Genomic DNA, 55,882 nt, shown 5'->3' on the forward strand with positions numbered 1-55,882 from the left:
CCGGATAGTCGCGCAGATAGCCATAGCCGCCGAAGGTCTGGATCGCGGCTGAGCACACTTCCTCGGCCATTTCGGTGGCAAAGAGTTTCGCCATCGAGGCTTCGCGCAGGGCGGGCAGGCCCGCATCGCGGCGGGCTGCAGCCAGATGCACCAATTGGCGTGCCGCTTCGACCTTGGTGGCCATGTCAGCCAACCGGAACCCAACGGCCTGATGCTGGGCGATCTCCTTGCCGAACGCCTTGCGTTCCTGCGCATATTCCAGCGCGCATTCCAGCGCTTTGCGGGCCATGCCCACCGCCTGTGAGGCGATGCCGATGCGTCCGCCTTCCAGATTGGCCAGGGCGATCTTGTAGCCTTCGCCTTCCTGACCCAGCAGGTTTTCGGCCGGCACCCGCATGTTTTCAAATGACAGTTGGCAGGTGTCCGAGGAATGCAGCCCCAGCTTTTCCTCGACCCGGACGACCTCATACCCCGGCATGTCGGTTTCCACGATAAAGGCGCTGATGCCTTTCGATCCGGCGTCTTTGTCGGTCACGGCGAAGACGATGATCACCTTGCCGTTCTTGCCTGAGGTGATGAATTGCTTGGCGCCGTTCAGCACGTAATGATCCCCGTCCCGCACCGCCGTGGTGCGCAGTTTCGAGGCGTCCGAGCCTGCCTGCGGTTCGGTCAGGGCAAAGCCGCCGATCCATTCGCCCGAGGCCAGCTTCGGCAGGTATTTCTGTTTCTGGGCCTCGGTGCCGTATTTCACGATCGGGCCGCAGCCGACCGAGCTGTGCACCGACAGGATGGTCGAACAGGCGCCGTCACCTGCGGCCACTTCCTCGACCACGCTGGCATAGGTCACCGCGTCCAGTTCAATCCCGCCATATTCTTCCGGCACCAGCATCCCGAGAAAGCCCAGCTCACCCATTTCGTCCAGTTCCGTGCGGGGAAAGGCCTTGGTGCGGTCGCGTTCCTCGGCGCCGGGCCACAGGCGTTCGCGGGCGAATTGCGCGGCCATGTCGCGGATGGCGGATTGGGTTTCGTCAAGCATGTTTGTCTCTCCTGATCTGTCCGGCCTGATCTTTCCGGGGCGTGTTGCGGTGCCGGTCAAAGTGATTCCCTGATCCTAAAGTTGAAATCACTCGCACGCGATGCCACAATGTTTCAGAAATTTGACATGAAATGCCATACGATTTGTGATGCCCACCCCCATGCAGTCACCACCGCCCGCGCAGATGTCCAGCGCCCCGATCCCTGCAGCATTTGCAGCGGAAGCAATTGAATGTGGCCGTCTGGCGGGGGTGGATATGGGGGCGCTGATCCAGGATTTGGGTATCCCCGAACAGGACCTGCAGCATCTGACCCCGGACCAGTTCGGTCAGATCTGGCTGGAGCTGTCCTTTCGCATGCGCGATGAGTTCTTTGGCCTTGCTGCCCGTCCGATGCGGCCGGGCAGTTTTACCCTGCTTGGCCACGCAACCCGCCACGCGCCGACCCTTGAGGTGGCGGTGGCCCGGGCGTTGCGCTTTCTGACAGTGGTGCTGGAGGACCCGGCCGGGACGCTTTCTGTTGAGGGGCGACATGCCGAGGTGACGCTGCGCGAAGAAGGCGCGCCGAAATCGGCCTTTGCCTACCGGCTTTATTTTACCATCCTGCATGCGCTGAACTGCTGGCTGATCGGAGAGCGGATCCCGATCCAACGCATCCAGTTCCCCTGTGCAGCCCCGGAAGGCACCAATGATTACGGGGATTTCTTTGGCGTGCCGGTGGTGTTTTCCGCCCCTGTGGCCCGCCTGGAATTTGAGCGCAAATATCTGCGCAAACCGATCAACCGCTCGGACCGGGCGCTGAAGGTGTTTCTGAAATCCGCCCCCACCGCGTTCCTGTCCGGCTATCGCCACGGGGACGGGATCAAGGCGCGGGTGGTGGCAGAGCTGTCGCTGGGAGAGGTCGGGGGCTGGCCCGGTGTGGATGAGATTGCTCAGCGACTGGGCCTGTCGACCTCGACCCTGCATCGGCGCCTGAAAGAGGCGGGGCAGAGTTTTGGTGAAATCAAGGAAGAGCGTCGCCGCAATCTGGCGCTGTCGCTGTTGAAGAAGACCGATCTGCCGGTGGCGGAGATTGCCGGGCGGGTGGGCTATGCGGAACCCAGCGCGTTTTTCCGCGCCTTTCAGCGTTGGTTCGGCACCACGCCGGGGGCGATCCGAAATCGGGGCTAAAGCCGAAACGTTTTAGTCAGGATGTCGGGAAAAAACAAAAGGCCCCGAAGCGGGGCCTTTGCTGAATTGGTCGGGCTGAGAGGATTCGAACCTCCGACCCCCTGCTCCCGAAGCAGGTGCGCTACCAGGCTGCGCTACAGCCCGACCGTGGCGTGCGAAATAGCCTCAATACGCGGGCGCTGCAAGCCCCAAAATGCATGGGAGCCGTGGGAAGGGTCAGAAACCCCCTGTCCCGGTCGCAAAATGAAAACGGCCCGCCGGAAGGCGGGCCGTTTCATCACTTTTCAGGACCAAAGCGAAACGCTTCAGATCAGAGGCTGGCGTTCAGGGCTGCGATTACCGCGTCGCCCATTTCGCTGGTCGAAACCGGCTTCACGCCCTCTTCGTTCAGAAGGTCCCCGGTGCGCACCCCATCGGCGAGCACTTTCTCGACCGCGGCTTCCAGACGATCCGCCTCTTCGCCCATGTCAAAGCTGTAGCGCAGCGCCATCGCAAAGCTGAGGATACAGGCACAGGGGTTGGCCTTGCCTTCACCGGCAATGTCAGGGGCCGAGCCGTGCACGGGCTCATAAAGGGCTTTCGGGCGGCCATTGGCCATCGGTGCCCCCAGCGAGGCGGACGGCAACATGCCCAGCGAACCGGTCAGCATGGCGGCACAATCCGAGAGGATGTCGCCAAACAGGTTGTCGGTATAGATCACGTCAAACTGCTTTGGCGCGCGCACCAGCTGCATCGCACCATTGTCGGCATACATGTGGCTCAGTTCGACTTCCGGATAGTCTTTGCTGACGCGGGTCACAACTTCACGCCACAGGATGCCCGATTCCATCACATTGGCTTTTTCCATCGAGCACAGGCGCTTGTCGCGTTTCATCGCCAGTTCAAACGCCGAACGGGCGCCGCGTTCGATCTCGGCTTCGGTGTAACGCTGGGTGTTGATGCCCACACGCTCGCCGTTTTCTTCGAAAATGCCGCGCGGTTCACCGAAATACACGCCCGAGGTCAGTTCGCGCACGATCATGATGTCGAGGCCGGACACGATGTCTTTTTTCAGCGAAGAGAAATCGGCCAGAGCGTCAAAGCACTGCGCCGGGCGCAGGTTGGAATAGAGGTCCATTTCCTTGCGCAGACGCAGGAGGCCGCGTTCCGGTTTGACCGAGAAATCCAGATCGTCATATTTCGGGCCACCCACGGCGCCCAGCAGAACCGCGTCCACCTCTTGCGCTTTTGCCATGGTTTCGTCGGCCAGCGGCACGCCGTATTTGTCATAGGCCGCGCCCCCGACCAGATCCTCGGACACGTCGAAGCTCACGCCGCGCTTGTCACCGATCCAGTTGATGACCTTGCGCACTTCGGCCATGACTTCCTGGCCGATGCCATCGCCGGGGAGGATGAGGAGAGAGGGGTTCGACATGTCGGGTATCCTTGAGAGACTTGCAGAAATTCTGTTCCCGAACGGCCTAGCGAGTTGGGGCGGATGCGTCAAGAAATGCAGGGGGATTTGCGCGGAAATAGCCGTTAAAAGTTGAGGTCGACCCAGATCAGATGGTGGCGTGATGCGGTGGTAGCGGTCACGGCCATCCCATCGTCTGGTTCGGGCCAGAATACGCCTGTGTCCAGAACCTGCGCGTCTGCCCAGGGCAGAATATAGCTTGCACGGAGCTTCCCGACGCCGATGCCGCTCCAATCTGCGGTATCCGTGCCCTCTGCCCCGGTGGGGGCGGGGTCGGTCAGGCGGGGGTGTCCGATCAGGGCGCGTATGGCGTCATGGTCACCGTCGCCATCCTCGGGGTCGATATTGGCCTGGCCGATCACCACGAAAGGCGTCGTGGGGGCGGGAAAGGGCAGGGCGCCCTCAAGGAGCCGGATCCAGAACCGGGTTTCGTCACCGCCGCGTTTTCCGTTCTGATCTTCGGGCCCGTCAAAGGCCGGGGTGGAGCCGTGCCAGGTCAGCAGGTCAAGCGTTTGACCGTCTGGCAGGATCACCGGCACCTGCCAATGGGCCACGCTGGACAGGCGCTGAATGGCTTGCGCTTCGGCGGAGGGAAAAGGGCTGCCATCCGGGTGGGTGGGCAGGTTGGCCCCAGGCAGATCACGCCAGAGAAACTGCGAAAAATCGCGGGCCGGGCCAAGCGGCAGGCGTGACAGCACGGCCATTCCCCCCGCTCCGGTAAAAGCGCCATAGCCCTGGCTGTCGCGGGCGGTGCCCCGCTGGCCGTCCCCATCCAGATCCAGCCCTGTGGGCAGGCCCGCATTGGGTCGGATGGCGAATGCATGGGGCATGGGATGGCCGGCCTGCGCGAGGGCGGTCTGGAAGGCGGCAAGGGCGTGGCCCTGCAGGTCGTGGTCGAAATCCTGCAACACCAGCACATCGGGCGCGGTTTGGCGGATCACGTCGATCACGGCCTTGATCTGCTTGTCTTTCCCACGGGAGATGTCGCGCAGCAGCAGCCCCGGCCCATCCCGACCCAGCTCGGTGTTGTAACTGGCAAGGCGCAGGCGTTCTGCCATGGCTGAGGAGGCAAGGGCGCTGATTACAAGCGCCAGAACGGGGATCAGGCGGGTTGCCACGCCTCCTCCTGTTCGGCTTTGGCGTTTTTCTTGCGCTCATCGCTGATCATCAGGGCCACACGCCCCATGGCGATGCCACGCATGAACAGCGAGGCGGGCAGGAAGGCCCAGGCGGTGAGGGTCCAGATCAGGGTCTGGTCATTGGCCACCGAGACAGATCCGAACAGCGCAGATGCGGCCTGAATGACGGCGGGCGTCACAAAAGGCAGCAGGAAACCCAGCGCGATATTGAAGCGGGCGTCGCGTTCCAGCCGTTTCACCACATCCCCGCCTGCAGTGGGGTCGAATGTGGGCAAATTGACCCAGACATTGAAACACCCATTGGCGGGCCAGCGGCTTGAACGCAGGGCAATGACGAAAACACCCAAAGACAGAAGGGAAATCAGGTAGGTCATGCCGGCAGCCGTGCGCATGGCCGAGATGTCGGCGGCGCTGGATCCCTCGGGCAGCATCAGCACCACAAGGCGCACCGGGGAATAGGGGAAGTCAATTGCCCGCCCGATCAGCGTGCCGATCTGGGTGACAAACTCGGTCATGATGGTCGGATCCGTTTTTCCGCGCACCACAATGGACAGGGTGAATACCATCGCGAACAGGCTGAAAAAGCGAATTCTGTTGAAGGGGGGGGCGTCACGAAACTCGACCAGGCCGGGATAGGTGGCGGCATATTCAAACAGGGTCAACGCCCCGGCGCACAGGGCAACAAGTGCCACGATCTGCGCCGTGTCGGTATTGGTGCCGGGCACCATGATCGATGGGAGTGCGATCACCACCACGATAAGTATTGCGCGTAGCAATGCGCCAGCCAGTTTTGAAACCACAGCCTCTACCCTCAACTTTGGACGGGAGCGATACGATGCCGCATCCCTTGTTCCGATGTTGATCCCCGCCTTATTGGCGGATGCCTCTTTAGGGCACGATGCCCCGATAGGCGGGAATCTGCAAGTTATGGGTTAATATAGCTTTACCATTTTGCCGTTTTTGTGGCGGAACTGGTGCGGCAATGCATCATTGCTGAGAAAAGAAAAGGGCGACCCGTAGTTGGCCGCCCTTCAATTCTTAACGAATTTGCCGGTATTTCCGAGGGGTTACACCCAGGGACGGGCCGCGGCAGCCTGTGCTTCAAAAGCGTCGATCGAGGCTTTCTTCTCCATCGTCAGGCCGATGTCATCGAGACCTTCCAGCAGGCAGTGTTTTTTGAACGCATCCACTTCAAACGCGATGGTTTCGCCGTCCGAGGTGGTGATTTCCTGCGCTTCCAGATCCACGGTCATGCGCGCGTTTGCGCCCTTCTCGGCATCTGCCATCAGGATGTCGACCTGCTCTTGCGGCAGGACAATCGGCAGGATGCCGTTCTTGAAGCAGTTGTTGAAGAAGATGTCAGCGAACGAGGTCGACACGACGCATTTGATGCCGAAATCGGCAATCGCCCACGGGGCGTGCTCGCGCGAGGAACCACAGCCGAAATTGTCGCCTGCGATCAGGATCTCGGCGTCACGGTATTGCGGTTTGTTCAGCACGAAATCTTCGATCTCGGTGCCGTCGCGGTTATAGCGCATCTCGTCAAACAGGTTCTTGCCAAAGCCCGTGCGTTGGATCGACTTCAGGAACACCTTTGGGATGATCATATCCGTGTCGATATTCACCAGCGGCATGGGGGCCGCGATACCTTGGAGTTTTTCAAACTTTTCCATTTTGCGGTCCTCTTAGATCAAGTCACGAACATCGGTCAGCTTGCCGGTCAGCGCGGCAGCGGCGGCCATGGCAGGCGACACCAGATGGGTGCGGCCTTTATAGCCCTGACGCCCTTCGAAGTTGCGGTTCGAGGTTGAGGCGCAGCGCTCGTTCTCGGACAGCTGGTCGGGGTTCATCGCCAGACACATCGAGCAGCCTGCCAGACGCCATTCGAAACCGGCCGCTTCAAAGATTTCGGCCAGCCCTTCTTCTTCGGCTTGCGCGCGAACCAGACCCGAACCGGGAACGATCATGGCGCGCAGGCCGTCCTTGATCTTCTTGCCTTTCACGACCTCGGCCACGGCACGCATGTCTTCGATGCGGCCATTGGTGCAGGACCCGATGAACACGGTGTCGATCTCGATTTCGGTGAGTTTCTGACCGGGGGTCAGGCCCATATATTCGATCGAGCGGCGGGCAGCTTCGACCTTGCCGCCTTCGAAATCGGACGGGTTCGGCACAACGCCGGAAATCGGCAGCACATCCTCGGGCGAGGTGCCCCAGGTCACAACCGGCTCAATCTCTTCGCCTTTCAGCGTGACAACCTTGTCGAAATGCGCGCCTTCGTCGGTGAAGAGGGTTTTCCAATACTCGACTGCGGCTTCCCACTGCGCACCTTTCGGGGCGTGCGGGCGGCCTTTGCAGTATTCAAAAGTGGTCTCGTCCGGGGCGATCAGGCCCGCGCGTGCGCCGCCTTCGATGGCCATGTTGCAGACGGTCATGCGGCCTTCCATCGACAGATCGCGGATTGCTTCGCCGCAATATTCGATGACATAGCCGGTGCCGCCGCCGGTGCCGGTTTCGCCGATCACGGCCAGCGTGATGTCCTTGGCGGTCACGCCCGGCTTCAGCTTGCCGGTGATTTCCACCTTCATGTTCTTGGATTTCTTCTGGATCAGCGTTTGCGTGGCCAGAACATGTTCCACTTCCGAGGTGCCGATGCCGTGGGCCAGCGCGCCAAACGCGCCATGGGTCGCGGTGTGGCTGTCGCCGCAGACCACGGTCATGCCGGGCAGGGTCCAGCCCTGTTCCGGGCCAACGATGTGCACGATGCCCTGGCGCACGTCGGTCACCGGGTAGTAATGCACGCCAAATTCCTTGGCGTTGGTGTCAAGGGCGGCCACCTGAATGCGGCTTTCCTCGGTCATCTGCGCCGGGTCTTCGCGGCCTGCGGTGGTGGGCACGTTGTGGTCCGGCACGGCGATGGTTTTGTCGGGCGCGTGCACCTTGCGGCCCGTCATGCGCAGGCCTTCGAACGCCTGCGGGCTGGTCACTTCGTGCACCAGATGGCGGTCGATATAGAGAAGGCAGGTGCCGTCATCAGCTTCGTGGGCTACGTGGGCATCCCAGATTTTATCATAGAGTGTCTTCGGGGCGGTCATGTTCGCTCTCCGTGGATGGTCAAAATGTGATGTGTGACAGGGATCATCGGCCCGAATACCGAGCGATGAGAGCCACCTTTCGCAGGCGGCGGACGCTTATAGTCGGGCGAGCACGGCCTTCATGGCGCCGTGAAAGCGCCACGGCAAAAAGGCGTGGTCATCCATGTCAAAAATCCGAGTCATGCCGCCCAGATACTCTTTTGCGGCGTTCAGAGCAAGCCTGTGCGCATGCGAAACCGGTGCGCGCCGGGCTTTTATTGCGTGAACACGCGGTCTGGACGCAAGAAAACTCCCGTGACACAGTGGGGTTATGGAGCAGGACGAAGTCAAACCCCCTCAAAGAACACATCCCAACGAGGCGGCCGCAGAACCGCCTGCCGAGCCCCCCGTGGAGGCACCGGCAGGTGGGCCAGCGGACGGGCCGGCAAACGGGCCGGCAGACGGATCAGCCACGCCACAGCAACCTGACCTGACGGACAGTGAAACCGTGGCAAGCCTGCGTGATCAGGTGGTTGACCTTGCACGGGACGGCGGGGATTTCCTGTTCAGCCTCACCCAGACATGGCGGCTGTATCAGGTTGCGATCATCGTGGCCCTTGCGGCGCTGTCCTGGGGGCTGGGGCGTTTCCTTGACCCCAAGCTGGAAAACTGGCTGCGAGAGCGCGAAGGCTGGTCCAAGCGGCGCCTGCGCTTTGCCCTGCAACTGCGCAGACGGGCGCGGATGATCATATTTGTGCTGCTCTCATGGGTGACCGTGGTGGTGATGCGAGAGGTGACCTGGCCGTCGCGATCCTATCTGATCGGGCTGGTCTGCACCATTGCACTGGCCTGGGTCGCGGTGGGGATTGCCTCTTTCGTGGTGGAAAACCGCGCGCTACGCCGGGTGATCAAATGGGGGCTGTGGATCTATGTCACGCTGTTTTATGTCGGCGCAATTGACGAAGTGTCCGCGGTTCTGAACAATCTTGCGCTGTCGGTGGGCGACATGCGCCTTTCCCTTCTGGATGTGATCCGGGCGGTGGTGATCACCGGGGCATTGTTTGCCGTGGCCCGCATGTTCAGCCGCACCTCGTCTGAGCAAATCCAGAAGAACGAGGATATTTCACCCTCAATGCAGGTGCTGATGGTGAAGTTCCTGCAGATGGTGCTTTATGGCGCGGCTTTCTTCATCGGGTTGAAGGCGGTGGGGGTGGACCTGACCGGCCTTGCGGTCCTGTCCGGTGCCATCGGTGTCGGGCTTGGCTTTGGCCTGCAGAAAGTGGTGTCGAACCTTGTTTCCGGGGTGATCATCCTGTTGGACAAGTCGATCAAACCGGGGGACGTGATTTCGCTGGGTGAGACCTTTGGCTGGATCCAGCAATTGGGCGCGCGCTATGTCTCTGTGGTGACCCGCGATGGGCGCGAATACCTCATTCCTAACGAAGACCTGATCACCGGGCAGGTGGTGAACTGGTCGCATACCAACGCCTTTGTGCGGCTCGATATCTTTTTTGGCACCGCCTATGCCAATGACCCGCACAAGGTGCGCAAGATCGCGATTGCGGCGGCCAGTGGTGTCGACCGGGTGCTGAGCTTCCGCCCCCCTGTCTGCCATATCGTCGGCTTCGGTGACAGTTCGGTGGATTACATCCTGCGCTTCTGGATTGATGACCCGACCGGCGGGCTGACCAATATTCGCGGCAATGTCTATCTGGCGCTCTGGGATGCGTTTCAGGAAAACGACATCGACATCCCCTTCCCGCAACGTGAGGTGCGCCTGCTTGATGAGGCGCCCGGTGGCGCGGTTACGGACGCAGCCGACGGGGTGGGCGACGGGGCTCAGAAGGGGTGATGGGATCCATGACGCGCGCGCGGCGCCGGCGTGGCGGCTCCAGCGGCGGCAACAGGTCTGCGGCCCGACCCGGCCCGGCATCTGCCACGGCTTCCAGTCGCGCAAACGGGTCTTCGCGCATCTTTTCCGGCGGGGTCTGTTCGGGGTTCAGGTCGGGCAGGTAAAGCCCCTGCGTCCACCGTTCCGGCAGGCGGTCTATCGCTTTGTTCAGCAGGTCAATCCCCCGCACGGCGCGTGAATAAAGCTGCTCGGCCTTTGCCGGGTCGCGCGCCTTCAGGCGCTGAAACCGCCGGATGATGAAGGCGTCCACCGCCTCTGGCCCGACCGAGAAATAGGTGATGGCCGCAACCAGGCCCGCCACCAGCAGCAGGGCCAGGATGAACAGGGGGTGGGCCACTGTCACCGCGGCGATCAGCGCGATGGCCAGAACCCGCGGCGTGCGTGGGTGGCGCAGCACCTGCCAGAGGAACCGCGCCAGCAGCCCCACTGTTTTACGGCATTCTGCAAAGATCCTGCGCCCGATGCCCGGCCCTTGGCGTTTTGTCCTGGGGGCCTTTTTGCGGGCAGGGTTGGCAGGCGGATCGGCAGGGGATGGGGCCGGCTCTGCAAACTGCGCGCGGTCGGTGTCGGCCTCGGCGGTTGCGATCATGGTTTTGATGGAGGTGTTGAGACTGTCCTCCCGGCGGTTGGCCATGGGCGCGGCGGGGGAAGGGGAAAGAGCTGGGGAGGGGGCAGGAGCAGACGGGGCTGTGGCAGGCCGAGCCCTGTCCTTTAGCCCCGGTGCCGCAATTTCCCCATCGGCAGAGGCCTCGCGCATCATGGCGCGGATTGCGGCCAGATCCGGGTCGAGATCTGATCCGGGGCTGTGCGGTTTTTCACCTGTCTGAAGTCCGGTGTCTGGGGGGGATGTTTCAACCGGGGCGGTCTCAGTGGGGGAGGGTGCGCTACGCGTGACGGTCTCCGGCGTGCCAGTTGCATCCTGCCCGGCACCCTTGCTGTCCGCCTTCATAGTGCCAGCACCCGTGTTGCTGCCCACTGTGTTGTCCGCTGATTGCGACATCGCTGTCCGTCGCTCCATGCAGTCCTCCCCGTATCGCGATGGTATCGCGCATGCCCACGTGCCGGTCCCATAGGATAGGGGCAAATCTGGGCAGGAATGTGGCAAAGGCATACGTGACCCTTTTGCATCCATCCGTTTTGATGTATCACCGCCCGTCATTGAGATCGTTCCCATCTGGTGTTACGATTCGTTTATGCCCAGCGCCGGGGCGGATCGGCGTGCTTTGATCGGAGGACTATGTCCTGTCTCTTGAAAATCAGGTCGCAGCAGTTTCGACCGCAGGAGGACCGCAAATGACGGTTCAGGTCCTGAAATCCGCCAAGGACGGTGCCCTGTTGGCGCACATCCTCAAATCCCTAGAAGAAGACAAAGCCGAAGATGTGGTGGTGATCGATTTGCAGGGCAAATCGGAAATGGCCGATCACATGGTCGTCTGCTCTGGCCGCTCGTCGCGTCAGGTTGCAGCAATCTCTGAGAAGCTGACCGACAAGATCAAGTCGGAATTTGGCATCTATTCCAAGGTTGAAGGCAAGGCGCAGGGGGATTGGGTTCTGATCGACGCGGGGGACGTGATCGTTCACGTGTTCCGTCCCGAGGTGCGGGAATTCTATCAGGTCGAGAAGATGTGGATGGAACCGGGTGTTGCCCCCACCCCTCCCGGTCCGGTGGATGTCACCAACCAAGAGGGCTGAGCCCGGACGAGGCCCAGATGCGTGTGCAAATCTGTGCTGTGGGGCGGCTGCGTGGCGGCCCCGAGCGCGATCTGATCGACGACTACCTCACACGGTTTGACCGCACCGGGCGGCCCCTTGGGCTTGGCCCGGCCAAAATCGTTGAGGTTGAGGACAAGAAAGGCGGCGGCATGAAGCCCGAAGCCGCTCTTTTGGATAGATCCATCCCCAAAGGGGCGCTGATCTGCACCCTGGATGAGCGCGGCAAGCTGATGTCCTCTCCGGATTTCGCCAAGATGATCGCGCGCTGGCGGGATGACGGGCGGCAGGACGTGGCGTTTGTGATTGGCGGGGCCGACGGGATCGACCCGTCCTTGCGGGCGCAGGCCGATGCCTCGCTGTCCTTTGGCAAAATGGTCTGGCCCCATATGCTTGCCCGCGTCATGCTCACCGAGCAACTTTACCGCGCGGCTTCCATTCTGGCAGGCAGCCCGTATCATCGGGTGTAATAGGGAGTGCAGGTAAGGGGGCGTGTGTGGTGTTTGCAGGTCTGGATGATGTTCCATGGGAAACTTTTGAACATGCCTATGGATCAGCGGAGGATGTGCCGGGTCTGATCCGGGATCTGGTCTCGGGTGACGCGGATCGCGCAAATGCAGCCCTGGATGCGCTGTTTGGAAATATCTGGCATCAGGGAACGGTCTATCCTGCCAGCGCCCCAGCCGTGCCCTATTTGATCGAGGCGCTCGATCATGTTTCCCCCGAGATCCAGGCTGCCCTGCTCACTTTGCTTGGCGACATGTCAGAGGGGCACGGGTATTACGACGTGCACCGCCATTACAAATGGGCGGATGAGGCGATGAGAGCGTCCTTTGTCGAGGATCCGGACCACCAGCTTCGAGAGGAAAAGGCCGTCGTCCGCCGGACAACTCTTGCGGTCTTTGAGGTGGCGGACAAGGCCTATCACCTGCTGACCTGCTCCAATCCTGCGGTCCAGATGGCGGCGGCCGAGGTGCTGACCCGCCTTGCCCGCTGTGATCAACGCGACAAAGCGCCGGATGACCGGCCTGAAGCCTATCTTGGCATCCGCCCCGAGGGCACAGAGCAGGGGGCCTTTGCGGATCGGTGGATTGGCTGGGTCGTGGATGCGTTGGATCAGGGCAGATCGGAAATTGCGCCTGCGGTCCTGTTGCAGATCCTCGCCCGTCTCAACTGCAGATCCCACCCTGCCCTCCAACTTGACCGGGCTGCCGATGCGGCACCGCTTGAGCGTTACGTGATCGTCGTGTTTCAGGCGGAGCAGGTGCTTGCCAAACAGCCCAGACTTCCACTGGAATTTGCTGCGCTCATCAAGCAGATGATGGCCGAGCGTGACACGCTTCAGGCTGACATGAAGGCGGTCGACTGGCCCTGGCCCCTTGGTGCGACGGCAACCCTGATGTCGCTGGTGCTGCACCTGCCTGATGACTGCATTGATGACATGGCCCCGCTTTGCATCCCTCTGTTAACGGATCCGACCCTGATGTTTCAGTATGACCTGATCCTGTCGCTGATCCTTGGGGACAGGCGGCCCAACATCCCAACGGACCCCTGCACGCTCGGGTCCGGGCGTCGTCAGCTTGCATTGGCTTTTGTGGAAAAACCCCGCAACCCCGGAAATTTCTGGTTTTGGGCGAGGACCAACGGGAATGCCGCCGCCGCGTGCAAGAGGTTTGGGGTTCCCCATGATCGGGCGAAGTGGAGGCAATGGCTGGGCGAGCGCGGGATCCTTGTTCGCCTGTTCAGGCGCGATGTTTGAACTTGTCTGCGTTGCCTTATGCCAGAATGCGGCCTAGAACATCCCCGAGCAGTCAATCCCTAAGCAAGGAACATCCCGATGAGCGCCCCGAAACCCGTAGTCCTGTGTATTCTCGACGGATGGGGGCTGCGTGAAGACACTGCCCATAATGCGCCCGCGCTGGCAACCACGCCAAACTTCGACCGGCTGATGGCCACCTGCCCGCATAACACCCTGATCACCCATGGTCCCGATGTGGGCCTGCCCACTGGACAGATGGGCAATTCCGAAGTGGGGCACACCAATATTGGCGCAGGCCGCGTGGTGGCGATGGATCTGGGGCAGATCGATCTTGCCATCGAGGATGGCAGCTTTTTCGCGAATGAAGCTCTGGCCGAGTTTGCCGCCAAGGTCAAAGCCACTGGGGGCACGGCCCATATCGCCGGGCTGACCAGCCCCGGGGGGGTGCATGCGCACCAAGACCACCTTGTTGCCGCCGCAAAGGCGCTGACCGATCAGGGGTTGCAGGTGGCAATCCACGCGATCACCGATGGGCGCGACGTGGCGCCCCAAAGCGCGCGTGCGCAGATTGCCGCGTTCCAGGCAGCCCTGCCCGAGGGCGCACAGATCGTCACCCTGTCCGGGCGTTACTTTGCCATGGATCGCGACAATCGCTGGGAACGGGTCTCGCTGGCCTATAAAGCCATGGTGCTGGGGCAGGGCACACGGTTCAGCAGCGCCGATGGCGCCATTGGCTCGGCCTATAACAATGAGACCACGGATGAGTTCATTCGTCCGGTTGTGTTGGAGGATTTCGATGGGATGAAGGATGGCGATGGCCTCTTCTTCATCAACTTCCGCGCCGACCGCGCCCGTGAAATCCTGCGCGCCATTGGCGAACCGGGCTTTGCCGAATTTGACCCCGGCCCGCGCCCGAAGCTTTCCGCGCTGCTTGGTATGGTGGAATATTCCGACGCCCATAACGCCTATATGACCACCTGCTTCCCGAAACGGGACATTGTGAACACGCTGGCCGAATGGGTCGCCAAACAGGGCAAGACCCAGTTCCACACGGCTGAGACCGAAAAATACCCCCATGTCACCTTCTTCCTGAATGGCGGCAAAGAGGATCCGGTTGAGGGCGAGGTCCGCTATATGGCCGCCAGCCCCAAAGTGGCCACCTATGATCTGCAACCGGAAATGTCCGCACCCGACGTGACCGAACATTTCGTGGAGGCGATCGAAGCGGGCTATGACCTGATCGTCACCAACTACGCCAACCCCGACATGGTTGGCCATACCGGGGATCTGAACGCCGCCATCGCCGCCTGTGAGGCCGTGGATGACGGGCTTGGCCGGGTCATGGCGGCGCTGGAAAAAACGGGGGGCGCGATGATTGTCACTGCCGATCATGGCAATTGCGAAACCATGTGGGATGAGGACACGGGTGGGCCGCATACCGCACATACCACAAACCCGGTGCCGGTGATCCTGTTTGGCGGGCCAGAAGGCGCCACGCTGGGCCATGGCCGCCTTGCGGATCTTGCCCCGACGCTGCTGGAGCTGATGGGCTTGCCGCAACCTGCGGAAATGACCGGCACCAGCCTGTTGGGGAGCGCATGACCCCGTGAAGCTGATCGCGCGCCTTCTTGCTGTCTGCCTTGCCTGCCTGTCTGCCGGACAGGGTCTGGCACAGGCGGGTCCGGCCGCGGATGCGCGCGCGGCCATGATCTCGCTCGAAATGGCAGGGGCCGCGCTGGAAGAGGCAAAATCCGCCCGTGACCGGGTGGCGGCGCTGACCCAGACGGTGAAAGCCTATGAGGCGGGGCTGGCGGCCCTGCGCGAAGGGCTGCGGCGCGCGCGCCTGCGCGAGGCGACCATTCAGGGCGCGTTTGATGCCGAAAGCGAACGGCTGGCGCAGCTTCTGGGGGTGCTCCAGACCATCGAAAAGGCACCGGAGCCGTCGCTGCTGATCCATCCTGACGGGCCGATTGGCACCGCCCGGTCGGGCATGATCCTGTCGGATGTGGCGCCCGCGTTGCAGCAGCAGGCCGAAACCCTGCGCGAGGGGCTGGAAGAGCTGGCCACCATCCGCGCGCTGCAGGAAGGGGCGCTTGAGACCTTGCAGGACGGGTTGAAAGGGGCGCAGACGGCCCGCGCGGAACTGAGCCAGGCCATCGCCTCGCGCACCGAACTGCCCCGCCGTTTCGTGCAGGATGAACAGGCGATGCGCACCCTGATTGCCAGCTCCGACACATTGGCCAGTTTCGCCAGCGGCCTCCTGTCCGATCCGGCCAGCCATCAAAGCGGCGGCGCCCTTCAGGATTTTGCCTCGTCGAGAGGGCGGTTGAAACTGCCGGTGCTGGGGCGGGTTCTGCGCCAGTTTGACGAGGCGGACGCAGCCGGGGTCGAGCGTCCGGGCTGGGTGGTGGCCACCCGGCCGCTTGCACTGGTGACCACGCCCTGGCCGGCCACGATCCGTTACCTTGGCCCGCTGCTGGATTACGGCAATGTGGTCATTCTTGAGCCGGGGGACGGGTATCTGCTGGTGCTGGCCGGGCTGGGCCAGCTTTATGGCGAGGTGGGTGAAGTGATCGCGCAGGGGGCTCCGGTTGGCCTGATGGGCGGGGCGGGGCGGGGTTCCCCGGACAATGCGCCAGATCCATCGGCAGAAACCAGCACAGATCAAGCGTTTTTGATCGAAGTTGCGCAAGGTGCTGGCGCAGAAGCGTCAGAAACGCTTTATATAGAGTTGAGAGATAACCAAAGGCCAGTGGACCCGGCAGAGTGGTTCGCGGCAGGTAAGGATTGAAGTCAGATGAAGAAATTCGTGATGGCCGCGCTGGGCGGCACATTGGCGGGCGCGCTGCTGACCACACAGGTCGCCGCTCCGCTTTTGGCGCAGGACAGCGGGCGCGGCAACACGGTTTATGAACAGCTCGACCTGTTCGGTGACGTGTTTGAACGCATCCGCGCGCAATACGTGGAAGAGGTCGATTCGAAAGAGCTGATCGAGGCGGCGATTGACGGGATGCTGTCGTCGCTGGACCCGCATTCAAGCTACCTGTCCGCCGACGATGCGGCGGATATGCGGGTGCAGACCCGTGGGTCCTTTGGCGGCCTTGGGATCGAAGTGACCCAGGAAGAAGGCTTTGTGCGCGTGGTCACGCCAATGGATGGCACCCCGGCTGACAAGGCGGGCATGGAAGCCGGTGATTTCATCACCCATGTGGATGGGGAAAGCCTGCTGGGGCTGACCCTTGACGATGCGGTAGAGCTTCTGCGCGGCCCGATCGGGTCCGAGATCATCGTGACCGTGGTGCGTGAAGGGGTGGAAGAGCCGTTTGACGTGTCGATCATCCGTGACACGATCAAGCTGACCGCCGCCACCGCCCGCACCGTGGGTGACACGGTGGTGCTGCGGGTGACCACGTTTAATGACCAGACCACGCCGAACCTGACGGACGGCCTGAAACGCGAGGTCGAGGCGCTGGGCGGTATCGACAAAGTGTCAGGCTTCGTGCTGGATCTGCGCAACAATCCCGGTGGCCTGCTCGATGAGGCGATCTCTGTCTCTGATGCGTTTCTTGAGAGCGGCGAGATTGTCTCGACCCGTGGCCGTGTCGCAGGTGAAAGCGAGCGCTGGAATGCAGCTGCGGGTGACCTGACCAATGGCAAACCACTGGTGGTGCTGATCAATGGCGGATCTGCGTCTGCGTCTGAGATTGTGGCCGGTGCGCTGCAAGATCACCACCGCGGCATTGTGGTGGGCACCAAAAGCTTTGGCAAAGGGTCGGTTCAGACCGTGATGCCGCTGCCGTCCAATGGCGCTATGCGCCTGACCACCGCACGGTATTACACCCCGTCGGGCCGCTCGATCCAGGCGCTGGGCGTCAGCCCCGATATCGTCGTGGAACAGCCACGCCGCAACCCCGATGCGACGGAAGAGGAAGAGGCCCGCAATCCGCGCACCGAGGCCGATCTGCGTGGCAGCCTGGGCAATGACAGCCTGACCGAGGATGAGCGCCGTCAGATCGAAGAGGAACGGGAAACCGCCGAGGAAACCGCAAAGCTGCGCGCCGAGGATTTCCAACTCTCCTACGCGGTCGACCTGATCCGTGGTCTTGCCACGATCGAACAGGCCGGGCTGACCAAACAGGCCAGCGCGCAATAAGGGCTCTGAAAACGGGTGGATATTGTCACACCAGCAAAAGGCCGCCCCTGATCGGGCGGTCTTTTTGCGTTTGAATTCAGAACGGTGTAACAGAAAGCAAGAGATTTGAGGAAAAGCGGAAATGACGCCAGAAGAGATTGCAAAACTTCCCTATCGCCCCTGTGTTGGCATCATGCTGGCCCATGCGGATGGCCGCGTGTTCGTGGGCCAGCGTCTGGATGCGCCGAAACTGGGCACCAAGGCTGCCTGGCAGATGCCGCAGGGTGGTGTGGATGAGGGCGAGGACCCTCGCGATGCCGCCTTGCGTGAGCTGTGGGAAGAGACCGGCGTGAGTGCCGATCTGGTTGAGATTGAGGCCGAACTGCCCGATTGGCTGCCCTATGACCTGCCGCATGACATCGTGCCGAAGATCTGGAAAGGCCGATATCGCGGCCAGAAACAGCGCTGGTTCCTGCTGCGCTTCAAGGGCTCGGACAAGGATGTGAACATCGCCACCGAACACCCGGAATTTTCCCAATGGCAATGGATGCCCGCCAATCAGGTGGTGGACAATATCGTGCCGTTCAAACGCGAAATCTATGCCAAAGTGGTGGATGGTTTCGCGGCTTACCTTTGATCAACGGAGCACGCTGATGCGCTTTCTGATTGCAGCTGTTTTCACCGTCTTTGCCGCCGCCCCGGCGCTGGCATTGTCCTGCATGCCCTATAACGCGGTGCAGGCCTTTCTGGATGCGCAGGAAAGCCCGGACGAGTATCTGGTGGTGCTGGGCACACTTCGTTTCGACAAGGCAGATTTGCCGCAGGGGGGGCTGGCAGGTCAGACGGAAACCCAGCCCGACAATGTTTTTCCAGCCCGGCTGGAAGGGCATAGCCTTGCAAGACGCGGGTTTGTGCTCCCGTTTCGTGAAGACATCACCGCCAATGTGCAATGCTACGGTCCCTGGTGTGGCGGATTGACGGATGGAGAGGTCTATCTGGCCTTTCTGAAACGAACGGATGCGGGGTATCTTTTGGAAACCAACCCCTGCGGTGGGTTTGCCTTTGGCGATCCGGACCCGGATATGTTGTCACGGGTCAAGGCCTGCATGCGTGGATCAGGATGTGATCCGGAACTGCCGGTACGCTGACCTTAACTGGCCTGAGCTGATCGGGCCGGCGGGGCGCCCGCGTTGACACTCTGGGCGCGCGTTCGGTGGCCTCGCGATGCTCGGTCAGGGGCGTTGCCCCTCTCCTCTTCGAGGCTCACCTAAAGTGTTTCGCCTTATTATTGAGACACGATAATGAGGCGAAACGCTCGAAACCTACTGATGTTGCGGGCGTTTCGAAATCAACTTGTGTCTCGAGGTAATCTCGAAACGCTTTAGGATATTTTTGACAAGAAAATAAGGTCCGGCGGGGGGCACGGTGGCGGTAGGTGTGGTTTTTTCTGTCGCTCGGCGGGAAACCGGCTATAAGGCGCGCAACAGAGAAACAGGAGCTGCCCGCCATGTCCACCATGCCTTTTGATCGTTCCATCAAGATTGCCCCATCGATCCTTTCTGCGGATTTTGCCAATTTCGGGCAGGAAATTCAGGCGATTGAAGCGCAGGGCGCCGATTGGGTGCATGTGGATGTGATGGACGGGCATTTCGTGCCGAACCTGACTTTTGGACCGCCCGCGGTGAAGGCGTTTCGGCCGCATGTGAAAACCTTCATGGATGTCCATCTGATGATTGCGCCGGTCGACCCTTATATCGAAGCCTATGCCGAGGCGGGGGCGGACATGATCACCGCCCATGTTGAGGCCGGACCGCATATTCATCGCACGCTTCAGGCCATCAAGGCGCAGGGGGTGCAGGCGGGGGTCTCGCTCAATCCCGGAACGCCGCTGGAGAGTATCGAGCATGTGCTCGACCTCGTGGATATGGTGCTGATCATGACCGTGAATCCGGGGTTTGGCGGGCAGAAATTCATCCATTCCGGGGTCGAGAAAACCCGCCGTCTGCGCCAAATGATCGGGGATCGTGACATTCACATCCAGATTGATGGTGGCGTAACCACGGAAACCGCGCCGTTGGTGGCTGAGGCCGGCGCTGACGTGTTGGTGGCCGGATCCGCTGTCTTCAAGGGTGGTTCGGTCGCAAAGCCCGAGATCTATGGCGCAAATATTCGCGACCTGCGGGCCGCAGCCGAGGCCGCGCTGGGCTGAACCACCACCGCGGTAATTTCCGATCCGTAAAGAGGGCTTCCAGCAGGCCCTCTTTTTTCTTGCCTAAAATACCTCGGGGTGAGCGGCAAAGCCGCGAGGGGCAGCGCCCCTTAATGCATCTCGGCTTTTTCCTGCCACCGGGTCTGAGCCTATGCGGGGATCCGGTGGCTGTTTTCTCTGGAATGATACATGCGAATGTGTCTATGTTAAATCTTAACAGGAGAAGGAATAACGTGCATGACCCGAATGATCCCTACCGCCGTCACCCTGGCGCTGCTTGCCACTCCGATTTGGGCGGATGAGGAGATTGCGGACCAATATCCCGGCTCCGTGCTTTATGAAAAACCGGTTGAAGTGATCCCGGATGTCTGGACCGCCATCGGGGCCACGGCGCCGCCGACTTACGAAAATGCCGGTCATAACAATAACCTCAGCTTTATCGTGACCGGGGATGGGGTGATCGTGATCAATGCCGGTGCCAATGTGAAACTGGCCGCGGCTCTGCATGATGAGATCCGGAAAATCACCGACCAGCCCGTGAAGCTGGTGATCAATGAAAACGGGCAGGGCCACGCCATGCTGGGCAATAATTACTGGACCGAGCAGGGGGTTGAGGTGCTGGCCCATGTGGACGCGGCTGAGGTGTTCGAACATGACAATGGCATGTTGCTGCAACAGATGCAGGGCTACGCCAGGGAAAATTCGGAAGGCACCGATCCCACCGGCCCAACCCGCACCTTTGAGGATCGTGAGGTGATCACCATGGGGCGGTTCACCATCGAGGTGCTGCATCTTGGCCCCGCCCACAGCCCCGGCGATACTCAGGTCTGGATCCCGGATGAAGGGCTGATGATTGCCGGGGACATGGCGTTTCACAACCGGATCCCACCGATCTTTGAAGACACCTGCACAAGCTGCTGGATCGAAACCTGGGAAACGAGCTTCGCCCCGCTGAACGCCACCTATGTCATTCCGGGGCACGGCTACCCGACCAATATGGCACAGGTCGAAGATCACACGATCGGGTATCTCAAATACCTGCGCAGCAGGATCGGCGCGCATCTGGAAAATGGCGGCACGCTGGAAGATGCCTATTACGTGGATCAGTCAGCCTATGCGCATCACGATACGTTTGGCGAACTGGCGACGAAGAATGCGGGCCAGGTCTTTTCTGAAATGGAGTTTGAGTAAGGTCCCGCCCCGAGCCTGAGGCCAAACGTATCAGGGCTGTGCGCGCAACTGATCCAGCACCTCGCCGCAGGGAAATCCATCTGCCGGATATCCCGCGGCAACCTGCCAGCTGCGCAGTGCACGATGCGTGTTCGGCCCCGCCAACCCATCGGCCCCCCGGGTGTCATGCCCAAGCGCGGTCAGCCGCTCCTGTAACTCGCGCATATCTGCACGAGACAGAACCCGCTGCCCCTCTGGCCAGGGGCGGGTGAATTTCTTGTTGCCGTCAATCCGATGGGCCAGGCAGCCGACGGACAGGGCGTAGTGAACCGAGTTGTTATAGGCCAGGAACACATTGAAATTGTGATAGGCCAGATAGGCCGGGCCCTGTGCCCCCGCCGCCAGCAGCACCATCGCATCCCCGTAATCCACCGGTTGCAACCCGCGCGGGGACCGCACACCGTGCTCTGCCCATTCGGCCACGGGGCGCACCTGATCGCGCCCGGTCAGAGACAGGTCAAACCCGTCCGGCAGATACATTTCTTCGCCGCAGGGTTGCCCGCTGCGCCACCCATGTTCCCGCAGGTAATTGGCGATCGAGGCCAGCGCATCCGTCGGATCCTCTGCCCAGATGTCACGCCGCCCATCGCCGTCATGATCCACCGCATATTTCAGATAGCTTGAGGGCATGAACTGCCCGTGCCCCATGGCTCCGGCCCAGGACCCCAGCATCTTTTCAGGCGCAATGTCACCTGCCTGAACGATGTGCAAAGCCGCAACCAGCTCATCGGCGAAGAACGCTCTGCGTTCGCCGGCAAAGGCCAGAGTGGCCAGCGCCGAGATCACCGGATAATCCCCGCGATTGGCGCCGAAACCTGTCTCCAGCCCCCAGATCGCCAGCACCGCATCCGCCGAGACGCGATAGGTTTCTTCAAGCTCCCCCATCAGCGGGCGGTACTTGCGCAATGCCTTGCGCCCTTTGCGCACACGTTCGTCGGAAACAGTGATTTCAAGGTAGTCATGCACAGAGAGCAGAAGCTCTTTCTGGTTGGCCTGACGGTCCAGAACCTCGGGCAGGTATTGTGCGATTTCAAGGAATCGGTTGCGGGTCCGGGCGCGCAGCCGTTCATCCTGCAGGCGCAGGGCGAACTCCTCTTTCCATGAGGTAAAACTTCTGTCCCTTTCGTCGATCACGGCAAATCCCTCTCAGATCGATCCCCTAAACATGCGGTCAGCATCATTGGTCTGTCAAAACGAGATACCTCACTTTCTTGTGAGTTTCCGCTTTAATTTTGCCTGTTTGTGCTTGCCACGATTGGCTTTGCGCTTGACCACACGCCCCCGGCGCCCGCGCCCACCCTTTGGCAGCGGGGCGCCATTCAGGGTCAGAAGGTCGAGCATCACGCCGCCCGTGGTGGGCACCGCTTCGGCCAGCCGCACAGTGACGCGCCCGCCAACCCCCAACGTGAGGCCGGAATGCTCTCCGGTCAGGGTCTGTTCCTCGCCATCATAGCGGAAATATTCAGTCCCGATGCCCGCCACCGGAACCAGCCCATCGGCGCCGGTATCATCCAGTCGCACAAATACGCCAAACCGCTGCACCCCCGAGATCCGCCCGGTAAATTCATTGCCCAGCCGTTCCGAAAGATACGAGGCGAGGTAGCGGTCATTGGTGTCGCGCTCGGCCAGCATCGACCGGCGTTCGGTCTCGGAAATATGTTCAGCGGTGGCTTCAAGCTGTTCAATATCGACCGGGGACAGCCCGTCTTTGCCCCAGCCATGACCGGTGACAAGGGCGCGGTGCACAATCAGGTCGGAATAACGCCGGATCGGGCTGGTGAAATGGGCGTAGCTCCTCAGGGCCAGACCAAAATGGCCAAAGTTTTCAGGGTGGTAATAGGCTTGTGTCATCGACCGCAGGGTCGACATGTTCACCAGTTCGTCGAATTCGGTGCCCTCGGCCTGTGCCAGCAGGTTGTTGAGGTGACGTGTCTTCAGAACCTGCCCCTTGGCCAAGGTGAAGCCAGAGGCTTGTGCCACCTCACGCAGGGCGTCAAGCTTCTGCGGGCTGGGCTCTTCATGCACCCGGAACAGAAGCGGGCGTTTGAGCCGGGTCAGCTCCTCTGCCGCCGCCACATTGGCAAGGATCATGAACTCTTCAATCAGCCGGTGCGCATCAAAACGTTCGGCAAAGCGCACGCTTTCCACCTTGCCCTCGTCACTCAGGACGATCTTGCGCTCCGGCAGGTCCAGATCCAGCGGCTGGCGGTCGGCACGGGCAAGTTTGGTCGCGGCATAGGCGGCGTAAAGCGGCGCAATCACCTCCTCCATCAGAGGGGCGCATTTCTCGTTCGGATGGCCATCCTGCGCGGCCTGCACCTCGGCATAGTTCAGCGAGGCGGCGGATTTCATCAAACCGCGGATAAAGCTGTGGCGGATCTTGTGACCCTGCGCATCCAGCACCATGCGCACGGCAATACAGGCGCGCGGCACGCCTTCATGCAGCGAACACAGATCGCCCGACAGACGGTCAGGCAGCATCGGCACAACCCGGTCCGGGAAATAGGTGGAGTTGCCGCGCTTGCGGGCCTCGTGATCCAGCGCCGATCCCGGCGTCACGTAATGCGCCACATCGGCAATGGCGACCCAGACCACATGTCCACCCGGGTTTTTCGGGTTGTCATCCGCATGGGCATAGACCGCGTCATCATGGTCGCGCGCATCATGGGGGTCGATGGTGATCAAGGGCAGGTGCCGCAGATCCTCGCGCCCCGAAAGGCCCGCAGGCTTCTGCCGGTCCGCATCCTCAATCACCGTATCGGGGAACCGGTCGGGAATGCCGTGCTGGTGGATGGCGATCAGGCTGACGGCCTTGGGGGCAGAAGGATCGCCAAGCCGGGCAATGATCCGCGCCTTGGGCAGCCCCATCCGTGCCTTTGGTCCAACCTGCTGCGCTTCGACAAGTTCGCCGTCGCGCGCCCCTTCGTCCGACCCCGGGGGCACCATCCATTCCCGGTCTGCCCCCTTGTCGACAGGCACGATCCGCCCGCCCTCGGCACCTGCGCGGAAAAGACCCAGAATGGTGCGGGGGTTGGTGCCGATCTTCCGGATAAGCCGCCCTTCATAGGCGTGCTCTTCTCCGTCGATCTCGGTCAGGCGCGCCAGAATGCGATCCCCTTTTCCCAGTGCGGGTTCGGAGGTCTTGGTGATCATCAGCACCCGCGGCATGGCCCCTTTGCCCTGCCACTCCAGGGGCGTGGCAAAGAGATCACCATCCCGGTCCACATCTCCCACCAACAAAACGGCAACCGGCGGCAGCTTGTCCTTTTCGCGATAGGTTTTCTTTCGCTTCTGTAGATGCCCCTCGGCTTCCAGCTCTTTCAGGATCCGCTTGAGGTCAATCCGCGCAGCTCCCTTGATCCCGAACGCCTTGGATATGTCGCGCTTCGAGGTGAGGGTCGGGTTGTCGGTGATCCATTGCAGGATCTCGGCTTTGGTTGGCATCTGTTTCATGACCTGCCCCTATCACAGAGAGTTGTAATGAGAAAGCGCCCGCGTGGCGTCACAAGGGCAGAGTTGCTCCCGCGCCCTTACGCCCTTGCGGGCGACAGGCTTGGGCGTGGCCTCGCTGCGCTCGGTTCATTCCTGCCTGCGCCGCTGCGCGCCGCGCCGGGGCTTTGCCCCCGAGCCTTTGGCTCTCCCCCAGGATATTTTCGGCAAGAGGAAGATGGCAGCTGCTCTTTTCCTCTTGCCGAAAATATCCCGGGGTGAGCGAGCTTGTCTCGCGAGGGGCAGCGCCCCTGGCAGGCTCACAAGGTGAGCCACCGGTCGCGGCGGCGGAGCGACGCGGAGGACGCCCGCCAGTATCAGATCATGACGTGGCGAAATACTTGTGCATCAGCGCCTTGTAGATTGCTTTCAGCTGCTGGATCTGGACCAGCTCTACCCGCTCATCCACCTGGTGCATCGTTTTGCCGACGAGGCCGAACTCTACCACCGGGCAATGGTTTTTGACAAATCGTGCGTCCGAGGTGCCGCCCGAGGTGGAGAATTCGGGGCGGCGGCCGGTCTCGGTTTCGACGGCATCTGCCACCAGGTCAGACAGGGCGCCGGGGGGTGTCACAAAACTTTCGCCCGACACTTTTATCTGCAGTTCGATCTCGATCCCGGTATCTGCAGCGATCCGGCTGGCTTCCTGATGCAGCCATTGGCTCAGCATGTCAGAGCTGTGGGCGTCGTTGAACCGGATATTGACCGTGGCGCGGGCCTCGGCCGGGATCACATTGGTGGCCGGGTTGCCCACATCCATGGTGGTGACCGCCAGGGTGGAGGCATCAAAGTGATCGGTGCCGTGATCCAGCACATGGGCGTCCAGGTCTGCGATCAGCCGGGCCAGAGCGGGCACCGGGTTTTTGGCGCGGTGAGGGTAGGCGGCGTGACCCTGCACCCCTTTTGCAGTGAAATATGCGGTCATCGACCCTCTTCGGCCGATTTTCATCATCTCGCCCATTTCATTCGGGCAGGTGGGTTCGCCGACGATGCAGTCGGTCATGACCTCGCCTTCGGCCTGCATCCAGTCCAGCAGAGCGACGGTTCCGTCGGTGGCATCCCCTTCTTCATCCCCGGTGATGGTAATCACCAGCGCAGCATTGTCGGGGGCGTCTGCGACAAAGTCGATGGCGGCGGCAACCCAGGCGGCGACGCCGGATTTCATATCGGTCGCCCCGCGCCCCCATAGCAGGCCATCGCGGATTTCCCCCCCGAACGGGTCCACTGTCCAGGCGGTTTCATCCCCCACTGGCACCACATCCGTATGTCCGTTGAAGCCCAGTGTGCGAGCGTTTTTCGACCCCCAGCGCGCAAACAGGTTCGGCGTGCCGGCCCGATCCACCCGGGTGCAGGCAAATCCCGCAGCCGACAGCATGTCTTCAAGCAATGCCAATGCGCCGCCTTCTTCGGGGGTGACCGATGGGCATTGGATCAGGCGTTGGGTCAAGAGGACGGGATCGGTGGGGGATGCGGTCATGGGGAACTCCTTTCCCCATCCCTTAGCGCGTTGTGGGGCAAAGGAAAACCGGGGGATCATCGCTGTGGGGAAAATGCGTCACTTGGGGCGAAGCTTTGGGAAAAGCACAACGTGAGGGTTAACAAAGCGTCAATTCTGCGCCATAGTTGGGGCAATAATATGACCCGAGGCAGGGTAAAGAGCTGAAAAACAAGCACAAAAGTGCAGCGGCTCGTTATGCAGTGATCCATGAAAGGCCGAAATAAGGCCTGTGATTCCTGTGCTTTTGCCTCATGAAAGGGGCAGGAGGCAGATCATGGTCGCAGCGTCAGAGCTTTCGATCGACACAAATGCAAGTGCCTTGGCCATGGCGGAAACCATCATGGGCGATGGTGTCACCGTGACCGGTGCGTCCTATTCGGGCGACAATCGCAGCTCGGGTATATTCTCCGGCGGGGATGAGACCTCGCCCGGTGTGACTCCCTCTGACAGCGGCGTCATCCTCTCGACGGGGCGGGCGACGGATTTCACCAATTCATCGGGGCAGGCGAACCAGGATAACAACCAATCGTCAAATATGCGGCGTGGCATTGACCGGGACGATGATTTTGACGCGTTGGCGGGTGCGCGCACCTATGACGCCTCTTTTATCGAGATTGATTTCATTCCCGACCCGGAGACGAATTTCATCTCGTTGCAGTTCGTATTCTCATCGGACGAATACCCGGAATACATCAACTCGATCTACAATGACGTGGTGGGGATCTGGGTGGATGGCCAGCCGGTTGACCTGTCTTTTGGCACCTCAAGCGTGACCAATGTGAACGAGGTCGATAACCAGAACCTCTATAACGACAATACCGGCGACCAGTTCAATACCGAGATGGACGGGTTCACGGTCACCATGTCGGTCAAGATACCGGTTACCTCGGGCGAGGTGAATTCGCTGAAGATCGGCATCGCGGACGTGTCGGACAGCAGCTATGATTCCAACCTTCTGATTGCCGCCAAAAGTGGACAGTCGGCGCTTCTGGCCTTTGATGATACGGTCAGCCTGCTGGGGGATCAGACCAAGGTGGTCGACGTCATGGCAAATGACGATGTGGCGTCCGGACTGAATGCCACGATCACCCATATCAATGGGATTGCCGTCTCCCCCGGTGATACGGTGACCCTGGCCACCGGGCAGACCGTGGGGCTGAACGCGGATGGCACGCTGACGCTTGTGGGCGACGGCACCGACGAAAGTTTCTCCTTCACCTATACCCTTACCGGAGACCCGTCAGGGGTCAGCGATGTGGGGATGGTCACGGTGGATGCGGTGCCCTGTTTCGTGGCTGGCACATTGATCGAACTGGCAGATGGACGGGCGGTGCCGGTGGAAACCCTGACGCCGGGGGACATGGTGCTGACCCATGACAATGGCCCCCAGCCGCTGCGCTGGATCGGCTGTCGCCGCGTCCCCGCCCAGGGCAAGTTTGCCCCGATCCATATTGCGGCAGATACGTTTGGCGATCACGATCACCTGCTTGTGTCACCGCTGCACCGGATCCTGATCCGCGATGTCCTGGCCGAGCTTCTGTTCGGCGAACGCGAGGTGCTGGTTGCGGCACGCGATCTGGTCAATGACCTGACCGTGCGGCGGATCGAAGGGGAAGAGGTGGTGTATGTCCACATCCTGTTTGATCAGCATCAGGTGGTCTATTCGCAGGGGCTTGCCACCGAGAGTTTCCTGCCCGGCCCGCAGGCGACAAACAGTCTTGATCATGACGCAGTGGAAGAAATCTGCGCACTGTTCCCTGAGCTTGACCCCCTGACCGGCGCGGGATACTCCCCGGCCGCCCGCCGCACCCTGCGCCCGTTTGAGGCGCGGCTTCTGGCAGCGCAGGGCCACGCGGCGTAAGGAAAGATGGAATGACAGGGCATCGGCAAGCTGAGGACAGGCGGGGGGCAAAGACAGCTTTGCACTCTGATCCGTCCGCAGCGCGGCTTGTTGCCAAATCGCGCACGCTTCTGGCGGGGCCGGTTTCCTGGATCGGTGTCCGGGGGGCGGGAAAGCTGTGGTTCAACCGCTGTGGCCTCATCGGTGGCAGCAGGGATGTTGCCCCGTCGGCTGCCTGTCCGACCTCATCTGATCCGGGCCCACAGGGGCTGATTGCCACCGGAACCATCGTGATCGAAGCCCGGCTGGAGCCCTGGCCCGGCCAGCCCGCCCCGGTGCTGCGCTATGGCGCGCGCGAGGGGTGGCTGCGCGGGATGATGATCACCTATCACCCGGATGACCACCGGGTTGTGGTGGATATGGTGCAGGGGGATGAGCTGCGCCGTGCCTCGGTTCATGTGGCGCCGATCATCGGCGAATGCGACCTGCGCATCACCTATAGCTGGGACGCCCCGTGCCGGTCGGGGGTTCTGAGTGTTGAACATCTTGAAGCCGAGACCCTGCACCAGACCCGGTTTCGCGACCCACTGCCGCTGCCCTATTCTGATGCGGAGCGGATGTTGCGGGGGCAGGCCGTGGCCGGGGAGCGGGGCAAGATCCTGATGCTTGGGATCGCGCGCGGTATCGCGCCCGTGGCGCTGGCGCCGGGCCTTGCCAGTGGCAGTCTGATCGACACACCGATGGGGCCACGTGCGGTGGAAACCCTGACGGCCGGAGATCTTGTGCTCAGCACCTCAGGGGAGGTGCACCGGGTCCGTCATCTGGCCAGTCGGCAGGTTCCGGCAGTGGGGTTGATGCGCCCAATGACATTGCGTGCGCCTTTCATGGGCCTGTCGCGGGATCTGGTGCTGTCGCCCGAGCAACGCCTTGTTCTGACAGGGAGTGATGCGGAATATCTCTATGGCGAGGATGCGGTGATGGTAAAGGCGCGGCATCTGCATCATTTCCGCGCTGCAAACCAGCATGAAACTGGCCCGTTGATCCGCTATCATGCGGTCCTGCTGGACAGTCATGAATGCCTGTCGGTGCAGGGGCTGTGTGCCGAAAGCCTGTTTGTGGGGCCAATGGTGCCGGATATCCTGCGCACCACGGTTCTGTCCGGGCTGCCACCCCTCTCCGTGCCAATTCACAAGCTGATGCCCACGCCCACCCTGTCCCAGTTCGAGGCGCGCAATCTGGTCAGCGCCATTTACGCGTGATCCCTCTGGACCCGTGCTGGTTGCGCGCGTAGCATCCCGTCAAATCATTTATGCCCCGTTCGGGGAAAGGAGATAGTGATGAGAAAACTTCTGCTGGCGCTAGCCCTGATGCCGCTTGCCGCCTGTTTTGATGCGGACATGACCTTTACGGTTGAAGACAGTGACAACGCCAAGATGCATGCGGTGATGAGCATGGGGCCGGAGCTTTACGGCATGATTGCCGCTTCGGGGGAAGACCCCTGTGAAGAAGGCGTGGGGGAGGTGCTGGCGGATGGTGGCTATACCTGCACCATCGAAGAAAGCGATACGATCGACAATATCATTGCCGAGCTGAACGAAGGGGTGTCCGAGGACAGCGAAAACCCGATGGATATGGGCGAAGGCTTTGCGCTGGAGCGGCTGGAGAACGGGAATATCAAGGTGGCCTTCGATCTGGGCAGCATGAATGATGACATGGCAGAACAGGGGATGGACCCGCAGATGATGGCGGGCATGATGCAGGCGTTTACCGGGCGTCAGATCTCGATCACCGTGGTGGGACCGGAGGTGGTTGAAACCAATGGTGTGCTGGCTGACGACGGGAAGTCGGCGTCGATGGTGATCCCGCTGACCAAGCTGTTTGCGCCGGAGAATGACCTGCCGGACAGTTTTGACGTGGTGATCAACCCGAACTGATCTGGGTAAAAAGTTATGCAAAGGGCAGGGTTTTGGGCCTGCCCTTTTTGGTTGAAAAGGGCTTGTTTGTCGGGCAGAGGTGGCAGATTTTTTAGAAAACTAGAAAACTAGAAAACTAGAAAACTAGAAAACTAGAAAACTAGAAAACTAGAAAACTAGAAAACTAGTTTTGTCAGGCGTGAGGGCGGCCAAGCCTCCTCTTAAAGCATTTCCATATTACGTTGAAGCAACGTGATGTGGAAATGCAGCGCACCCTGGAAGGATGATGGGCGTTTCCAGTTATTGCAGCGGTCCAACAAGAACTGGAAACGCTTTAGCCAATCAGATCCCGAACCGCCGTCGCCAATTCCCCCGGCGTCTTCACAAACGCATCCGCCGCTGACAGGTCATCCGCGCCGCCATAGCCCCAGCCCACGGCAATGAACTTCATGCCTACGTCGCGCGCCGCTTTCAGGTCGTAATGGCGATCGCCCACCATCACGGACTTTGCCGGATCATTGCCGGTGATTGTCAGCGCATGGGCCAAGAGCGCGCCCTTGTCATTGCGGGTGCCATCCAGTTCCGGGCCAAACTCCTGCGTCATATGCGGTGCAATGCCGTAATGGGCGGTGATTTTCTTTGCATAGGCATGGGGTTTGGCGGTGGCGAGGTGCATCTGGTGACGGGCGCCGATTTCGGTCAGGGCCTCCAGAATGCCGTCGTAAACCGTGCAGTCGAACATGCCTTTGCCGGTATAGGCTGTGCGGTAATGTGCCAGCGCCGCTTCGGGGTCGGGTGCTCCCAGCTGTTCAAAGCTCCATAACAGGGCGGGACCGATGCACCATGTCAGATCATCAGCGGGTGGCACGGGCAGGCCCAGCTCATGCAGCGCATATTGGATGCTTTCCGTGATGCCCTTCTTGGGGTCGGTCAGGGTGCCGTCCAGATCCCAGTAAACCGCCCCCCCGGTCCGGGTCATGCTTCACCCGCTGCATCATCCAGACGTTCGCCATCAAAAAATGGGGTCATCTGGGCGATGACCACCGAGTTTTCAGCCAGGGCACGCCCCATCAGCTTGCGCTCTTCCGCAGGAATATCGTGTCCTTCCGCCAGCCGGTCATCCAGCGCGCCGTAGCCCGACACATCCAGCGGGGCCAGATCGGCCTGCTTCAGGATCGCAACCGTTTCGCGCACCGCTTCCGCTTCGTCCACACCTGACGCATAGCAGACCAGCGCGCCCCCGGTGGCCTCATCCGGCAACCCGTCCCCCTCCTTGCGGCCCACTTCAACCAGCAGCGTATAGACCTGCTGTTTCTTCTTCGGCTTGGCCGCAGCTTTCGGGTTTTGGGTCATCATGCTCTCCTGCAGCAGGATTGGGATCTGTCTTTCACATGCCGAAAAATCTGCGAAAGGTCCAGCCCTCTGATGTCGCCTGCGCTGTTGCAGGAAGGCAAGAGGCGCGGGGGTATCGTTTTCCTACCCTAGCCCCGTGCCTGCAAAGGGTATAGAGCGGGCGACACTGTAGGTGGGGACCTTCGTCATGATTCCATATATCCGTAATTTGCCGATGCTGATCGGCCTTGTGCTGCTGCTTGTTCCGCAGGCGCTGGCGGCCCAGTCGAAGAGCAGATCGGCACTGGTCTTCGCCACCGTGGAACGCGCGCCTTTTGCCTATCGGGACGGGGATCAGATTGCCGGGTTTTCGGTTGAGCTGATGCGAGATATCGGAAGAGAGATCGGGCGGCCCGTGGAGTTCAAACTGGCCCCGCGATTTGCCGATATGCTTGGGTTGGTTGAGCTTGGACAGGTGGATGGCGCGGTTGCCAATATCTCGATCACGGCGGCCCGTGAGGAGGTTATGGATTTTTCCCAACCTATCTTCGAGGCGGGGCTCCAGATCATGTTGCCACCCGAAGATGACAATAGCGGCAGCCTGTTTGCCGCATTGTTCAACCGCGATATCGCATTGGCCATCCTGGGGGCCGCGGCGCTTCTGTATGGCGGGGGCATGATGATGTGGCTGTTTGAACGCCGCCGTCAGCCCTATTTTGACCGGCCGCTGAAAGATGCAATGTTCACCTCTTTCTGGTGGGCCTTGAACCTGGTTGTAAACGGGGGGTTCGAAGAACGGGTGCCGCAGTCGCGCGGTGGGCGCGTCTTTGGTGTCCTTCTGGTGATCTCATCCCTGTTCATCGTGTCGATTTTTGTCGCCCGGATCACCGCGGCCATGACCGTGGCGGCGATTTCCGGCAATATCGACAGCCTCGCAGACCTTGACGGCAAGCGTATTGGCACCACGGCGGGCTCAACGGCTGCGCTGTTTCTGGACCAGCGCGAGATTGCCTATGGTGATTTCGATGACCTGAACGTGTTGTTGCAGGCGTTTGAAGCGCAGGAACTTGACGCGGTTGTCTTCGATGGGCCGCTTCTGGCGTGGTATCTTACTGAGAATGGCAGCCAGTCGGGTCGTCTTCTGCCGCGGGTGTTCAAACGTGAAAACTATGGCATCGCCCTGCCATCGGGCAGCGCCCTGACCGAACCGATCAATCGGGCGCTGCTGTCGTTGCGTGAAAGTGGGCGATATGATCAGCTCCGGCGCAAATACTTCGGTCCGTCAAGCTGATAAGAGTGAGGGCGCTGGGCAGGAGGGGCGCTGCCCCTCGCCTCTTCGAGGCTCACCCCGAGGTATTTGAAGCAAGAAAAAGGGGGCGGGTTAAAGCGTTTCGGGATGAACTTGACACACATGTTTCTTCCGAAATGCCCACGCCATTGATATCTCGTGCGGCGCTTTGACTTTTCCCTGTCTCGGGTTGAAGTCGAAACACTTTAGGGCGCTTTGCCCGGCTTGAGAAAGGCACGGAGAGCGAGCCAGGCCAGAAGGGTCAGCAAAGCCACAAAAAGCCCCACCAGCGTCGCCGCCCAGGGGGTGCTGAGGCCAAACAGGTAAATCAGTAAGATAAGCGGTTCAAAACAGATCAGCCCAAAACCGGCCACGCAGCCCAGGTCCAGAATGGCAAGGGCGCGCCGCGCATGTGGCCCGGCACGCCCCGTGTTTTCCGCGATGGTCGCAAAGATCATCGGTCCGTCCGGATCCTTTAGTCGCGCAACAGGTCGTTGATCGAGGTTTTCGAACGGGTTTTTGCGTCGACGCGTTTCACGATCACGGCGCAGTAAAGGTTCACACCGTTTTTCGAGGGCATCGAGCCTGCGACCACAACAGAGCCGGCGGGCACTTCGCCATACATCACTTCGCCGGTTTCACGATCGACAATCTTGGTCGACTGGCCGATGAACACGCCCATGCCCAGAACGGACCCTTCGCGCACGATGCAGCCTTCAACCACTTCGGAACGCGCCCCGATGAAGCAGTTGTCTTCGATGATTGTCGGGCCCGCCTGCATCGGTTCCAGCACGCCGCCAATGCCCACGCCACCCGACAGGTGCACGTTCTTGCCGATCTGTGCGCAGGAGCCAACGGTCACCCAGGTGTCAACCATGGTGCCTTCGTCCACATAGGCGCCGAGGTTCACAAAGCTGGGCATCAGCACCGCACCCGGTGCCACATAGGCTGACTTGCGCACAACGCAGTTCGGCACGGCGCGGAAGCCTGCTTCTTTCCATTCATGGTCGCCCCAGCCCTTGAATTTGCTGTCGACCTTGTCCCACCAGCCGCCGCCCTGCGGGCCGCCATCCTGGAATTCCATGTCCTTGATGCGGAACCCGAGCAGCACGGCCTTTTTGGCCCATTGGTTCACATGCCAGTTGCCATCCTCCTGACGTTCCGCCACACGCAGCTTGCCACTGTCCAGCGCGGCCAGCGTGGCCTCAATCGCTTCGCGGGTTTCGCCGCCGGTGGATGAGGTGATGGTGTCGCGGGCGTCCCACGCGGCTTCGATGGCTTGTTCCAGTTGGGCGTTCGACATGGGTCTCTCCGTTCACGTTCCTGTGGACTGGCCGGGGCAAGGTGCCGCCAGTTTCCCTTGCGTATAAAGGCGCGCGCGCGGGCGCTCAATTGCCAAAACGACTGTTTTGCCTACGGATTGCGGCGAATTGCAGCGGAAATGTCAGGAAAACGGGTCAGGTGCCGGGTTGGCCCCGCAAATCAACACGGCAATGCGCTCTTGCGGGGCGGGTGTGTAGGCGCCGGACAGAAGCGCGGCAAGTGCTGTGGCCCCTGCCGGTTCCACATGTTGCCGCACCCCTTGCCACAGAAGTTTTTGCGCATCGGAAATGGCATTGTCCGTGACCAGAACGCTTTGGTGCAGGTGGCGGGTGGCAAGGTCAAAACACAGGCTACCGATCCGCCTGGCCCCAAGCGCATTGGCGGCAATGCCGGAGACCTCCACATCCACCGGCTTGCCCGCCACGAGGGCCGCGTTCAGCGCACAGGAGGTTTCCGGCTCGACCGCGACAATCTTGCGGCCCCCTTGTGTCCACGCCAGAGACCCGCCGATCAGCCCGCCGCCGCCCACCGCTATCAGCACAGTATCGGCCGCCAGCCCCTGTTCTTCCCATTCCCGAAGCACAGTGCCCTGACCGGTCACCGTGCCGTTGCCGTCATAGGCGTGGATCTGCATTGCGCCGGTTTCGGCCTCATAGGCCAGGGCGGCCTCCAGCGCGTCCGCATAGGCGCCCTGCACCACCCGAAGATCCGCCCCCGCGCGGCGGATCAGGTCGATCTTGGCCGGTCCCGCCATCTGGGGCACAAACACCGCTGCATTATGGCCAAGCTGGCTGGCGGCATAGGCCACCGCCGCCCCGTGATTGCCCCCGGAGGCCGCCACGATCCCGGCTTTTGGCACCGTGCCGGACAGAAGAGAATTGAACGCCCCGCGCGCCTTGAACGTGCCGGTGTGCTGCATCTGCTCGAACTTCATCTCGATCGGGTCGTCCCAGCCGGGCAGGGTCAGCGTTGCCACCGGGGTGCGCCGCACATGGGGGACGATCCGCGTATGGGCGGCGGTGATCTCGTCTTTCCAGTTCATGGATTATCCTATCTAACGCGGCGCAGATGGCGGGTAAGGATATCGCAGGCCGCCACGCTATCCCGTTTCTTCATCGCCTGCAGGATCGCCGCGTGGTCCATATCCGCGCGCTGGGACCAGCGGTGACGCCAATGGGCAAACAGGTGGCGGGCGCTGGCGATGTGCAGATCGTCGATGGCCGCCAGCAGCCGTGGCATGGCGCAGGGGGTCAGGATCGCCCGGTGAAAGGCGCGGTTCTTTTCTTCCCAACTGGCCATGTCTTCTGCCGCATCACAGGCGATCCGCGCCGCATCAATCTCTTTCAGATCTGCCGCCAGCAGGCGCGGGATGGCGTGGGACAGGGCAAGGGTTTCCAGCGCCACCCGCATCTCGATCACCTCGCGCACCTCGCCGGGATCCAGAGCTGTCACCCGCATCCCCCGGCGCGGCTGACTGATCGCCAGACCATGCGCCTCCAGCCGCAAAAGGGCCTCACGCACGGGCACGTGGCTGGTGTCAAACGCCTTGGCGATATGGTCCTGGCGCAGCTTCTCTCCGGCCTCAAGCTGGCCCGAGATGATCTGCTGGCTCAGCGCCAGGTAAATCGTGTCGGCAATGGTGGCGGTCATATCGGGCCCGTTCCTTTAATGGCAAGATAATAGATAAAATCACCGGTGCGGCCCGGCAAGGAAAATTCCCCGCCAATGCACGTCTGTTTGCACCGAAAGGTGACGCGCTGTGACTGGTCACCTGACAAGACGCGCGCTAACATCGGATCATAAGACCAGTACCCTCTGTCGAACAGGATATTTCATGGAAGATCAAAGCTCTGCCCCCCGGCACCCCCTGCGTCGTTCGCGTCAGGACCGCGAGGCATCCCATCATACACCGGATACGCCGCAGACGCGTGCGCCAGCCTATCGCCTGGCCTATGACGATCAGGATTTCATGTGCCGCGAAGAGCTGCGCCCGGTGCGGTTGCAGCTGGAACTGCTGAAGCCCGAAATGATGATGACGGAATATGGCGTGGACAGCACCGTGGTTCTGTTTGGTGGTGCGCGTATCCCGGAACCCGCCCGCAAAGACAGCGCCCGCACCCAGACCCTGGCGGATCTGTCTGCCTTTTATGACGAAGCGCGCAGCTTTGCCCGGCTGATGACCGAGCGTTCGATTGCCTCTGGTGGGCGCGAACATGTGGTGGTCACGGGGGGTGGTCCCGGCGTGATGGAGGCGGGCAACCGCGGCGCCGAAGATGCAGGTGGCGTGTCGATCGGGCTGAATATCGTGCTGCCGCATGAACAGGCCCCCAATGAATATGTGACCCCTGACCTCTGCTTCAACTTTCACTATTTCGCCATCCGCAAGATGCATTTCCTGATGCGGGCTGAGGTGATCGCCGTTTTCCCGGGCGGGTTCGGCACGCTGGATGAGCTGTTTGAAACGCTTACCCTGGTGCAGACGGGCCGGATGAACCGGGTGCCGATCCTTCTGTTCGGCAGCGCGTTCTGGAAGAAAATCGTCAACTGGGATGCCCTGTCCGATGCGGGCACGATCAGCCCTGAAGACCTTGACCTGTTCCGTTTTGTCGACAGCGCAGAAGAGGCGATTGCCGCAATTGATTGCTGGGATTGTGCCGATACCCCGCGCGATGTGATCCCGGGCCGGTAAAGTGTTTTCGCTTCTGCGGACACAGATGCAAGCGGATACAGGCGGCGTCTGAAAATTTCCCGGGCGGCAATCTGCCGGACACTCCTTGAAACAGCAAAACCCCCGGCCTTCCGGGGGGTTCAGCTTTCGGGAAGGCTCTTTGGGGCAGCCGGGCGTTTTAGATCACCCAAACAGGTCTTGCGGCACCGGGCAGACCTTCTGAAGGGTGGGAAGGGCATGCACAAAATGCTCGCCTTCGTCGCAGCGAATGCAATAGCCGTAATTGCGCAACCTTGCGCGGAAATCGGCAAAGCTTGCCACCTGCGCCCGCTCCTGTTTCAGAAAGCGGATCAAAGTCTGCATGTCCTTGAATTGTCGATGGGTCAGATCCACAGCCGCCTCCCGTGACCATATTAACCTTAACAACAGGTAACGCGCGGGAGATGGCGCAATTCGTTCGCAATTGTGGCAATTGTAAGGAATTCAGAACCAAACGGGATGATATGGTGCAATTGACGCCAATCGGGATACAGGCGGCGAACGCCTGACCTCAAACGCCCCGCCCCCAAATGCTCTGTTCTCAAATAGCTGGCCCAAGGCCACTGCCCCGGCGTACGCTCTTTTTCTTGCCAAAAATACCTCGGGAGCGCGAGGGCAGCGCCCTCGCTCCTACCCGGGCGTCTTGATGCTGCGCTATCGAAGGCGCGTTACGAAGAAATCCCCGCTTCTTTCTCGATCTGCTTGCGCGACTTGCGCGCGCGCTCCGTGGCTGATTTCAGCTGTCCGCAGGCGGCCATGATATCATCGCCACGCGTCTTGCGAATGGGGCTTGCATAGCCAGCCTGATAGATGATGTTGGCAAAGGCCCGGATCCGGTTGTTCGAGGACCGTTTATAGGGGCTGCCCGGCCATTCGTTGAACGGAATCAGGTTGATCTTGGCGGGGATATTGTGGCGCTTGATATGGTCGATCAGGCGATGTGCGTCCTCGTCACTGTCATTCACCCCTGCCAGCATCACGTATTCAAAGGTGATCCGTTCCGAGTTTGAGGCCTTGGGATAGGCCGCCAGCGCGCCCAGAAGCTCTTCAATATTCCAGCGCTTGTTGATCGGCACCAGAACATCGCGGGTTTCGTCGGTGGTGGCGTGGAAGGAAATCGCCAAAAGGCAGCCGATCTCTTGCGCGGTGCGGGCGATTTCCGGCACGATCCCCGAGGTCGACAGCGTGATGCGGCGGCGCGACAGCTGGATCCCCTCCGGGTCCATGGCGATCTTCATCGCGTCACGCACGTTTTCAAAGTTATACAAAGGCTCGCCCATGCCCATCAGCACGATATTGGACAGAAGGCGGGTTTCGTCCTTGGGGGCGCCGGGCACCGGCCATTCATCCAGATCATCGCGCGCCATCATCACCTGGCCAATGATCTCAGCCGCGGTCAGGTTGCGCACCAGTTTCTGGGTGCCGGTATGGCAGAAGGAACAGGTCAGCGTGCAGCCGACCTGGCTGGAAATGCACAGCGTGCCGCGCCCTTCCTCGGGGATATAAACCACCTCGACCTCATGACCGCCAGCAATGCGCACCAGATATTTACGGGTGCCATCCTCTGAGACGAGTTTCGACACCACCTCCGGGATTTCGATCACGAAATGCTCCGCCAGCTGGGCGCGGAACGCCTTGGCCAGATTGGTCATCTCGGCAAAATCGCGCTTGCCCCATTGATAGATCCATTGCCAGATCTGGTTCACCCGCATCTTGGCCTGCTTTTCCGGCGTGCCCATGTCGATCAGTGCCGCTCGCATCACGTCGCGGGTCATGCCCACGAGGTTTGGCTTGACCTCGGGCACCAGAATGCGCGGCGCGACTTTCACGTCCTGAGTGATCGGGGCCGCGGCCCCGGCTGCGGCCTGGGTGCCCGTGGTTTGGGTGTCCGTGGCCTGGGTGTCAATGGTCTGGTCTTTGCGATCCATCGCGCGTCATCCTGTAACAAGGCGGTTCGGAAAAATCCTGAGACACATGTTTGTCCCGAACCACCCGCATCATTGATATCTCTTGTCGCGTTTCGGTCATTGTCCCGATCAGCTTAATACTGTGTCGGGCCAAAACTGAAATGCTTTAGAAGGCAGCAGTCTATAGCCTAGCATGAAAGGCTTGTCACCCCATGCACAACGCAGGGCCAGAGAAATGAAAAGCCCCGTCCGGTCGGCGGGGCTTTGGAAAACAGGGGCGGATAACCGGGATCAGTTGCCGCAGCGTTTTGCAGCTTCGTCCACCGCCGCCGTGAAACCCAACAGCGAAAACGTGTCTTCGGTCCGGGTGCCGCGACCGGAATAGGCCGTGACCACCGCCTTGGCCCCGCGTTTCATGGCGGCGACGATCTGCGCTTCCTCGCTGGGATTGGCCCAGGCTGTCTCGCGGTTCTGCGGGCTTCCTTCGGAATAAAGCTGATAGCTTTTCGTATCGATGGTCAGCGTGATCGCCTTGTTGCGGTCAAACGGGTAACCGCCAGCAAAGGAAACCTGCCCCTTCACCTGAGAGCCGGGGTGATAGCTGACAAACAGACGGATATCGCCACGCTTTGCCGCCACGGCCCGCCCGTCACGGGTGTTGACCACTTTGGTGGGCGCGGACACGCTCCAGCAACCGGTGGGATTGTCCTCGACAAACACGCTCCAGTCGGTGTTGGCGGCAACCCGGTTGGTGCTTTCCTGCGCCACGGCGCCCGTTGCGGTGAAAGTGGTGAGCACGGCGCCAGCCACAAGGGCGCTCCGCGCTGCTGCGATCATTCGTTTCATATCCTTACAGCCTCCAAGCTGTCTCTGCCTCGCGCCCCTGCAACGTCCCGGCCGTCTTTGGCGGCGTTCCATTCCATGCCATCACATTCAGGCGCATCTATCCCTACGCCGCGCAGTCTAACGTGAAAAATGACTGTTGTGAAAGCCCCGGAGCGGTAATATGCGGCGGAAAATCGCGCGCGCCCGCCATCACCGGACGGGCAAAGGATCAGAAAAGGAACAACACATGCCCGCAATCACTCAAGATCCCGCCCGCCTTGTCGAGATATGGCGCGGGCCGTTCATGGAATCGCAACATCTGGGACATGCAGTGATCTGTAATACCGCAGGTGAGGTGGTGGAGAGCTGGGGGAATGCCGATGAGGTGATCTTGCCGCGCTCCTCGGCCAAGATGCTTCAGGCCCTGCCTCTGGTGGAAAGCGGGGCTGCGGATGCGGCGGGGCTGGGCTCATCCCATCTGGCGCTGGCCTGTGCCAGTCATGAAGGGGCGGCAATCCATACCGATCCGGTGGCCAAATGGCTGGCTGAAATGGGGCTCGGGGCCGGGGACCTCTGCTGTGGTCCGCAATTTCCCCGCGACAAGGCTGCGAAGAAAGACCTGATCTGCTCAGGGGATGCCGCCTGTAAAATCCACAATAACTGCTCTGGCAAACACGCGGGTTTCCTGACGCTTGCCCGCCACATGGGGGCGGATCTCAAGGATTACGTGGCCCATGATCACCCGGTGCAGCAGGCTGCCAAACTGGCGTTTGAGGAGGTGACGGGCATGGACAGCCCCGGCTTTGGCATCGACGGCTGTTCGGCGCCCAACCATGCGACCACGCTGACCGGCATGGCCCGCGCCATGGCCGCGTTTGCCGGCGCGGTTGAGGGGCGTTCCGCGCGGGACACGGCCATGGTGCGGCTGCGCGAAGCAATGATGGCGCATCCGGATCTGGTTGCCGGAGAAGGGCGGGCCTGTACCGAATTGATGCGCGCCATGCCGGGTCAGGTTGCCGTGAAAACCGGGGCAGAAGCCTTTTTCATCGCCATCCTGCCGGGGCAGGGGCTCGGCGTTGCACTCAAGATCAATGATGGCGCGACCCGCGCATCCGAATGCGCCATCGCCGCAATCCTTGCCCGTCTTGGCGTGGCTGATCCGGTGGACCCGCTGGTGAAAAAGCGCCTGAACCCGCGGGTGCTGAACTTTGCCGGACAGGACACCGGTGAGATCCGGCCAGCGGCAGAGCTTTGGGCGGGGTAAGCCCTCCCTTCGGCTTGGGCGCTGCTGCGGCTTCAGGGGGTCACTGTGTGAAACATGTCTGATTTGCGCCGCTTCGCGTCGCGATGAGGGGCCCTGCCCCTCGCCCCCGCTCGCTGAGCGTGGGCTCACCCCGGGATATTTTGGGCAAGAGGAAAAGGCGGACCCATCGTCTTTTTTCTTGTTGGAAATATCCTGGGGTGAATGCGCTAGCAGAGGGGCAAAGCCCCTGCCGAGCGGCGCGAGGTTTGCGTTAAGTTCGGCGCCCCCGCTGTCACATCCATTCGCCGATCAGTTTGATGGCCATTGCGGAGGCTGCGATCACCAGCACCGGTTTGATCAGTTTTGCGCCGATCCGGCTGGCCAGTTGTGAGCCGAGCCAGGCGCCGGCCATTTGCGCCGCTCCCATCGCCAGTCCGAGCAGCCAGAGCGGCTGCAGCACCAGCAGGAACCCAACCAGCCCGCCGACATTCGATGCGAAATTCAGCAGTTTCGTATGGGCGGTGGCACGCAGGATGCCATAGCCGGCGAGGCCCACGAAACCCAGCATGAAAAACGCCCCGGTGCCGGGGCCGAGCAGCCCGTCATAGAAGCCGATCAGGGGCACGAAGCTGATTGAAAACAGAAGCGGAGAGAGGCGTTCGTGTTTGTCCACATCGTCAAGCCCGGGCTTCAGCGCAAAGAACAGCGCCACGCCGATCAGCAGGACTGGCAGCCCCATGCGGATCACATCGGTGGGCAGCGAGGAGGCCATCAGCGCGCCAAGAACTGCGCCGGCAAAGGATAACAGGGCCGGGCGGATCTGGCGGCGCAGGGTCACATGGCCTGCGCGCGCATAGGTTGCGGCAGCCATTCCGGCCCCGAACAGTCCCTGAACCTTGTTGGTCGCCAGTGCCGTCACTGGGGGCACCCCTGCCAAAAGCAATGCAGGCACGGTGATCAGCCCACCGCCCCCTGCAATTGCATCGACGAAACCTGCAACGAAGGCGGCCCCAAGCAGGAGGGCAAACAGCTCGGCTGACATCTCGATCATTTTCGTGTCCTGTCTCTTGCCACAACGGGGAACTCATGTCAGGTTCTGCCCGTTCTCAGGGCGGGGTGCAATTCCCCACCGGCGGTTAAAGCCCGCGAGCGGCCCGGTTCGGGTGACAGCAGATCCGGTGAAATTCCGGGGCCGACGGTGATAGTCCGGATGGAAGAGAGCGGGTAAGGGCGCGCCGGATCAGGCGTGCAGAGGGGCCTCGTGTGCCCTCCTTTCTTCGTTTGCGCCTTGGGTGACGTGTCTGATGAAGAAAGGAAACGCCATGACACACACCCGTTACGCATTCATCAAGGCCGCATGGCATGCGGATATTGTCGATCAGGCCTTGCTGGGATTTCAGGAAAAGATCCGTCCGGATCAGGTGGATGTTTTCACCGTGCCGGGCGCGTTCGAGATGCCCTTGCTGGCCAAAAAGCTTGCCGCATCAGGCCGGTATGGTGCGATTGCCGCCGCTGCCCTGGTGGTGGATGGGGGCATCTACCGCCATGATTTTGTCGCGGCCTCTGTGGTGGATGGGCTGATGCAGGTGGGGTTGGAGACCGGGGTGCCGATCCTGTCAGTCTCGCTCACCCCGCATCATTTCCAACCCACCGATCATCATATCGAGATCTACAAGACGCATTTTGTGACCAAGGGGCGCGAGGCCGCAGAGGCGGCGCTTCAGATCACCGCGCTTCATGCAGACTTGTCGTGAAACAAGGGGGGGGCGGGGGTTATGCCCCCGCAAACTCCTCTCGCGAATAGCCTTGAATGTAAAGCAGCGCGGTCAGATCGCCGTGGTTGATGCGAATGTCACATTCCGCCGCGACCGAGGGTTTGGCGTGCAGCGCCACACCCGCGCCCGCCAGCCCCAACATCCCCAGATCATTGGCGCCGTCCCCCACCGCCATCACATCGGCATGCTCCAGCCCAAGACGGGCGGAGATTTCCTTCAGCGCCTGCACCTTGGCCTCGCGCCCCAGAATGGGCAGGCCCACGGTGCCGGTCAGCGCACCGTTTTCCACATGCAGCGTGTTGGCGCGATTTTCGTCAAATCCCAGCGCCTCCGCCACATGGCCGGTAAACGCCGTGAACCCGCCTGACACCAGCGCCGCATAAGCGCCCTGTGCTTTCATGGTCGCCAGCAGGGCTTTGCCCCCCGGCATGAAAGTGATCCGCTTTTCAATCACTTCGGTGATCACGCGTTCAGGCAGCCCTTTGAGCAGACCAACCCGTTCGGTCAGCGCGCCATCAAAATCCAGCTCGCCATTCATCGCCCGCGCGGTGATGTCCTTGACCCGCTCACCAACCCCTGCCTCATCTGCCAGTTCGTCGATGCATTCCTGCTGGATCATGGTGCTGTCCATATCGGCCAGCAGCATCTTCTTTTTGCGTCCCTGCGCAGGCAGCACAATCAGGTCCACACCCAGTTTCTGCAAATCCGCCCAGACGTCCCAGCGATTGCCGGGCATCTCGGCCAGCGTGAACTCGGCCGCCTCATCCGGGGCGAGCCAGCGGATATCGCCGCCGCCCCATGCGTTGCGCAGATTGTCCACCAGCGCGGCGTCGAGAGTGCGGTTGGTCGGGGCGGTGAGGAGCGTGGCAATATACATGGAACGGCCTTTGATCAGCGGTGTCGGATGGCCACAGACATGCGGCGAATCCCGGTCCGACGACAAGAGGAAATTCGGCAAAAAGGCCTGCGGTTTTCCAGAAACTCCGGTTTCGTGCTGCTCCGAAAGTTTCCGATAGTGGTCATTTTGCGCCGGAATTCGACCGATCAAAATTCAAAACCGACATTTTTTCGCTTGTGCAGCATTAGAAAGCCCCTTACCTCAGGTCTCGGGACACCCTTCCCCAACGAAGGGCATTTATCTGGAAGGATAGCATCTATGGCTACCGAGCAACCGGCAACGCGGCCGGCTAACCCGCGGTTTTCTTCTGGCCCCTGCGCCAAACCCCCCACATGGAATTTGGATGCTCTGTCGGACGCCGCTCTGGGCCGTTCGCACCGCGCGGCCATCGGCAAGGACAAGCTGAAAGCCGCGATTGAAGGCACCCGTGAGGTGCTGGGCATCCCCGCAGATTACAAGATCGGCATCGTTCCGGCGTCGGACACCGGTGCTGTGGAAATGGCTCTGTGGTCGCTTCTGGGTGCCCGCGGCGTGGAAATGCTGGCCTGGGAATCGTTCGGGTCGGGCTGGGTCACCGATGTGACCAAGCAGCTGAAGCTGGATGCTGTGACCAAAGTGGCCGACTATGGCCAACTGCCGGATCTGGCCTCGGTCGATTTTGCCAATGATGTTGTCTTTACCTGGAACGGCACCACCTCGGGTGTGCGGGTTCCGAACGGTGACTGGATCCCGGCGGACCGGGACGGGCTGACCATCTGTGATGCCACCTCGGCGGCCTTTGCGATGGACCTGCCCTGGGACAAGCTGGATGTGACCACGTTTAGCTGGCAGAAAGTGCTGGGCGGCGAAGCAGCCCACGGCATTCTGATCCTGTCGCCCCGCGCGGTGGAACGTCTGGAAAGCTATACGCCCGCATGGCCGCTGCCGAAAATCTTCCGCCTGACCAAAGGTGGCAAGCTGATCGAGGGCATCTTTACTGGTGCTACGATCAACACGCCGTCGATGCTGGCGGTCGAAGATTACCTGTTTGCTCTCGACTGGGCGCGCTCGGTGGGTGGTCTGAAAGGTCTGATCGCCCGTGCGGATGCCAACACCGCCGAAGTGACGAAATTTGTCGAAGCCACCGACTGGATCGAGTTTTTGGCCGATGATCCGGCGACCCGGTCGAACACCTCGGTCTGCGTGAAGTTCAACGACGCGCGTATCACCGATGGGGCCAGTTTCGCCAAGGCCGTCGCCAAACGTCTGGAAGCCGAAGGTGTGGCGCTGGATGTGGGCGCCTATCGTGACGCACCGGCCGGTCTGCGGATCTGGTGTGGTGGCACGGTGGAAGCCTCTGACGTGGCGGCGCTGATGCCGTGGCTTGACTGGGCGTTCAACGCGGAAATCGCAGCCCTCTGATCCGGCACGGATCCTTTTCAAAGATGACCCGCAGGACCCTCGAAAAACTTTAAACTTTCGCCTCAAAGGCAGCAAAAAGTTTAAAGTTCTGGGTCCCGGCCCCTTACAAACTTTAAAGAATAGGAGCCCAGCACATGGCCCCCAAAGTTCTCGTATCCGACAAGCTGTCGGAAACCGCCGTTCAGATTTTCCGCGACCGTGGCATTGATGTGGATTTCATGCCCGAGCTTGGCAAAGACAAGGAAAAGCTGGCTGAAGTTATCGGTCAATATGATGGTCTGGCGATCCGCTCGGCCACCAAGGTGACCCCGACCATTCTGGAAGCTGCCACCAATCTGAAAGTGGTTGGCCGCGCTGGGATCGGTACGGATAATGTTGATAAAACAGCAGCTTCCAAGAAGGGTGTGATCGTGATGAACACGCCGTTCGGCAACATGATCACCACCGCTGAACATGCGATTGCAATGATGTTTGCGGTTGCGCGCCAGATCCCTGAGGCCTCTGCCTCGACCCATGCGGGCAAATGGGAAAAGTCGAAATTCATGGGGGTCGAGCTGACCAACAAGACGCTGGGCGTGATTGGCGCCGGCAATATCGGTGGCATCGTCTGCGACCGCGCGCTGGGTCTGAAGATGAAAGTCATCGCTTACGATCCCTTCCTTTCGGAAGAGAAAGCCGCGCAGATGGGTGTTGAAAAAGTTGAGCTGGAAGAGCTGCTGCCGCGCGCGGATTTCATCACTCTGCACGTGCCGCTTCTGGACGCGACCCGCAACATCCTGTCGCGTGAAGCCCTTGAAAAGACTAAGAAAGGTGTGCGGATTATCAACTGTGCCCGCGGTGGCCTGGTGGATGAAGCGGCGCTGGCGGATCTGCTGAAATCGGGTCATGTCGCAGGCGCGGCCTTTGACGTGTTCGCCGAAGAACCCGCCAAGGAGAACCCGCTCTTCAACCTGCCCAACGTGGTCTGCACCCCGCATCTTGGCGCTGCCACCACCGAAGCACAGGAAAACGTGGCCCTGCAAGTGGCTGAGCAGATGTCGGATTACCTGCTGACAGGTGCTGTGCAAAACGCGCTGAACATGCCGTCGGTGACGGCCGAAGAAGCCAAGGTCATGGGCCCGTGGATCAAGCTGGCCGAACATCTTGGCGCCTTTGTGGGTCAGATGACCGACGAGCCGATCAAGGCGGTGAACATCCTTTATGATGGTGTCGCCTCCGAGATGAACCTGAAGGCGCTGGACTGTGCGGTGATCGCAGGTCTGATGAAGCCGCAAACCCCTGATGTGAATATGGTTTCTGCCCCTGTCGTGGCGGCGGATCGCGGCATCAAAACCTCGACCACCACCCAGGCCAAGGGCGGTGCATTTGATGGTTACATCAAGGTGACCGTGGTGACCGACAAGCGCGAACGTTCGATTGCGGGCACCGTGTTCTCGGATGGCAAGCCGCGCTTCATCCAGATCAAGGGCATCAATATCGACGCCGAGATCGGCAACCACATGCTCTACACCACCAATGACGATGTGCCTGGCATCATCGGGACGCTCGGGAAAACCATGGGCGAAAACGGCGTGAACATCGCGAACTTTACTCTGGGTCGGAAAGACGCGGGGGGGGATGCGATCGCGCTTTTGTATGTGGACGCGCCGGTGCCTGCCGAAGTGCAGGCGGCCTTGAAAGACACCGGTTTGTTCAACTCGGTCACGCCGCTGTCGTTTGACGTGTAAGGTGTTGAAATAGAAAGAAAGCCCCGGATATTCTCCGGGGCTTTTTTGTTGGTTACTCCGTATCCAGCACGCCTGATTTGAACAGGGCCCCGGCTGCAGCGGCGCCCAGAACCGGGGCAAGGATGAACAGCCACAGCTGGCTGATGGCGTGCCCTCCCGCAAACAATGCCGGACCAAATGACCGCGCCGGGTTCACCGACACGCCGGTCACGTTGATCCCCACCAGATGGATCACGACGAGGGTCAGACCGATGGCGATACCTGCAACGGCGCCGGGGGCGCCTGATCCGGTGGCGCCAAGGATCACCACGACAAACAGGAAGGTGGCGACCAGTTCGAACACAAAGGCGGACATCATATTGTATTCACCCAGATAACCGGCACCCCAACCGTTCTGACCCAGCCCGGATGTGCTCACATCAAACCCGCCCCCTTTACCGCTGGCGATGACAAACAGGATCGCAGCCCCCGCCACGGCGCCGGCCAGCTGCGCAAGGATATAGGTCAGCGCCTTGGAGCTGGGCAGGCGACCAGCGATCACCGCCCCGATGGTCACGGCGGGGTTGATGTGACAGCCTGAGACATTGCCAATTCCATAGGCCATGCCGATCAGTGCCAGACCAAAGGCAAAACTGATGCCGGTCAGCCCGATATCGCCGCCCGCAATCACGGCGGCGCCGCAGCCGAACAATACCAAACTCATGGTGCCAATAAATTCTGCAACTGCTTGTTTCATATGGGGACTCCCTGTTACTAGAAACGCATTGGTGCCCATTTTGCGCAGCTTGCCCCGTCTGGTCGCGGGGAATTTGGAGGCGCAGACCACCCCTACAGGAGCCGCCCATGACACGCGTTTATGCCATTGGTGATGTTCACGGCCATCTGGATAAGCTGATCGCAGCCCATGCGTTGATTGCAGAAGATCGCGCGCGTTGCTGCGACGCGGATGCGCCTGTTGTGCATATCGGCGACCTTGTGGATCGTGGCCCGGACTGTAAGGGCGTGATCCAGTATCTGATCGACGGGCAGGTGCGCGGGGAAAACTGGGTGGTGCTGAAAGGCAATCACGACCGCATGATGGAGATGTTCCTGCGGGATTATCCGATGGTCGATCACATGCTGCTGCATGACCACAACTGGCTTCACCCTCGGATCGGTGGGGTGGAAACGCTGGCCAGTTATGGGGTTGAGGTGCCCGAGGGTATCCGCACCTATCAGTTGCACGCACAGGCCCTGGCCGCCGTGCCCCAAGCGCATCGCCGGTTTCTGGATACGCTGCCCTGCCTGCATCGCATAGAGGATTTGTGTTTTGTTCATGCGGGCATCCGCCCCGGCGTCGCGCTGGAGGATCAGGTGGAAGATGACCTGACCTGGATCCGGCAGGAATTCCACAATTCAGATGCCGATCACGGCCCGCTGATCGTGCATGGGCATACGCCTGTGGATGAGGTCACGCACTATGGCAATCGCCTGAACATCGACACCGGCGCCGGACACGGCAAAGACATCGGCGTCGTTGTGATCGAGGGGCGGGACGCTTGGGTTCTGTCGGAGGACGGGCGCAAGCCCGTCAAAGGCTGTGCCTACTCCGCCGCATAGGCCGCCCGCGCTTCCACCACCATTTCATGACGTTCGGCTGCCCAGATCAGCAGGGGTTTGAGATGTGCACAAAGCTCCTGCCCCAATTCTGTCAGCGCATAGGTGACAGAAACGGGCGGGCCTGCATCCACCGTCCGGGTTAAATAGCCATCGCGTTCCATCTTGCGCAGGTTTTCGGTGAGCACCCGTTGCGTGATGTCCCCGACAGACCGTTTCAACGCGCCAAATCGCAGATCGCCATCGTCCAGAGCAAATAGGATCAGCATCTGCCATTTGCCCGTGACCTGCGACAGAACCTGCCGGATCGGACAGTTCGCGGCCTCTTCTTTTGTCAGTGCGGTTACTTTGACCATACCTGGTTCCTAAATAGTGCGTAATTGATACCTGGTGCAGAAATAATACTTAATACGGCACAGAACAACAGTTGATTCGAAAGGATAGCGAAATGACCCCGACTGAAACCGTTCTTGCCGCCGTGACTGCCCTGTTTGTGGACTTCGACCCCGAGGCGGCGGGCAAGCTTTTGAAAGAGGATTACATCCAGCACAATCCGGCCGTGCCGACCGGTGCTGCGCCCATCCTGGGCTTTCTGCCCGCGCTCAAGGAAAGTGGTCTGACCGCAGAACCGCATCGCGTGATTGCCGAAGGGGATCTGGTGGTGCTGCACTCAACACTGCACAATGCCCAGGCTTTTGGGGGCGAAACGCTGGTGGCCTTTGATGTGTTCCGGGTTGAGGATGGTAAAGTTGCCGAACATTGGGACAACCTGCAAGCCGCCGTGCCCGCCGATCAAACCGCATCGGGCAATTCAATGACCGACGGGGCGACCGAGATCACGGATCGAGAGAAAACGGCCGCGAACAAGGCGCTGGTTGAAGCATTTGTAGCAGACGTTCTGCACGGGGCCGCTCCGGAAAAGATCACCGACTACATTTCGACCGAGACATATATCCAGCACAACCCGCTGGTGGGGAACGGGCTGGATGGTCTCGGGGCAGCCCTTGCGGCCCTTGCAGAGGCGGGTCAGGCCATGGCCTATACCGATACCCATATGGTGGTGGCCGAGGGTAATTTTGTCTTTGCGGCCTCCGAAGGTACGCTGGGGGATCAGCACACCGCTTTCTTTGATCTGTTCCGGGTGGAAGGCGGCAAGATCGTCGAACATTGGGACACGATGTCAGGGATCCCGACCGAAATGGCCCATGGGAACGGCAAGTTCTGATTTCTTGAAACAAAAAAGCCCCGGTGTTTCCACCGGGGCTTTCTGTTTCAGAGAAAATGCTGATTAAGCGTCTTCGTCTTTTTTCTTTTTCGGCTCAGGAGCAACCTCTTCGCCGGTTTCCTGATCGACAACTTTCATCGACAGGCGCACCTTGCCGCGGTCGTCAAAGCCAAGCAGTTTGACTTTCACTTCCTGACCTTCTTTCAGAACGTCCGACGGGTGGTTCAGGCGGCGGTTTTCGATTTGCGATACGTGCACCAGGCCGTCGCGCTTGCCGAAGAAGTTCACGAAGGCGCCGAAATCGACGATCTTCACGACCTTACCGTTATAGATCGCACCTTCTTCCGGCTCTGCCACGATCGAGTGGATCATGTCATAGGCCTTCTGGATGGCGTCGCCGTTCGGCGAGGCGATCTTGATCACGCCGTCGTCATTGATGTCGACCTTGGCGCCCGACACTTCCACGATCTCGCGGATGACCTTACCGCCCGAACCGATCACTTCACGGATCTTGTCGGTCGGGATGTTCATGGTCTCGATACGCGGGGCGTGTGCCGAAAACTCCTGACGGCCTTCGGTCAGGGCTTTGCCCATCTCGGCCAGGATGTGCATACGGCCATCCTTGGCTTGTGCCAGGGCTTTCTCCATGATCTCGGGCGTGATGCCTGCGACCTTGATGTCCATCTGCAGCGAGGTGATGCCGTTTTCGGTACCAGCCACTTTGAAGTCCATATCGCCCAGGTGATCTTCGTCACCCAGAATGTCGGTCAGAACAGCGTACGACCCGTCATCTTCCAGGATCAGACCCATGGCCACACCAGCAACCGGAGCCTTCAGCGGAACAGCGGCGTCCATCATGGACAGCGAGCCACCACAGACCGATGCCATCGAGGACGAACCGTTCGATTCGGTGATCTCGGAGACCAGACGGATGGTGTAGGGGAAGTCGGTGGCCGACGGCAGAACCGCCTGCAGCGCACGCCATGCCAGCTTGCCGTGACCGATTTCACGACGACCCGGAGGGCCAAAGCGGCCCACTTCACCAACCGAATAGGGCGGGAAGTTATAGTGCAGCAGGAAGTTGGATTTATAGGTGCCGGTCAGCGCGTCGATCATCTGTTCGTCGTCGCCGGTGCCCAGCGTGGTCACAACCAGACCTTGGGTCTCGCCGCGGGTGAACAGGGCTGAGCCGTGGGTACGGGGCAGGATGCCAACCGAGCTGTCGATGGCGCGGACAGTGTCCAGTGCGCGGCCGTCGATACGCTTGCCGGTTTTTACAACGTCGCCACGAACAACAGCCGATTCCAGCTTCTTCAGGGCGGTGCCGAGGTTGGCATCTTCTTGCTGCTCTTCGGTCAGCGAGGCGATGATCTCTTCCTTGGCAGCGGCCACGGCAGCAACGCGTTCCTGCTTGTCGGTGTTGCCGTATGCGGCGCGGATCTTGTCTTCACCAGCGGCTTTAACAGCCTCATACAGGTCCGAGTAGTCAGCAGGCTGGAAGTCAAACGGCTCTTTCGCAGCTTCTTCGGCCAGTTCGATGATCAGGTCGATCACCGGCTGAATTTGCTCATGCGCAAATTTCACGGCGCCCAGCATTTCAGCTTCCGACAGTTCGTAGGCTTCCGATTCCACCATCATCACGGCGTCTTTGGTGCCGGCCACAACAAGGTCCAGACGCTGGTCTGGGTTGTTGCGCAGATCGTGCATGTCGTCGCAGGTCGGGTTCAGGATGTATTCACCATCTTCAAAACCAACGCGGCAAGCGCCGATCGGGCCCATGAACGGCGCACCCGAAATGGTCAGCGCGGCCGAAGCTGCGATCATCGCAACCATGTCGGGGTCGTTAACCAGGTCGTGCGACAGCACGGTGCAGATCACCAGAACTTCGTTTTTGAAGCCGGGAACAAACAGCGGGCGGATCGGACGGTCGATCAGGCGCGAGGTCAGCGTCTCTTTCTCGGTCGGACGGGCTTCACGCTTGAAGAAACCACCGGGGATCTTACCAGCGGCATAGTATTTCTCATTGTAGTGAACCGTCAGCGGGAAGAAGTCCTGACCGGGCTTCTGCTGGCGCGCGAAGGTCACGTTGGCCATGACAGAGGTCTCGCCCAGAGTGGCGATGACCGAACCGTCGGCCTGACGGGCAACCTTGCCCGTTTCCAGAGTGAGGGTTTCTTCGCCCCACTCCATCGATTTTTTAGTTACGTCAAACATCATGTTTTCCTAGTTGGAAGCACTCCCGGCCCTCCGGGTCTCCCGTTGAAATGGCGGCCCCATTGCCGCCGACCCCACTATCCTATTCGAGCGCCGGGGTCCGGGCGCAAGTCTCAGATGTTTGCGCCATACATGAAAAGGGGCCGCTTGGGAAGAGGGGGTGGTTTTGGCGCCGGATTGTTTCGTGATCTGTGCTGGATTTTGCGCGGGATTTCGGCAAGGGTGGCGGCAGATTGTTTAACACGTTCCAGAGCCTGCAAATGCTGCGTCCCCTTCTTTCGGTTTTTTTATTGTCCCTTGTCTTGAGCGCAGTCCTGAGCGCACCGATCATGGCAGAGCCCGCAGCGCGCATTCTTGCCATCGGTGACAGCCTGATTGCGTGGAACGGAGCAGGGCAGAAATCCGTGGCGGATGTGATGGCGCAGGAATTGGGGGAACCGGTCAAAAGCCGGGCCGTATCGGGTGCGCGGATCATCTATGGGCTGCCAATTTCTGGCGCGCTGGGGATGCGGATTTCACGCCAGTTCAACCCGAAACAGCCGCGTGACTGGGTGGTGCTGTCAGGCGGCGGCAATGACCTGTGGTTTGGATGTGGCTGCAGCAAATGTGACCGGCGCATGGGGCGAATGATTGCCGAGGATGGCCGCAGCGGCGCGGTGGTGGATCTGGTCGCGAAAATTCGCAAGTCCGGCGCGCGGGTGGTGATGCTGGGCTATCTGCGCAGCCCCGGTGTGAACTCGCCGATTGAAAGCTGCCGCGATGAGGGTGACGCCTATGAGGCACGTCTGGCGGCGATGGCAAAACGCCTCAAGGGGGTGCATTTCCTGTCCAACGCCGATCTGGTGCCTCATGGCGACAAGAGCTTCCACGCCTTTGACATGATCCACCCGTCAATCAAGGGCAGCCGCACGATTGGAAAGCGGGTGGTGGAGTTGATCCGGCGTGAGGATAAGGGGCGTTAAACTGGGTGCTAACGCGAGGCGTTTGGGGTTTGACACAAAAAACGCCCGCCTCTTTCGAGACGGGCGCATCATTCCGAATATCGGAGCGATTAGCGGCGCAGGCCGAGGCGTTTGATCAGGTCCTGGTAACGGGCCTCGTCTTTTGCCTTGGTGTAGTCCAAGAGCTTACGACGCTGAGCAACCATTTTCAGAAGGCCACGACGACCGTGGTTGTCCTTCTTGTGGGTTTTGAAGTGCTCGGTCAGGGTCGCGATACGCGAGCTGAGGATGGCAACCTGTACTTCGGGCGAACCGGTGTCACCGTCTTTGGTGCCGAACTCTTTGATCAGACGAGCTTTTTCTTCGGGCGTAATCGACATCGGGGTCTCCTTTACAAGGTTAAAGTGGATGGCGCAGGCCGGGATGTCGTCCAGCAGGGCCCATGGAGGTATCGGTCCCGTTTCAGAAACCGATGCGCGCGTATAGGGGGATTCTGCAGCAATGGCAAGGAAAACAAGGCTGCTCAGGGCGTGGATTGCGGGGCGTTGATCTGCTCGATGATCTGTTGCGCCCAATTTCCGATCACTGGAATGAAGTCGATCGAAGACAGCATCTGCACGACCACGGCCACAAGAAAGGTGGCGCCCAGAACCGACCCCAGCCCAAAGGCCAGCCCCCGGTAAAGCTGAAACAGGCCCAGTTTCCACAGGCTGTCATGCAGGCGGATGAAGCGGTGACTGTTCAGGTGATGCACTTCTTCCCGCAAGGCGCGGATCTCGTCACCGATGCTGGAGGTGCGGGTGTCAACCGGCGTCTGATCTGATTTTTGCACGGAGCCTCCGTTAACTATTTCTTATATTTTTAAGGGCATTTAGTGAAATTTGAAGGCATTTTTTTTTGCAAGTCGGGTGTGGTTGCGGTAGCCTCGGGCGAGTGGTTGTGTGTCACCTCACGATTCTCGTTATGGTGTGATATAAGTGGTGATGGCAAAAAATACAGGTGCCAAATGCTGTTAGGTCTATTGTTTCTCGGTCTCGTGCCCGCTGCCTTCATGGCAGAGGGATTTCTTGAAGGCAGCAAAGAGATTGAGCCGGATGATGTGCAACCGACGACCAACGGCCAGACCACGGGGGAATCGACCGGCGATTTCCTGAACCCTGACAGCTCCCAATCTCCCGATGAGGGCGATGTTCTCAACCCGATTGATCAGCCGGGTGAAGGGGCTGGTGAAGGGCCGGACGCAACCTTTCTTGACAAGCTGCTGGCAGAAAACACCGACGCGATCTACGGGTTGCAGGACTATGACAAGATCACGGATGATCGTGACCCCGACCCTGTTCAACTGGGCGATGGGGATGATGTTTTTGTCGGGTCCAGCGATGGAACGGCCTCGGACGCGGCGCTTCAACTGTTTAACGGCACCCCCTTTGTCGATCTGCAAGAGGACGAGCTGGTTGAGGTGATCGACGGGCAGGGCGGCGATGACACCATCACCACAGGGGATGATGCCAGCTTTGCCTTCGGAGGTGCCGGGGATGATCTGATCACCGTGGGCGCCGCACCTGCGGCCGTTTTTGGCGGTGAAGGCAATGATCAGATTGTCGGCGCCTATACCGCAAATGATGACCAATATTCGGGCTATCTCGATGGGGGGCTTGGCAATGACAGCATCCTTGGCGGCGAAGGCATTGACCTGATTTTCGGCGGGCAGCATGATGATACCGGTGACGGGCCGGATGATGATACCCTGTCCGGCGGTGCCGGGGATGACCAGATTGCCGGCGGTTATGGTGCGGATGAAATCTCTGGGGATACTGGCGATGACATTCTAAATCACCTCGGCCACGCGATGGAAAACAGCGGTGCTGAGCGCAGCAGCTTTGACTGGCACATCGATGGTGACAGTGACACGCTGGATGGTGGGGAAGGCAATGACACTCTGATCTTTGACCGGTTCGATATCGCAACTGGTGGCGAAGGAGCGGATAATTTCCACCTCTATTCCGATCAGGGCGCCGGGCTTGGCCATGCAACCGTCACCGATTTTGTGTCTGGCGAGGATTTTCTGCGCATCACGCTTGATCCAGATGTCGACCCCGACACCATAGCGCTCGAGGTGACCCCTTCTGATGATGGGGAGGATGGTGTGGTTTCGGTGAACGGCGAAGTTGTCGCCATCTTGCAAGGTGCGCCCGGAGCCACGGTTGCCGACCTCTATGTTGAGGTCATGGAAGAGGTCTACGCCTAACGATCGGACCGTCGTGAGTGTGCCCGCAAACTGTTCTCTAGCTTTACTGGCCCCCGTCAGTCGCGTTTCCGCGGTCCCAGCGCATTGGTTGCGTAGCATAGGCAATATACAGTGGATGCTTTGGATGCCCCGCTTTGCTCAGCCCAAGGTGATACAAGCGGTGGCCTCGCGCGCGCAGTAGATCTGCAACCTCATTCCCCCTGTCCCGATGCGCTCCATGTGTCCCCCAGCCGCAAATGATCTGGTCGGCCCAGTCACATCCTGCCAGCAGTTCCAGATCGTTTTCCGGCCCGACCGGATCTGCCGCCTGGCGCATTACCTGTGGATGCGTCTCGCGTAGGCCAAAGATGTTGACCACACGAAATCCGCCAAATCCCAATGCGCGCGCCCGGCGTTCACACCGCTCTACAGTGGGATCGTTCTGAATTTCCGTCGCCTTGGAGGGGTTCAGCATGATGAAAAGAACCCGTTTCGCCTGTGGGTCCCATACGCGCGTCAGAGCATAGCGATAATGTTCGCAATCCGAATAGACCGCTACGCTGGCGGCATCGCCTTTTTGAAACTCTCGTGTAATCATGCCTGTCATTGCCCCCGCTTGACGGGAAAAGCAATCCCTTGCCAATTTTGTCCAAAAGGTCAAAACTGTTCGCTTGAGGAAAGGACACCACCATGCTGATTGCCGAGATCATTCGTAAAAAACGCGACGGGCACCGTCTGGAAATGGACGAGATTGCTGCCATGGTTCAGGGGATTACAGATCAGACTGCCAGCGAAGGGCAGGTGGCGGCTTTTGCCATGGCGGTCTTTTTCCAGGGCATGGTGCCGGACGAGGCCGCGCAACTTACCCTGTCCATGCGCGACAGCGGGGATGTCTTTCGCTGGGATGACCTGCCCGGCCCGGCGGTCGACAAGCATTCGACCGGAGGGGTGGGGGATAATGTCAGTCTGATGCTCGCACCGATTGTTGCCGCCTGCGGCGGGTATGTGCCAATGATTTCCGGCCGTGGGCTGGGCCATACCGGGGGCACTTTGGACAAGATGGAGGCCATTCCCGGCTATACCGTGACCCCCGACAACGCGCTCTTTGCCAGGGTTGTGAAAGATGTCGGTTGCGCGGTGATTGGCCAGACCGCCAATCTCGCCCCCGCTGACAAACGCTTTTACGGCATTCGTGATGTGACCGCGACGGTGGAAAGCATTCCGCTCATCACGGCCTCGATCCTGTCCAAAAAACTTGCGGCTGGGCTGGGTTCTCTTGTGATGGACGTGAAGTTTGGCAACGGGGCTTTCATGGCCAACTATGAAACGGCCAAGGATCTGGCCCTTTCAATCACACAAGTGGCCCGCAGTGCAGACCTGCCATGCCACGCTTTGCTGACCGATATGAACCAACCGCTGGCCTCGGCGGCAGGCAATGCGTTGGAAGTGGTCAATGCGATCGAATTCCTGACCGGCACCAAGCAAGATCCCCGTCTGCGTGAGGTCACGCTTGCCCTTTGCGCGGAAATGCTGCTCACCTCAGGCTTGCAAACAGATCGCATGGCAGCGTTGACTGCGGTCACCCGCGCACTGGATAGCGGTAAAGCGGCCGAGCTATTTGGCCGTATGGTGACGGCGCTGGGCGGCCCCGCAGACCTGATCGAAAACCACAGCTCCCTGCTGCCAAAAGC

At 60.5% G+C, this 55,882-nt stretch carries 53 protein-coding genes, 1 tRNA gene and 1 riboswitch (2 of these 55 only partly in view); of the genes, 26 read left to right on the forward strand and 28 right to left on the reverse strand.

The genetic code is table 11. The features are described from left to right. On the reverse strand, positions 1-1,036 hold the 5' portion of the coding sequence (locus XMD517_RS11880) for an acyl-CoA dehydrogenase family protein (RefSeq protein ID WP_055192786.1). The gene continues 110 nt to the left of window position 1, outside the view; only the first 1,036 of its 1,146 coding nucleotides appear in the window; it begins with the start codon at positions 1,034-1,036; the stop codon falls past the left edge of the window. A gap of 148 nt (positions 1,037-1,184) precedes the next feature. On the opposite strand from XMD517_RS11880, the gene XMD517_RS15635 reads away from it, so the two are divergent. Continuing rightward, positions 1,185-2,204 (forward strand): AraC family transcriptional regulator, encoded by a 1,020-nt coding sequence (locus XMD517_RS15635; protein ID WP_217360499.1) that lies wholly within the window; start codon positions 1,185-1,187, stop codon positions 2,202-2,204. A 67-nt stretch (positions 2,205-2,271) separates the two neighbouring features. Here the strand turns inward: XMD517_RS15635 and XMD517_RS11890 are convergent. From XMD517_RS11890 to leuC, 6 genes are all read right to left on the reverse strand, one after another. Then, positions 2,272-2,348 (reverse strand) — tRNA-Pro (locus XMD517_RS11890). 166 nt (positions 2,349-2,514) lie between these two features. After that, positions 2,515-3,618, reverse strand: a complete 1,104-nt coding sequence (gene leuB, locus XMD517_RS11895; RefSeq protein WP_173486779.1) for a 3-isopropylmalate dehydrogenase — start codon at positions 3,616-3,618, stop codon at positions 2,515-2,517. Between the two features lie 104 nt (positions 3,619-3,722). After that, positions 3,723-4,775 (reverse strand): endonuclease/exonuclease/phosphatase family protein, encoded by a 1,053-nt coding sequence (locus XMD517_RS11900; RefSeq protein WP_368493370.1) that lies wholly within the window; start codon positions 4,773-4,775, stop codon positions 3,723-3,725. Beyond that, the gene (locus tag XMD517_RS11905) at positions 4,760-5,596 is read right to left on the reverse strand and encodes a hypothetical protein (RefSeq protein WP_173486778.1); all 837 of its coding nucleotides are present in this window, start codon (positions 5,594-5,596) and stop codon (positions 4,760-4,762) included. The genes XMD517_RS11900 and XMD517_RS11905 overlap by 16 nt, the downstream gene beginning before the upstream one ends. A gap of 267 nt (positions 5,597-5,863) precedes the next feature. Then, positions 5,864-6,469 (reverse strand): 3-isopropylmalate dehydratase small subunit, encoded by a 606-nt coding sequence (gene leuD / locus XMD517_RS11910; protein ID WP_173486777.1) that lies wholly within the window; start codon positions 6,467-6,469, stop codon positions 5,864-5,866. Between the two features lie 12 nt (positions 6,470-6,481). Continuing rightward, positions 6,482-7,891 carry a 3-isopropylmalate dehydratase large subunit gene (gene leuC, locus XMD517_RS11915; protein WP_173486776.1) on the reverse strand — a complete coding sequence of 470 codons (1,410 nt, stop codon included), beginning with the start codon at positions 7,889-7,891 and terminating at the stop codon, positions 6,482-6,484. Positions 7,892-8,279: 388 nt separating this feature from the next. On the opposite strand from leuC, the gene XMD517_RS11920 reads away from it, so the two are divergent. Further along, positions 8,280-9,722, forward strand: coding sequence for a mechanosensitive ion channel family protein (locus XMD517_RS11920; RefSeq protein WP_371732386.1), 1,443 nt, complete (start codon positions 8,280-8,282; stop codon positions 9,720-9,722). On the opposite strand, the gene XMD517_RS11925 is transcribed toward XMD517_RS11920, so the two are convergent. Next, positions 9,676-10,800 (reverse strand): hypothetical protein, encoded by a 1,125-nt coding sequence (locus XMD517_RS11925; RefSeq protein WP_173486775.1) that lies wholly within the window; start codon positions 10,798-10,800, stop codon positions 9,676-9,678. The two genes, XMD517_RS11920 and XMD517_RS11925, sit on opposite strands and share 47 nt — an antisense overlap. A gap of 275 nt (positions 10,801-11,075) precedes the next feature. Between XMD517_RS11925 and rsfS the strand changes: the two genes are divergently transcribed. The 10 genes from rsfS (at position 11,076) to XMD517_RS11975 (ending at position 20,783) form a co-directional block, all read left to right on the forward strand. Further along, positions 11,076-11,474 carry a ribosome silencing factor gene (gene rsfS / locus XMD517_RS11930; RefSeq protein WP_074963626.1) on the forward strand — a complete coding sequence of 133 codons (399 nt, stop codon included), beginning with the start codon at positions 11,076-11,078 and terminating at the stop codon, positions 11,472-11,474. A 17-nt stretch (positions 11,475-11,491) separates the two neighbouring features. Continuing rightward, on the forward strand, positions 11,492-11,962 hold the full coding sequence (gene rlmH, locus XMD517_RS11935; RefSeq protein ID WP_173487968.1) for a 23S rRNA (pseudouridine(1915)-N(3))-methyltransferase RlmH: 471 nt from the start codon (positions 11,492-11,494) through the stop codon (positions 11,960-11,962). A gap of 26 nt (positions 11,963-11,988) precedes the next feature. Then, positions 11,989-13,251 carry a hypothetical protein gene (locus XMD517_RS11940; protein WP_173486773.1) on the forward strand — a complete coding sequence of 421 codons (1,263 nt, stop codon included), beginning with the start codon at positions 11,989-11,991 and terminating at the stop codon, positions 13,249-13,251. A gap of 78 nt (positions 13,252-13,329) precedes the next feature. Next, positions 13,330-14,853 (forward strand): 2,3-bisphosphoglycerate-independent phosphoglycerate mutase, encoded by a 1,524-nt coding sequence (gene gpmI, locus XMD517_RS11945; protein WP_173486772.1) that lies wholly within the window; start codon positions 13,330-13,332, stop codon positions 14,851-14,853. 13 nt (positions 14,854-14,866) lie between these two features. Next, positions 14,867-16,042 (forward strand): peptidase M23, encoded by a 1,176-nt coding sequence (locus XMD517_RS11950; RefSeq protein ID WP_173486929.1) that lies wholly within the window; start codon positions 14,867-14,869, stop codon positions 16,040-16,042. Between the two features lie 6 nt (positions 16,043-16,048). Then, positions 16,049-17,404 (forward strand): S41 family peptidase, encoded by a 1,356-nt coding sequence (locus XMD517_RS11955; RefSeq protein WP_173486771.1) that lies wholly within the window; start codon positions 16,049-16,051, stop codon positions 17,402-17,404. 121 nt (positions 17,405-17,525) lie between these two features. After that, the gene (locus tag XMD517_RS11960) at positions 17,526-18,020 is read left to right on the forward strand and encodes an RNA pyrophosphohydrolase (RefSeq protein WP_173487967.1); all 495 of its coding nucleotides are present in this window, start codon (positions 17,526-17,528) and stop codon (positions 18,018-18,020) included. A 16-nt stretch (positions 18,021-18,036) separates the two neighbouring features. After that, positions 18,037-18,531: a hypothetical protein gene (locus XMD517_RS11965; protein ID WP_173486769.1), complete on the forward strand. Its 495-nt coding sequence runs from the start codon at positions 18,037-18,039 to the stop codon at positions 18,529-18,531. A 368-nt stretch (positions 18,532-18,899) separates the two neighbouring features. Next, the gene (rpe, locus tag XMD517_RS11970) at positions 18,900-19,592 is read left to right on the forward strand and encodes a ribulose-phosphate 3-epimerase (protein ID WP_173486928.1); all 693 of its coding nucleotides are present in this window, start codon (positions 18,900-18,902) and stop codon (positions 19,590-19,592) included. Between the two features lie 246 nt (positions 19,593-19,838). Next, the gene (locus XMD517_RS11975) at positions 19,839-20,783 is read left to right on the forward strand and encodes an MBL fold metallo-hydrolase (protein WP_254449741.1); all 945 of its coding nucleotides are present in this window, start codon (positions 19,839-19,841) and stop codon (positions 20,781-20,783) included. 30 nt (positions 20,784-20,813) lie between these two features. Here XMD517_RS11975 and XMD517_RS11980 read toward each other — a convergent pair whose 3' ends face one another. The 3 genes from XMD517_RS11980 to dapE form a co-directional block, all read right to left on the reverse strand. Further along, positions 20,814-21,956, reverse strand: a complete 1,143-nt coding sequence (locus XMD517_RS11980) for a lytic murein transglycosylase (protein ID WP_368493368.1) — start codon at positions 21,954-21,956, stop codon at positions 20,814-20,816. Positions 21,957-22,025: 69 nt separating this feature from the next. Then, positions 22,026-24,275 (reverse strand): ribonuclease R, encoded by a 2,250-nt coding sequence (rnr, locus tag XMD517_RS11985; protein ID WP_173486767.1) that lies wholly within the window; start codon positions 24,273-24,275, stop codon positions 22,026-22,028. 358 nt (positions 24,276-24,633) lie between these two features. Further along, positions 24,634-25,788: a succinyl-diaminopimelate desuccinylase gene (dapE, locus tag XMD517_RS11990; protein WP_173486766.1), complete on the reverse strand. Its 1,155-nt coding sequence runs from the start codon at positions 25,786-25,788 to the stop codon at positions 24,634-24,636. A gap of 295 nt (positions 25,789-26,083) precedes the next feature. Between dapE and XMD517_RS11995 the strand changes: the two genes are divergently transcribed. The 3 genes from XMD517_RS11995 (at position 26,084) to XMD517_RS12005 (ending at position 29,583) form a co-directional block, all read left to right on the forward strand. Next, the gene (locus XMD517_RS11995) at positions 26,084-27,670 is read left to right on the forward strand and encodes a choice-of-anchor L domain-containing protein (RefSeq protein ID WP_173486765.1); all 1,587 of its coding nucleotides are present in this window, start codon (positions 26,084-26,086) and stop codon (positions 27,668-27,670) included. A gap of 11 nt (positions 27,671-27,681) precedes the next feature. Beyond that, the gene (locus tag XMD517_RS12000; RefSeq protein WP_173486764.1) at positions 27,682-28,908 is read left to right on the forward strand and encodes a Hint domain-containing protein; all 1,227 of its coding nucleotides are present in this window, start codon (positions 27,682-27,684) and stop codon (positions 28,906-28,908) included. A 78-nt stretch (positions 28,909-28,986) separates the two neighbouring features. Beyond that, positions 28,987-29,583, forward strand: a complete 597-nt coding sequence (locus XMD517_RS12005) for a hypothetical protein (RefSeq protein ID WP_173486763.1) — start codon at positions 28,987-28,989, stop codon at positions 29,581-29,583. 313 nt (positions 29,584-29,896) lie between these two features. Here XMD517_RS12005 and XMD517_RS12010 read toward each other — a convergent pair whose 3' ends face one another. After that, on the reverse strand, positions 29,897-30,541 hold the full coding sequence (locus XMD517_RS12010; protein ID WP_173486762.1) for an HAD hydrolase-like protein: 645 nt from the start codon (positions 30,539-30,541) through the stop codon (positions 29,897-29,899). Further along, positions 30,538-30,915, reverse strand: a complete 378-nt coding sequence (locus tag XMD517_RS12015) for a hypothetical protein (protein ID WP_055192878.1) — start codon at positions 30,913-30,915, stop codon at positions 30,538-30,540. Before XMD517_RS12015 ends, XMD517_RS12010 begins: the two co-directional genes overlap by 4 nt. A 187-nt stretch (positions 30,916-31,102) precedes the next feature. Here XMD517_RS12015 and XMD517_RS12020 point away from each other — a divergent pair, with 187 nt between their 5' ends. Beyond that, positions 31,103-32,185 (forward strand): transporter substrate-binding domain-containing protein, encoded by a 1,083-nt coding sequence (locus XMD517_RS12020; protein ID WP_173486761.1) that lies wholly within the window; start codon positions 31,103-31,105, stop codon positions 32,183-32,185. A 203-nt stretch (positions 32,186-32,388) separates the two neighbouring features. Here the strand turns inward: XMD517_RS12020 and XMD517_RS12025 are convergent, their stop codons facing one another. The 4 genes from XMD517_RS12025 to XMD517_RS12040 all read right to left on the reverse strand — a co-directional run bounded on the left by XMD517_RS12025 (position 32,389) and on the right by XMD517_RS12040 (position 35,155). Beyond that, positions 32,389-32,640, reverse strand: coding sequence for a hypothetical protein (locus tag XMD517_RS12025; RefSeq protein ID WP_173486760.1), 252 nt, complete (start codon positions 32,638-32,640; stop codon positions 32,389-32,391). A gap of 17 nt (positions 32,641-32,657) precedes the next feature. Continuing rightward, positions 32,658-33,485 (reverse strand): 2,3,4,5-tetrahydropyridine-2,6-dicarboxylate N-succinyltransferase, encoded by an 828-nt coding sequence (dapD, locus tag XMD517_RS12030; protein WP_173486759.1) that lies wholly within the window; start codon positions 33,483-33,485, stop codon positions 32,658-32,660. Between the two features lie 141 nt (positions 33,486-33,626). Continuing rightward, a complete protein-coding gene (locus XMD517_RS12035; protein ID WP_173486758.1) occupies positions 33,627-34,547 on the reverse strand; it encodes a threonine/serine dehydratase in 921 nt (306 codons plus the stop codon). Positions 34,548-34,555: 8 nt separating this feature from the next. Then, on the reverse strand, positions 34,556-35,155 hold the full coding sequence (locus XMD517_RS12040; protein ID WP_173486757.1) for a GntR family transcriptional regulator: 600 nt from the start codon (positions 35,153-35,155) through the stop codon (positions 34,556-34,558). 184 nt (positions 35,156-35,339) lie between these two features. Here XMD517_RS12040 and XMD517_RS12045 point away from each other — a divergent pair, with 184 nt between their 5' ends. Next, a complete protein-coding gene (locus XMD517_RS12045) occupies positions 35,340-36,194 on the forward strand; it encodes a TIGR00730 family Rossman fold protein (protein ID WP_173486756.1) in 855 nt (284 codons plus the stop codon). A gap of 162 nt (positions 36,195-36,356) precedes the next feature. Here XMD517_RS12045 and XMD517_RS12050 read toward each other — a convergent pair whose 3' ends face one another. The 3 genes from XMD517_RS12050 to XMD517_RS12060 all read right to left on the reverse strand — a co-directional run bounded on the left by XMD517_RS12050 (position 36,357) and on the right by XMD517_RS12060 (position 38,956). After that, a complete protein-coding gene (locus XMD517_RS12050) occupies positions 36,357-36,536 on the reverse strand; it encodes a hypothetical protein (protein WP_173486755.1) in 180 nt (59 codons plus the stop codon). Between the two features lie 344 nt (positions 36,537-36,880). Beyond that, positions 36,881-38,140, reverse strand: coding sequence for a 23S rRNA (adenine(2503)-C(2))-methyltransferase RlmN (rlmN, locus tag XMD517_RS12055; RefSeq protein WP_254449730.1), 1,260 nt, complete (start codon positions 38,138-38,140; stop codon positions 36,881-36,883). Positions 38,141-38,410: 270 nt separating this feature from the next. Next, positions 38,411-38,956 (reverse strand): invasion associated locus B family protein, encoded by a 546-nt coding sequence (locus XMD517_RS12060; protein ID WP_173486925.1) that lies wholly within the window; start codon positions 38,954-38,956, stop codon positions 38,411-38,413. 235 nt (positions 38,957-39,191) lie between these two features. Between XMD517_RS12060 and XMD517_RS12065 the strand changes: the two genes are divergently transcribed. Beyond that, positions 39,192-40,208 (forward strand): asparaginase, encoded by a 1,017-nt coding sequence (locus XMD517_RS12065; RefSeq protein ID WP_173486754.1) that lies wholly within the window; start codon positions 39,192-39,194, stop codon positions 40,206-40,208. A gap of 271 nt (positions 40,209-40,479) precedes the next feature. Here XMD517_RS12065 and XMD517_RS12070 read toward each other — a convergent pair whose 3' ends face one another. Beyond that, complete coding sequence (locus XMD517_RS12070; RefSeq protein WP_173486753.1) at positions 40,480-41,238, reverse strand: TSUP family transporter; 759 nt, start codon at positions 41,236-41,238, stop codon at positions 40,480-40,482. A gap of 47 nt (positions 41,239-41,285) precedes the next feature. Continuing rightward, a riboswitch (FMN riboswitch) is annotated at positions 41,286-41,413 on the forward strand. Between the two features lie 96 nt (positions 41,414-41,509). Between XMD517_RS12070 and XMD517_RS12075 the strand changes: the two genes are divergently transcribed. Further along, positions 41,510-41,941 carry a 6,7-dimethyl-8-ribityllumazine synthase gene (locus XMD517_RS12075; protein WP_173486752.1) on the forward strand — a complete coding sequence of 144 codons (432 nt, stop codon included), beginning with the start codon at positions 41,510-41,512 and terminating at the stop codon, positions 41,939-41,941. 19 nt (positions 41,942-41,960) lie between these two features. Here the strand turns inward: XMD517_RS12075 and serB are convergent, their stop codons facing one another. Then, positions 41,961-42,839 carry a phosphoserine phosphatase SerB gene (serB, locus tag XMD517_RS12080; protein ID WP_173486924.1) on the reverse strand — a complete coding sequence of 293 codons (879 nt, stop codon included), beginning with the start codon at positions 42,837-42,839 and terminating at the stop codon, positions 41,961-41,963. Positions 42,840-43,118: 279 nt separating this feature from the next. Here serB and XMD517_RS12085 point away from each other — a divergent pair, with 279 nt between their 5' ends. After that, positions 43,119-44,261, forward strand: a complete 1,143-nt coding sequence (locus tag XMD517_RS12085; RefSeq protein WP_173486751.1) for a phosphoserine transaminase — start codon at positions 43,119-43,121, stop codon at positions 44,259-44,261. 134 nt (positions 44,262-44,395) lie between these two features. After that, positions 44,396-45,988 carry a phosphoglycerate dehydrogenase gene (serA, locus tag XMD517_RS12090; protein WP_173486750.1) on the forward strand — a complete coding sequence of 531 codons (1,593 nt, stop codon included), beginning with the start codon at positions 44,396-44,398 and terminating at the stop codon, positions 45,986-45,988. Positions 45,989-46,040: 52 nt separating this feature from the next. Here serA and XMD517_RS12095 read toward each other — a convergent pair whose 3' ends face one another. Then, positions 46,041-46,724, reverse strand: coding sequence for an aquaporin (locus XMD517_RS12095; protein WP_173486749.1), 684 nt, complete (start codon positions 46,722-46,724; stop codon positions 46,041-46,043). Positions 46,725-46,831: 107 nt separating this feature from the next. Here XMD517_RS12095 and XMD517_RS12100 point away from each other — a divergent pair, with 107 nt between their 5' ends. Beyond that, a complete protein-coding gene (locus XMD517_RS12100) occupies positions 46,832-47,587 on the forward strand; it encodes a metallophosphoesterase (protein WP_173486748.1) in 756 nt (251 codons plus the stop codon). Here XMD517_RS12100 and XMD517_RS12105 read toward each other — a convergent pair. Continuing rightward, positions 47,572-47,940 carry a helix-turn-helix domain-containing protein gene (locus XMD517_RS12105; protein ID WP_173486747.1) on the reverse strand — a complete coding sequence of 123 codons (369 nt, stop codon included), beginning with the start codon at positions 47,938-47,940 and terminating at the stop codon, positions 47,572-47,574. The two genes, XMD517_RS12100 and XMD517_RS12105, sit on opposite strands and share 16 nt — an antisense overlap. 92 nt (positions 47,941-48,032) lie before the next feature. Here XMD517_RS12105 and XMD517_RS12110 point away from each other — a divergent pair, with 92 nt between their 5' ends. Further along, on the forward strand, positions 48,033-48,809 hold the full coding sequence (locus tag XMD517_RS12110; protein WP_173486746.1) for a nuclear transport factor 2 family protein: 777 nt from the start codon (positions 48,033-48,035) through the stop codon (positions 48,807-48,809). A gap of 63 nt (positions 48,810-48,872) precedes the next feature. On the opposite strand, the gene pnp is transcribed toward XMD517_RS12110, so the two are convergent. Further along, positions 48,873-51,023 carry a polyribonucleotide nucleotidyltransferase gene (gene pnp, locus XMD517_RS12115; protein ID WP_173486745.1) on the reverse strand — a complete coding sequence of 717 codons (2,151 nt, stop codon included), beginning with the start codon at positions 51,021-51,023 and terminating at the stop codon, positions 48,873-48,875. Positions 51,024-51,352: 329 nt separating this feature from the next. On the opposite strand from pnp, the gene XMD517_RS12120 reads away from it, so the two are divergent. Next, complete coding sequence (locus tag XMD517_RS12120; RefSeq protein WP_254449838.1) at positions 51,353-51,985, forward strand: SGNH/GDSL hydrolase family protein; 633 nt, start codon at positions 51,353-51,355, stop codon at positions 51,983-51,985. 89 nt (positions 51,986-52,074) lie between these two features. Here the strand turns inward: XMD517_RS12120 and rpsO are convergent, their stop codons facing one another. Further along, positions 52,075-52,344, reverse strand: a complete 270-nt coding sequence (gene rpsO, locus XMD517_RS12125) for a 30S ribosomal protein S15 (RefSeq protein ID WP_055192751.1) — start codon at positions 52,342-52,344, stop codon at positions 52,075-52,077. Positions 52,345-52,487: 143 nt separating this feature from the next. Then, positions 52,488-52,796 carry a DUF5665 domain-containing protein gene (locus tag XMD517_RS12130; protein WP_368493367.1) on the reverse strand — a complete coding sequence of 103 codons (309 nt, stop codon included), beginning with the start codon at positions 52,794-52,796 and terminating at the stop codon, positions 52,488-52,490. A gap of 219 nt (positions 52,797-53,015) precedes the next feature. Here XMD517_RS12130 and XMD517_RS12135 point away from each other — a divergent pair, with 219 nt between their 5' ends. Continuing rightward, entirely contained in the window at positions 53,016-54,212 is a 1,197-nt protein-coding gene (locus tag XMD517_RS12135) for a calcium-binding protein (protein ID WP_173486743.1), read from the forward strand. A gap of 43 nt (positions 54,213-54,255) precedes the next feature. Here XMD517_RS12135 and XMD517_RS12140 read toward each other — a convergent pair whose 3' ends face one another. Next, positions 54,256-54,789: a DUF1643 domain-containing protein gene (locus XMD517_RS12140; RefSeq protein ID WP_173486923.1), complete on the reverse strand. Its 534-nt coding sequence runs from the start codon at positions 54,787-54,789 to the stop codon at positions 54,256-54,258. 92 nt (positions 54,790-54,881) lie between these two features. On the opposite strand from XMD517_RS12140, the gene deoA reads away from it, so the two are divergent. Next, positions 54,882-55,882, forward strand: partial view of a thymidine phosphorylase gene (gene deoA, locus XMD517_RS12145; RefSeq protein ID WP_173486742.1) — the 5' portion only. It continues 310 nt past the right edge of the window; the window shows 1,001 of its 1,311 coding nt (coding positions 1-1,001); it begins with the start codon at positions 54,882-54,884; its stop codon lies off the right edge, out of view.

The organism is Aliiroseovarius sp. xm-d-517, from assembly GCF_013283135.1.
In the GTDB taxonomy this organism is placed as follows: domain Bacteria; phylum Pseudomonadota; class Alphaproteobacteria; order Rhodobacterales; family Rhodobacteraceae; genus Aliiroseovarius; species Aliiroseovarius crassostreae.

Bases quoted from the DNA above. Each gene is read 5' to 3' on its own strand.
- XMD517_RS12025 (WP_173486760.1), bottom strand. From the start codon at position 32,640: ATGATCTTTGCGACCATCGCGGAAAACACGGGGCGTGCCGGGCCACAT.
- XMD517_RS12035 (WP_173486758.1), bottom strand. From the start codon at position 34,547: ATGAACTGGAAAGACGAGATCACCGCCGCCCATACGCGGATCGTCCCC.
- rsfS (WP_074963626.1), top strand. From the start codon at position 11,076: ATGACGGTTCAGGTCCTGAAATCCGCCAAGGACGGTGCCCTGTTGGCG.
- XMD517_RS11995 (WP_173486765.1), top strand. From the start codon at position 26,084: ATGGTCGCAGCGTCAGAGCTTTCGATCGACACAAATGCAAGTGCCTTG.
- XMD517_RS12110 (WP_173486746.1), top strand. From the start codon at position 48,033: ATGACCCCGACTGAAACCGTTCTTGCCGCCGTGACTGCCCTGTTTGTG.
- XMD517_RS12105 (WP_173486747.1), bottom strand. From the start codon at position 47,940: ATGGTCAAAGTAACCGCACTGACAAAAGAAGAGGCCGCGAACTGTCCG.
- gpmI (WP_173486772.1), top strand. From the start codon at position 13,330: ATGAGCGCCCCGAAACCCGTAGTCCTGTGTATTCTCGACGGATGGGGG.
- XMD517_RS12040 (WP_173486757.1), bottom strand. From the start codon at position 35,155: ATGACCGCCACCATTGCCGACACGATTTACCTGGCGCTGAGCCAGCAG.
- dapE (WP_173486766.1), bottom strand. From the start codon at position 25,788: ATGACCGCATCCCCCACCGATCCCGTCCTCTTGACCCAACGCCTGATC.
- XMD517_RS12020 (WP_173486761.1), top strand. From the start codon at position 31,103: ATGATTCCATATATCCGTAATTTGCCGATGCTGATCGGCCTTGTGCTG.
- XMD517_RS11960 (WP_173487967.1), top strand. From the start codon at position 17,526: ATGACGCCAGAAGAGATTGCAAAACTTCCCTATCGCCCCTGTGTTGGC.
- XMD517_RS11925 (WP_173486775.1), bottom strand. From the start codon at position 10,800: ATGGAGCGACGGACAGCGATGTCGCAATCAGCGGACAACACAGTGGGC.
- XMD517_RS15635 (WP_217360499.1), top strand. From the start codon at position 1,185: ATGCCCACCCCCATGCAGTCACCACCGCCCGCGCAGATGTCCAGCGCC.
- XMD517_RS12015 (WP_055192878.1), bottom strand. From the start codon at position 30,915: ATGACCCAAAACCCGAAAGCTGCGGCCAAGCCGAAGAAGAAACAGCAG.
- XMD517_RS12065 (WP_173486754.1), top strand. From the start codon at position 39,192: ATGCCCGCAATCACTCAAGATCCCGCCCGCCTTGTCGAGATATGGCGC.
- XMD517_RS12050 (WP_173486755.1), bottom strand. From the start codon at position 36,536: ATGCAGACTTTGATCCGCTTTCTGAAACAGGAGCGGGCGCAGGTGGCA.
- XMD517_RS12045 (WP_173486756.1), top strand. From the start codon at position 35,340: ATGGAAGATCAAAGCTCTGCCCCCCGGCACCCCCTGCGTCGTTCGCGT.
- rlmH (WP_173487968.1), top strand. From the start codon at position 11,492: ATGCGTGTGCAAATCTGTGCTGTGGGGCGGCTGCGTGGCGGCCCCGAG.
- XMD517_RS12010 (WP_173486762.1), bottom strand. From the start codon at position 30,541: ATGACCCGGACCGGGGGGGCGGTTTACTGGGATCTGGACGGCACCCTG.
- XMD517_RS12070 (WP_173486753.1), bottom strand. From the start codon at position 41,238: ATGATCGAGATGTCAGCCGAGCTGTTTGCCCTCCTGCTTGGGGCCGCC.
- XMD517_RS12075 (WP_173486752.1), top strand. From the start codon at position 41,510: ATGACACACACCCGTTACGCATTCATCAAGGCCGCATGGCATGCGGAT.
- XMD517_RS12120 (WP_254449838.1), top strand. From the start codon at position 51,353: ATGGCAGAGCCCGCAGCGCGCATTCTTGCCATCGGTGACAGCCTGATT.
- XMD517_RS12000 (WP_173486764.1), top strand. From the start codon at position 27,682: ATGACAGGGCATCGGCAAGCTGAGGACAGGCGGGGGGCAAAGACAGCT.
- XMD517_RS11955 (WP_173486771.1), top strand. From the start codon at position 16,049: ATGAAGAAATTCGTGATGGCCGCGCTGGGCGGCACATTGGCGGGCGCG.
- serB (WP_173486924.1), bottom strand. From the start codon at position 42,839: ATGTATATTGCCACGCTCCTCACCGCCCCGACCAACCGCACTCTCGAC.
- leuD (WP_173486777.1), bottom strand. From the start codon at position 6,469: ATGGAAAAGTTTGAAAAACTCCAAGGTATCGCGGCCCCCATGCCGCTG.
- XMD517_RS12140 (WP_173486923.1), bottom strand. From the start codon at position 54,789: ATGATTACACGAGAGTTTCAAAAAGGCGATGCCGCCAGCGTAGCGGTC.
- leuC (WP_173486776.1), bottom strand. From the start codon at position 7,891: ATGACCGCCCCGAAGACACTCTATGATAAAATCTGGGATGCCCACGTA.
- XMD517_RS12005 (WP_173486763.1), top strand. From the start codon at position 28,987: ATGAGAAAACTTCTGCTGGCGCTAGCCCTGATGCCGCTTGCCGCCTGT.
- rpsO (WP_055192751.1), bottom strand. From the start codon at position 52,344: ATGTCGATTACGCCCGAAGAAAAAGCTCGTCTGATCAAAGAGTTCGGC.
- leuB (WP_173486779.1), bottom strand. From the start codon at position 3,618: ATGTCGAACCCCTCTCTCCTCATCCTCCCCGGCGATGGCATCGGCCAG.
- rlmN (WP_254449730.1), bottom strand. From the start codon at position 38,140: ATGGATCGCAAAGACCAGACCATTGACACCCAGGCCACGGACACCCAA.
- XMD517_RS12135 (WP_173486743.1), top strand. From the start codon at position 53,016: ATGGCAGAGGGATTTCTTGAAGGCAGCAAAGAGATTGAGCCGGATGAT.
- rnr (WP_173486767.1), bottom strand. From the start codon at position 24,275: ATGAAACAGATGCCAACCAAAGCCGAGATCCTGCAATGGATCACCGAC.
- XMD517_RS11975 (WP_254449741.1), top strand. From the start codon at position 19,839: ATGATCCCTACCGCCGTCACCCTGGCGCTGCTTGCCACTCCGATTTGG.
- XMD517_RS12060 (WP_173486925.1), bottom strand. From the start codon at position 38,956: ATGATCGCAGCAGCGCGGAGCGCCCTTGTGGCTGGCGCCGTGCTCACC.
- XMD517_RS11965 (WP_173486769.1), top strand. From the start codon at position 18,037: ATGCGCTTTCTGATTGCAGCTGTTTTCACCGTCTTTGCCGCCGCCCCG.
- pnp (WP_173486745.1), bottom strand. From the start codon at position 51,023: ATGTTTGACGTAACTAAAAAATCGATGGAGTGGGGCGAAGAAACCCTC.
- XMD517_RS12095 (WP_173486749.1), bottom strand. From the start codon at position 46,724: ATGAAACAAGCAGTTGCAGAATTTATTGGCACCATGAGTTTGGTATTG.
- serA (WP_173486750.1), top strand. From the start codon at position 44,396: ATGGCCCCCAAAGTTCTCGTATCCGACAAGCTGTCGGAAACCGCCGTT.
- dapD (WP_173486759.1), bottom strand. From the start codon at position 33,485: ATGTCGAACGCCCAACTGGAACAAGCCATCGAAGCCGCGTGGGACGCC.
- rpe (WP_173486928.1), top strand. From the start codon at position 18,900: ATGCCTTTTGATCGTTCCATCAAGATTGCCCCATCGATCCTTTCTGCG.
- XMD517_RS12085 (WP_173486751.1), top strand. From the start codon at position 43,119: ATGGCTACCGAGCAACCGGCAACGCGGCCGGCTAACCCGCGGTTTTCT.
- XMD517_RS12100 (WP_173486748.1), top strand. From the start codon at position 46,832: ATGACACGCGTTTATGCCATTGGTGATGTTCACGGCCATCTGGATAAG.